Origin of the sequence: Alteromonas oceanisediminis (assembly GCF_018474025.1) — a bacterium.
Lineage (GTDB): Bacteria > Pseudomonadota > Gammaproteobacteria > Enterobacterales > Alteromonadaceae > Alteromonas_E > Alteromonas_E oceanisediminis.
Genome location: NZ_JAHCTA010000008.1, coordinates 115344 through 173014, shown reverse-complemented (window position 1 = coordinate 173014; position 57671 = coordinate 115344). Strand labels below are relative to the sequence as shown.

The 57671-nt window shown below is 49.2% G+C and carries 52 protein-coding genes and 1 riboswitch (2 of these 53 cut by a window edge); of the genes, 30 read left to right on the top strand and 22 right to left on the bottom strand.

Going from position 1 to position 57671, the window contains the following annotated elements; translation table 11 throughout:
• The 3 genes from KIU71_RS14635 to metE all read right to left on the bottom strand — a co-directional run.
• Window positions 1-752: the 5' portion of a TolC family protein gene (locus KIU71_RS14635; protein ID WP_250207529.1), read on the bottom strand. 613 nt of this gene lie to the left of the window's left edge; only the first 752 of its 1365 coding nucleotides appear in the window; its start codon is at window positions 750-752; its stop codon lies off the left edge, out of view.
• A gap of 93 nt (window positions 753-845) precedes the next feature.
• Window positions 846-1214 carry a hypothetical protein gene (locus KIU71_RS14630; RefSeq protein ID WP_214132036.1) on the bottom strand — a complete coding sequence of 123 codons (369 nt, stop codon included), beginning with the start codon at window positions 1212-1214 and terminating at the stop codon, window positions 846-848.
• Between the two features lie 122 nt (window positions 1215-1336).
• Window positions 1337-3664, bottom strand: coding sequence for a 5-methyltetrahydropteroyltriglutamate--homocysteine S-methyltransferase (gene metE, locus KIU71_RS14625; RefSeq protein ID WP_214132035.1), 2328 nt, complete (start codon window positions 3662-3664; stop codon window positions 1337-1339).
• A gap of 125 nt (window positions 3665-3789) precedes the next feature.
• Between metE and KIU71_RS14620 the strand changes: the two genes are divergently transcribed.
• The 5 genes from KIU71_RS14620 (at window position 3790) to KIU71_RS14600 (ending at window position 10653) form a co-directional block, all read left to right on the top strand.
• On the top strand, window positions 3790-4671 hold the full coding sequence (locus KIU71_RS14620) for a LysR family transcriptional regulator (RefSeq protein ID WP_214132034.1): 882 nt from the start codon (window positions 3790-3792) through the stop codon (window positions 4669-4671).
• 74 nt (window positions 4672-4745) lie between these two features.
• Entirely contained in the window at window positions 4746-5771 is a 1026-nt protein-coding gene (locus KIU71_RS14615) for a helix-turn-helix domain-containing protein (protein WP_214132033.1), read from the top strand.
• 103 nt (window positions 5772-5874) lie between these two features.
• Window positions 5875-7398, top strand: a complete 1524-nt coding sequence (locus KIU71_RS14610) for an amidohydrolase family protein (RefSeq protein WP_214132032.1) — start codon at window positions 5875-5877, stop codon at window positions 7396-7398.
• An 86-nt stretch (window positions 7399-7484) separates the two neighbouring features.
• Window positions 7485-8990 (top strand): glycerol kinase GlpK, encoded by a 1506-nt coding sequence (glpK, locus tag KIU71_RS14605; RefSeq protein ID WP_214132031.1) that lies wholly within the window; start codon window positions 7485-7487, stop codon window positions 8988-8990.
• A gap of 40 nt (window positions 8991-9030) precedes the next feature.
• Window positions 9031-10653, top strand: coding sequence for a response regulator (locus KIU71_RS14600; protein WP_214132030.1), 1623 nt, complete (start codon window positions 9031-9033; stop codon window positions 10651-10653).
• A 6-nt stretch (window positions 10654-10659) separates the two neighbouring features.
• On the opposite strand, the gene KIU71_RS14595 is transcribed toward KIU71_RS14600, so the two are convergent.
• The gene (locus tag KIU71_RS14595) at window positions 10660-11139 is read right to left on the bottom strand and encodes a MarR family winged helix-turn-helix transcriptional regulator (protein ID WP_214132029.1); all 480 of its coding nucleotides are present in this window, start codon (window positions 11137-11139) and stop codon (window positions 10660-10662) included.
• Between the two features lie 412 nt (window positions 11140-11551).
• On the opposite strand from KIU71_RS14595, the gene putP reads away from it, so the two are divergent.
• The 3 genes from putP to KIU71_RS14580 are packed head-to-tail and all read left to right on the top strand — an operon-like array spanning window position 11552 to window position 15415.
• Window positions 11552-13051, top strand: coding sequence for a sodium/proline symporter PutP (gene putP / locus KIU71_RS14590; protein WP_214132028.1), 1500 nt, complete (start codon window positions 11552-11554; stop codon window positions 13049-13051).
• 16 nt (window positions 13052-13067) lie between these two features.
• Window positions 13068-14171, top strand: coding sequence for a glutamate 5-kinase (gene proB, locus KIU71_RS14585; RefSeq protein ID WP_214132027.1), 1104 nt, complete (start codon window positions 13068-13070; stop codon window positions 14169-14171).
• On the top strand, window positions 14168-15415 hold the full coding sequence (locus tag KIU71_RS14580) for a glutamate-5-semialdehyde dehydrogenase (protein ID WP_214132026.1): 1248 nt from the start codon (window positions 14168-14170) through the stop codon (window positions 15413-15415). The genes proB and KIU71_RS14580 overlap by 4 nt, the downstream gene beginning before the upstream one ends.
• 237 nt (window positions 15416-15652) lie before the next feature.
• Here KIU71_RS14580 and KIU71_RS14575 read toward each other — a convergent pair whose 3' ends face one another.
• The 4 genes from KIU71_RS14575 to KIU71_RS14560 all read right to left on the bottom strand — a co-directional run bounded on the left by KIU71_RS14575 (window position 15653) and on the right by KIU71_RS14560 (window position 19063).
• Entirely contained in the window at window positions 15653-16504 is an 852-nt protein-coding gene (locus tag KIU71_RS14575) for a putative RNA methyltransferase (RefSeq protein WP_250207528.1), read from the bottom strand.
• A gap of 65 nt (window positions 16505-16569) precedes the next feature.
• A complete protein-coding gene (locus KIU71_RS14570; RefSeq protein ID WP_250207527.1) occupies window positions 16570-17130 on the bottom strand; it encodes a GNAT family N-acetyltransferase in 561 nt (186 codons plus the stop codon).
• Between the two features lies 1 nt (window position 17131).
• On the bottom strand, window positions 17132-18100 hold the full coding sequence (gene moaA / locus KIU71_RS14565; RefSeq protein WP_214132025.1) for a GTP 3',8-cyclase MoaA: 969 nt from the start codon (window positions 18098-18100) through the stop codon (window positions 17132-17134).
• Window positions 18090-18246, bottom strand: a riboswitch (molybdenum cofactor riboswitch). It overlaps the preceding gene by 11 nt.
• 22 nt (window positions 18247-18268) lie before the next feature.
• On the bottom strand, window positions 18269-19063 hold the full coding sequence (locus tag KIU71_RS14560; protein WP_214132024.1) for a tellurite resistance TerB family protein: 795 nt from the start codon (window positions 19061-19063) through the stop codon (window positions 18269-18271).
• Between the two features lie 258 nt (window positions 19064-19321).
• Here KIU71_RS14560 and KIU71_RS14555 point away from each other — a divergent pair, with 258 nt between their 5' ends.
• The gene (locus tag KIU71_RS14555) at window positions 19322-19591 is read left to right on the top strand and encodes a hypothetical protein (protein WP_214132023.1); all 270 of its coding nucleotides are present in this window, start codon (window positions 19322-19324) and stop codon (window positions 19589-19591) included.
• Between the two features lie 158 nt (window positions 19592-19749).
• Complete coding sequence (locus KIU71_RS14550; RefSeq protein ID WP_214132022.1) at window positions 19750-21534, top strand: ABCB family ABC transporter ATP-binding protein/permease; 1785 nt, start codon at window positions 19750-19752, stop codon at window positions 21532-21534.
• Here the strand turns inward: KIU71_RS14550 and KIU71_RS14545 are convergent.
• From KIU71_RS14545 to KIU71_RS14530, 4 genes are read right to left on the bottom strand one after another with little or no spacing between them, the layout of a single operon-like run.
• On the bottom strand, window positions 21531-22877 hold the full coding sequence (locus tag KIU71_RS14545; RefSeq protein ID WP_214132021.1) for a class II 3-deoxy-7-phosphoheptulonate synthase: 1347 nt from the start codon (window positions 22875-22877) through the stop codon (window positions 21531-21533). The two genes, KIU71_RS14550 and KIU71_RS14545, sit on opposite strands and share 4 nt — an antisense overlap.
• 51 nt (window positions 22878-22928) lie before the next feature.
• Window positions 22929-23708 carry an ATP-binding cassette domain-containing protein gene (locus tag KIU71_RS14540; protein ID WP_214132020.1) on the bottom strand — a complete coding sequence of 260 codons (780 nt, stop codon included), beginning with the start codon at window positions 23706-23708 and terminating at the stop codon, window positions 22929-22931.
• 19 nt (window positions 23709-23727) lie between these two features.
• Window positions 23728-24708, bottom strand: a complete 981-nt coding sequence (locus tag KIU71_RS14535; RefSeq protein WP_250207526.1) for a FecCD family ABC transporter permease — start codon at window positions 24706-24708, stop codon at window positions 23728-23730.
• A 4-nt stretch (window positions 24709-24712) separates the two neighbouring features.
• On the bottom strand, window positions 24713-25177 hold the full coding sequence (locus KIU71_RS14530) for a low molecular weight protein-tyrosine-phosphatase (protein WP_214132018.1): 465 nt from the start codon (window positions 25175-25177) through the stop codon (window positions 24713-24715).
• Window positions 25178-25349: 172 nt separating this feature from the next.
• Between KIU71_RS14530 and pepE the strand changes: the two genes are divergently transcribed.
• Window positions 25350-26051, top strand: a complete 702-nt coding sequence (gene pepE, locus KIU71_RS14525) for a dipeptidase PepE (protein ID WP_214132017.1) — start codon at window positions 25350-25352, stop codon at window positions 26049-26051.
• A complete protein-coding gene (locus KIU71_RS14520; protein ID WP_214132016.1) occupies window positions 26048-26338 on the top strand; it encodes a hypothetical protein in 291 nt (96 codons plus the stop codon). Before pepE ends, KIU71_RS14520 begins: the two co-directional genes overlap by 4 nt.
• Here KIU71_RS14520 and bioD read toward each other — a convergent pair.
• From bioD to bioB, 4 genes are read right to left on the bottom strand one after another with little or no spacing between them, the layout of a single operon-like run.
• On the bottom strand, window positions 26318-27025 hold the full coding sequence (bioD, locus tag KIU71_RS14515) for a dethiobiotin synthase (protein WP_214132015.1): 708 nt from the start codon (window positions 27023-27025) through the stop codon (window positions 26318-26320). The genes KIU71_RS14520 and bioD overlap by 21 nt on opposite strands.
• Window positions 27026-27030: 5 nt before the next feature.
• Window positions 27031-27819: a methyltransferase domain-containing protein gene (locus KIU71_RS14510; protein ID WP_214132014.1), complete on the bottom strand. Its 789-nt coding sequence runs from the start codon at window positions 27817-27819 to the stop codon at window positions 27031-27033.
• A 46-nt stretch (window positions 27820-27865) separates the two neighbouring features.
• Window positions 27866-29071, bottom strand: a complete 1206-nt coding sequence (locus KIU71_RS14505) for an aminotransferase class I/II-fold pyridoxal phosphate-dependent enzyme (protein WP_214132013.1) — start codon at window positions 29069-29071, stop codon at window positions 27866-27868.
• A 51-nt stretch (window positions 29072-29122) separates the two neighbouring features.
• Window positions 29123-30211: a biotin synthase BioB gene (gene bioB, locus KIU71_RS14500; protein WP_214132012.1), complete on the bottom strand. Its 1089-nt coding sequence runs from the start codon at window positions 30209-30211 to the stop codon at window positions 29123-29125.
• 98 nt (window positions 30212-30309) lie between these two features.
• On the opposite strand from bioB, the gene bioA reads away from it, so the two are divergent.
• Window positions 30310-31584: an adenosylmethionine--8-amino-7-oxononanoate transaminase gene (gene bioA, locus KIU71_RS14495; RefSeq protein ID WP_214132011.1), complete on the top strand. Its 1275-nt coding sequence runs from the start codon at window positions 30310-30312 to the stop codon at window positions 31582-31584.
• A 105-nt stretch (window positions 31585-31689) separates the two neighbouring features.
• Here bioA and KIU71_RS14490 read toward each other — a convergent pair whose 3' ends face one another.
• Window positions 31690-32127, bottom strand: a complete 438-nt coding sequence (locus KIU71_RS14490; protein ID WP_214132010.1) for a hypothetical protein — start codon at window positions 32125-32127, stop codon at window positions 31690-31692.
• A 224-nt stretch (window positions 32128-32351) separates the two neighbouring features.
• On the opposite strand from KIU71_RS14490, the gene asnS reads away from it, so the two are divergent.
• The 5 genes from asnS to KIU71_RS18055 all read left to right on the top strand — a co-directional run bounded on the left by asnS (window position 32352) and on the right by KIU71_RS18055 (window position 38462).
• The gene (gene asnS / locus KIU71_RS14485) at window positions 32352-33749 is read left to right on the top strand and encodes an asparagine--tRNA ligase (RefSeq protein ID WP_214132009.1); all 1398 of its coding nucleotides are present in this window, start codon (window positions 32352-32354) and stop codon (window positions 33747-33749) included.
• A gap of 188 nt (window positions 33750-33937) precedes the next feature.
• Window positions 33938-35083 (top strand): paraquat-inducible protein A, encoded by a 1146-nt coding sequence (locus KIU71_RS14480; protein WP_214132008.1) that lies wholly within the window; start codon window positions 33938-33940, stop codon window positions 35081-35083.
• Window positions 35067-36722, top strand: a complete 1656-nt coding sequence (gene pqiB, locus KIU71_RS14475; RefSeq protein ID WP_214132007.1) for an intermembrane transport protein PqiB — start codon at window positions 35067-35069, stop codon at window positions 36720-36722. Before KIU71_RS14480 ends, pqiB begins: the two co-directional genes overlap by 17 nt.
• Window positions 36715-37344 (top strand): PqiC family protein, encoded by a 630-nt coding sequence (locus KIU71_RS14470; protein ID WP_214132006.1) that lies wholly within the window; start codon window positions 36715-36717, stop codon window positions 37342-37344. Before pqiB ends, KIU71_RS14470 begins: the two co-directional genes overlap by 8 nt.
• A gap of 2 nt (window positions 37345-37346) precedes the next feature.
• Window positions 37347-38462 carry a GGDEF domain-containing protein gene (locus tag KIU71_RS18055; RefSeq protein WP_214132005.1) on the top strand — a complete coding sequence of 372 codons (1116 nt, stop codon included), beginning with the start codon at window positions 37347-37349 and terminating at the stop codon, window positions 38460-38462.
• Here KIU71_RS18055 and KIU71_RS14460 read toward each other — a convergent pair.
• Window positions 38459-39859: an undecaprenyl-phosphate glucose phosphotransferase gene (locus KIU71_RS14460; protein WP_214132004.1), complete on the bottom strand. Its 1401-nt coding sequence runs from the start codon at window positions 39857-39859 to the stop codon at window positions 38459-38461. The two genes, KIU71_RS18055 and KIU71_RS14460, sit on opposite strands and share 4 nt — an antisense overlap.
• Before the next feature lie 372 nt (window positions 39860-40231).
• Here KIU71_RS14460 and KIU71_RS14455 point away from each other — a divergent pair, with 372 nt between their 5' ends.
• From KIU71_RS14455 to KIU71_RS14410, 10 genes are all read left to right on the top strand, one after another.
• A complete protein-coding gene (locus tag KIU71_RS14455) occupies window positions 40232-40837 on the top strand; it encodes a polysaccharide biosynthesis/export family protein (protein WP_214132003.1) in 606 nt (201 codons plus the stop codon).
• 15 nt (window positions 40838-40852) lie between these two features.
• Complete coding sequence (locus KIU71_RS14450; RefSeq protein WP_214132002.1) at window positions 40853-43141, top strand: GumC family protein; 2289 nt, start codon at window positions 40853-40855, stop codon at window positions 43139-43141.
• 215 nt (window positions 43142-43356) lie between these two features.
• Complete coding sequence (locus KIU71_RS14445; RefSeq protein ID WP_214132001.1) at window positions 43357-44553, top strand: glycosyltransferase; 1197 nt, start codon at window positions 43357-43359, stop codon at window positions 44551-44553.
• Entirely contained in the window at window positions 44546-45874 is a 1329-nt protein-coding gene (locus KIU71_RS14440; RefSeq protein ID WP_214132000.1) for an O-antigen ligase family protein, read from the top strand. The genes KIU71_RS14445 and KIU71_RS14440 overlap by 8 nt, the downstream gene beginning before the upstream one ends.
• A complete protein-coding gene (locus KIU71_RS14435; protein ID WP_214131999.1) occupies window positions 45871-46983 on the top strand; it encodes a glycosyltransferase family 4 protein in 1113 nt (370 codons plus the stop codon). The genes KIU71_RS14440 and KIU71_RS14435 overlap by 4 nt, the downstream gene beginning before the upstream one ends.
• Window positions 46976-47863, top strand: coding sequence for a glycosyltransferase family 2 protein (locus tag KIU71_RS14430; protein WP_214131998.1), 888 nt, complete (start codon window positions 46976-46978; stop codon window positions 47861-47863). Before KIU71_RS14435 ends, KIU71_RS14430 begins: the two co-directional genes overlap by 8 nt.
• Complete coding sequence (locus KIU71_RS14425; protein ID WP_214131997.1) at window positions 47860-48657, top strand: sulfotransferase family 2 domain-containing protein; 798 nt, start codon at window positions 47860-47862, stop codon at window positions 48655-48657. Before KIU71_RS14430 ends, KIU71_RS14425 begins: the two co-directional genes overlap by 4 nt.
• Before the next feature lie 8 nt (window positions 48658-48665).
• On the top strand, window positions 48666-50009 hold the full coding sequence (locus tag KIU71_RS14420) for a flippase (RefSeq protein ID WP_214131996.1): 1344 nt from the start codon (window positions 48666-48668) through the stop codon (window positions 50007-50009).
• 10 nt (window positions 50010-50019) lie between these two features.
• Complete coding sequence (locus KIU71_RS14415; RefSeq protein WP_250207524.1) at window positions 50020-51081, top strand: nitroreductase family protein; 1062 nt, start codon at window positions 50020-50022, stop codon at window positions 51079-51081.
• Window positions 51082-51102: 21 nt separating this feature from the next.
• Complete coding sequence (locus KIU71_RS14410; RefSeq protein WP_214131995.1) at window positions 51103-52296, top strand: polysaccharide pyruvyl transferase family protein; 1194 nt, start codon at window positions 51103-51105, stop codon at window positions 52294-52296.
• A gap of 96 nt (window positions 52297-52392) precedes the next feature.
• Here KIU71_RS14410 and KIU71_RS17855 read toward each other — a convergent pair whose 3' ends face one another.
• The 4 genes from KIU71_RS17855 to KIU71_RS14395 form a co-directional block, all read right to left on the bottom strand.
• Window positions 52393-52800 carry a hypothetical protein gene (locus tag KIU71_RS17855; RefSeq protein ID WP_315853301.1) on the bottom strand — a complete coding sequence of 136 codons (408 nt, stop codon included), beginning with the start codon at window positions 52798-52800 and terminating at the stop codon, window positions 52393-52395.
• A 20-nt stretch (window positions 52801-52820) separates the two neighbouring features.
• Window positions 52821-52934 (bottom strand): alpha/beta hydrolase-fold protein, encoded by a 114-nt coding sequence (locus tag KIU71_RS17850; protein WP_250207538.1) that lies wholly within the window; start codon window positions 52932-52934, stop codon window positions 52821-52823.
• Window positions 52935-53128: 194 nt separating this feature from the next.
• A complete protein-coding gene (locus KIU71_RS14400) occupies window positions 53129-53596 on the bottom strand; it encodes a nuclear transport factor 2 family protein (protein ID WP_315853300.1) in 468 nt (155 codons plus the stop codon).
• Between the two features lie 316 nt (window positions 53597-53912).
• Window positions 53913-55616: a right-handed parallel beta-helix repeat-containing protein gene (locus KIU71_RS14395; RefSeq protein ID WP_214131994.1), complete on the bottom strand. Its 1704-nt coding sequence runs from the start codon at window positions 55614-55616 to the stop codon at window positions 53913-53915.
• Window positions 55617-55781: 165 nt separating this feature from the next.
• Here KIU71_RS14395 and KIU71_RS14390 point away from each other — a divergent pair, with 165 nt between their 5' ends.
• A complete protein-coding gene (locus tag KIU71_RS14390) occupies window positions 55782-56936 on the top strand; it encodes an efflux RND transporter periplasmic adaptor subunit (RefSeq protein WP_214131993.1) in 1155 nt (384 codons plus the stop codon).
• Between the two features lie 14 nt (window positions 56937-56950).
• Window positions 56951-57671, top strand: the 5' end (the start) of a protein-coding gene (locus KIU71_RS14385; protein WP_214131992.1) for an efflux RND transporter permease subunit. 2432 nt of this gene lie beyond the right edge of the window; the window shows 721 of its 3153 coding nt (coding positions 1-721); it begins with the start codon at window positions 56951-56953; its stop codon lies beyond the right edge, outside the window.

The window sequence follows — 57671 nt, the reverse complement described above, 5'->3', positions numbered from 1 at the left end:
ATTGCGTCCAACGCAGGACTCGGTAGAGGTTGAATATCCGGTAAATTCTCAGGCAGCAACAGTCTACCCTGCGCACTGTTCCCTATGTTTGATGCCGATACATCGGTGATTATCCACTGCATCAACTGACCGACAGCACGTTCTTCCAGCGCACTTAATGTGGCAAGACGATCTTCTAAACGTGTTAATTCAAGTTTTGCCTGAACGACATCCTGCTGCCGCACGCGCCCTACCGCCGCTGAATAGTTTGCAGTTGCGATATCACTCAACTGCTGAAATAAAGCGCGATCCTGCGAAATAAGCCGAATGCTTTGCTGCGCTCGGTAGATATCTAACCAGATTTCAGACACGGTCACGCGTGTTTTGGCAATACGGTCGGCGCGTTTGAGCGGGTGCTCAGCGGCCTGTTGCGCGAGTTGGCGCGAACGAATAGCCAGCGAATCGCCGCGCGGAAAAACCTGTGACACGCCAGTCTTGAGCTGAGTCATCGGCTCTTGATCCAATGCAAACCCATTCGTCGGTACATTCGCCATACTCAGACTCACCACAGGATCGGGCAGACTCGCCGCAGCAACACTGCTGGACAACATGGCTCGTTGCCTTAATTCGCTACCGGCTAACCATGGATCGTTGTTAACGGCTATTTCAACGGTTTTAGACAACGACATTAAGGGGGTACTTTGCCCATGAGCCACGCCGACGGCAGCTATTGCCATACCCGTGGCAACGCCACGCAATAAATAGGAAATCATACGGGTTCTCTCAGTCAATTCTGAACTTACAGCTTGTTTGGCAGGTTCAACCAAACGAGCTAATAACGCCGCGAAAAAGGCGGATCTATCCTGTTAACTGAGCGTGTGTTTCGGAGGGCGCTGAGCAGCGCTTAAAAAGATGTGATGTAACGAAGGATTATAGCCGAAGCTGCTGGAAGCGATGTTCAGTGCCGAACCCTGAGGAGGATCCGACAACAAGGCAGCATGAAACACGCCGACAGGGCAACAACAGTCTTTTTCACAACATTCGTCGCCTTGAGGGCTTGCATTTTGTTCCATCATGTCATGGTGACTATGCATCATGTTGGCAGGCATTGTTTTGTCCGACGCGTCTGCCATCATCATGTCACTACAGGGTGTTTGCGCAGCCGCAAACGATTCACTTAGCGGTGCGCCAAGCAAAACTATCACCATGATGATGTCAACGAAAATGCGTTTCACGCCTTACCCATCCCAGCCTGTTTCGACCACGCGGCATTTAGCCGCGTACCCAATGTAGTCTAATAGTATGAACAAAATCCCTGTGAAAAGCCACAACCTGTCGATGTTGCCTAACCCCCTTGTTAGTCAATCAGCGTGAGTTCTTCTTCCTCAAGGTCAACGCTGTTGTTACGTAACGCTCGCGCGGCCTGCACCATATTCTGTAAAGCCGGAAGCACCTCTGCCCACGCGCGCGTTTTTAAACCGCAATCGGGATTTATCCAAAGTCGCTCACGAGGAATAGAGCACGCCGCTGTCTCAATCAAGCGCTGAATGCTTTCAATCTGCGGCACATTTGGACTGTGGATATCATATACGCCAGGGCCGATGTCGTTTCGGTATTGAAAGCGTTTAAATGCCTCTAACAATTTCATCTGGGAACGCGAGGTTTCAATGGTGATCACATCCGCATCCATGCGCTGAATGTCAGGCAGGATATCGTTGAATTGCGAATAACACATGTGCGTGTGAATTTGGGTGGTATCTGCTACACCGCTGGCACACAACCGAAATGCATCGACGGCCCAATGTAGATAAGCTTGCCACTCAGATGACTTTAACGGCAACCCTTCCCGAAGCGCAGCTTCATCAATTTGAATTATTCGGGTTCCCGCCGCTTCAAGTTCAGCAACCTCTTCACGAACGGCCAATGCCAACTGTTTTGCAGTGGCTTCCCGCGTTTGATCGTTTCTCACAAATGACCAGTTCAGCAAGGTAACCGGTCCAGTCAACATCCCCTTAACCGGTTTACTGGTGAGCGATTGGGCATATTCGATCCAGCGTGTTGTCATACTCCCCTTGCGACTGACATCCCCATAAATAATCGGCGGCTTTACACAGCGAGAGCCATAACTCTGTACCCAACCGTATTGGGTCGTGAGCATACCGTTAAGGAATGGCGCAAAATACTCGACCATGTCGTTGCGTTCCGGTTCGCCGTGCACGAGTACGTCCAATCCAATCGCTTCCTGCTGCTGGATCGTTTCCTGTATAACGCCCTCCAGTGCCTGATGATAAGCGCGCTCATCCATAGCACCTGATAAAAATCGACGTCTAACAGACCGAATAGCTTGGGTTTGCGGGAAGGAGCCAATCGTTGTGGTAGGAAACGGCGGTAGTTTCAGAATGGCTCGCTGCGCCTGAATACGCGTCGCATAGTTGCTGTTGCGAGCCAACCAACTGACATCAACCTTAGCAACACGTTCCTGTACATCCGCGTTGTTGGCCAAAAGCGAGCGTTGACGAGCTTCGATAACTCGCGCGTTTTCAGCCAGCGCGATCGTCAATTCATCGTCCAATGGCGCGTGACTATTAGGTTGCTTATTGAGCGCAAGCTTCAAAATGGCGAGTTCCTCTAACTTCTGTTCTGCGAACGCAAGCCAAGGCTTTATTTCAGGGTGAATGTCTGTTTCAGCGTTAACATCAACCGGGCAATGCAATAATGAACAGCTCGGCGCGACCCAGAGTTTCTCACCTTTTCGCTGCGCAATCGGGCGCAGTAGCGTTAGCGCTTGCGCAAGGTCTGTACGCCAGACATTGCGGCCATCCACAATGCCCACCGACAACACCTGCGACGCATCTAAACGTTCGGCGAGAATGTCGACCTCGTGTTGTGCTCTCACAGCGTCGATATGCACGCCCTCAACCGGTAAAGAGCACACGAGATCGAGATTGCCAGCCAGCTCGCCAAAATAGGTCGTCAGTAGCACATTCACTGGGCTATCACTTAAGCGTTGATAGGCATATTTGTACGCCATTTGCCATTGCGCATTCAATTCCGTGACCAGCGCCGGTTCATCGATTTGCACCCACTGCACACCCGCCTTGTTCAATCGCGCCAGCAATTGGCTGTATTGCGTGAGCAGATCATCCAGCAAATCCAGTTTCTGGCTATCGTCAGTCACCTTCCCTAAATGCAAATAGGTCAGCGGTCCAATTAGCACTGGTTTGACTTCAAACCCCAGCCCGCGAGCGTCACGTATCTGTTGAAGCAGTGAGTCAGCCTGCAGTTCGAAGCGAGTTGTCGATGAAAATTCAGGCACAATGTAGTGATAGTTAGTATCAAACCATTTCGTCATCTCACCGGCATGGGTAGCGCAACAATCCTGCGCGGAAGCGCGACCGCGTGCAATGCGAAAATAGCGATCCAGTTCGTGCTCACTCGTTCCCGCTCTGTCTGGCACATTGCCCAACAGAAAGCTCATGTCGAGCACATGGTCATACAGCGAAAAATCACCGACTTGTGCGAAGTCTAAGGACTCCAACGCCGACAACTGTTGCTCGCGTAGGGCGGCCACCTCACGATTGAGTTCCTTTTCGCTACATTGGTTGCTCCAATACGCTTCGAGTGCGCGTTTCAGTTCGCGATTTTTGCCGATACGAGGAAACCCCAAATTATGTATTTTAGCCATCTATACGTCCCTCAGTTAAGTGATGAGGCATCCTATCGCGGCTAATCAATTAGAAATAATGGTTTATTTTCATTAAACAATGAATTAAATTCATCGAATTAGTTATCAAGATCACGGCTCGTCTTATGATTGATCGTCAGCATTTGCACATTCTTCACGCTATTGCTCATACGGGTACATTGACAGAGGCCGCCAGTGAACTGTGTTTGACGCAATCGGCGCTAAGCCATGCCATCAAAAAGCTCGAACAGCAGTTTGCGATTAAGGTGTGGAACAAAAGTGGGCGCAGAGTTCAATTAACCCAGTCAGGAGAGTTGCTACTGAGTTTTGCCAAACGCGTATTGCCGCAGTTTGAGCACGTTGAAACGCAATTGCAGCAGATTGCTAAAGGTGAACGAGGTACGTTGCGCATTGGTATGGAATGCCACCCGTGTTATCAGTGGCTGTTAACGGTGATCAAGCCGTACATTCAACAGTACCCTGATATCGATGTTGATGTGCGTCAACAGTTTCAATTTAGTGCACTGGGTGCATTATTAGAGTTTGATATTGATCTTATTATCACCCCTGATCCTCTACATCATGAGCAAATTGACTACCAACCTGTGTTCGATTATGAGCATGTATTGGCAGTATCTGCACATGCCAAACTGGCCGACCGGGCGTTTGTCGAACCGATGGATTTGCGTGATGAAACATTGATCACCTACCCTGTCGAACAAAGTCGTCTGGATATTTTCAGCCGGTTTTTAACCCCAGTGGGCGGCAGTGTGAAGCGGCACAAAATTATCGAAACTACCGAAATTATGTTGCATATGGTGGCAGCAAACCGTGGGGTCGCCGCATTGCCGCGCTGGCTTGTGAACCAGTACGCGCCGGTTATACCAATTAAAGCCGTCAGTCTAGGTGAACACGGCATTCAAAAATCAATCTATCTGGGTACACGCAAACACGGAGATAACCCACCTTTTTTGCAGGCATTTACATCACTGGCCAAGGCCCGTTGATCTTTACCCTCGCATAAACCACGGGCGCTGTGATAACGTCGCTAAGCGCTGTTGTCAGTTTGCTTCAGGATTGCATGATGTTATTCGTAGACCTTCTGTTTCGTTTTACTGCTGTTGGCATGATTGTATTGATCATGCTACTGGCATTTCGTGATTTGCGCCGCACAACGTCTTTCTGGCTCTTAATTTTCACCAACCTGAGCCTGTTGTGTCATTACCTCGGCGCCACACCGTCAGGGGTTCCGCTTCCTGATGAGCTGCGCATTGGCTTGCGATTGGTTGACACAACGCTTTTACCCATCACCTGGTTATTCACGCTGTCGCTGTATGCACAAGATTTTCGTGTGCGTGGCAGTCACATGCTTATTCTGCTGTTGGTAAGCGGTTTGATGCTGGCTGAGCGAATGGTGTATTTTGGGTGGCTGCCGGGTTTACCTCGGTGGTGGCCTCTGTTGATCACCATCACTGCTTTTGGTCTGGTGAGCCATATGTTGTGGGAAACGTGGCATGGCCGACACGATGATCTTATCGATAAACGTCGTTTATCCCGCACTTATGTCGTGGTTACCCTTGCCGTGTGTATCGTTATTGCCATCGTGCTTGGGTCGTTCATTATGCCTGAGCAGCAACATTCTGTCGTCGCGATCAGTCTATGGCCGACGCTGCTCCTGATGGCCTATTGGCTTTTTAATATCAGCCCTACGGCATTGACGTTTCAGCAACAAAGTCAAAACACCGCCGTACTGAGTCACCGCGATCAACAACTACAAAGTCAGCTCGATGACGCCATGACACAGGATAAAGCGTATCTTGATGGCCAACTAACCATTTCAACACTATCGAAACGGCTTGGCGTGAGTCCGACACGATTACGCGCATTTATCAACCAACAACTAGGCTTTACCCACTTTAGTCATTACATTAATGCGCAGCGGATTGATGCCATCAAACACGCATTACGCCGCAGCGACAATGCACACATCCCGATTCTGACAATAGCACTGAATCATGGCTTTAACTCGTTACCGCCATTTAACCGCGCGTTTAAACAACAGGAAGGGATCACACCGACAGAATATCGCGCAAAACAGCGTGAATAAGCTAGAGCACGCTATAATCGACCAGCATTTTTCATAAATCGACCAGACGCTACCCCCTGATGTAACTAGGCTTGAGCTTTCACATTATTGAAGGCACACGTTTATGACCACGTTGAAGAAAATACTGCTCACGGTAGGTATTGTTATTGTTGTAATGACAGGCTTGTCTGCACTGGCACTAAATTATGAGAGCAATCAATACTGGGGGGCGCACACGGATGAAGTTGATGCTTCTGCCTTTGCACGCCCTCAAGCACCATTGGCGATAATGAATGCCAATGTCCTCTCTGCTGATGGAGAAACGTTTTTATCGGATCAGATGGTTTTGATTGAAAACGGCCACATTACCGCCGTGGCGGAACACATAGATTTGCCCAGTCACATTCAACGTATTGATGCTGAAGGGCAATTCGTTATACCGGGCCTGACTGATTCACACGTGCATTTGTGGCAAAGTCCGAATGACCTGATGTTGTATTTGGCGAATGGTGTCACTCATGTCAAAGAGCTCAATGGCAGTGAAGAGCATCTGCAATGGAAAGCGGATATTGCTGGAGGCAGACCGGGGCCAGATCTGTTTGTCGCCACACGCCGGCACAACAGCCATGGTGTGTATGCTGGTTGGTTCCATCGTTGGACGGCGAAAATGAACCCAGTACACGATGTTGACGACATTGCGGAGCATGTCAGCTCAATCAAGGCACAAGGGTTTGACGCGATTAAAATTTATACGCACCTCACTAAGCCTCATTTCGAGGCGTTTGATCAACAAGCGCGCCTTCAGCAGGTTAAACTATTAGGCCATATCCCGAGTGCTTTAACCCTTGAAGACGTTTGGCATTCTGAATTGAATGAACTCGCCCATATCGAAGAGCTGGTGAAAGCCTTGGATCGCGAATTTGGGGGTTACACGCGGCACAACACTGACGAATTTTTAGCCTTTGTCGCCCGCCGAAGCGACGCCGTGGCGCAACAGCTAGCCTCGTCTCAAATGGCAGTGATGACCACCGTTTCTTTGATAGAAACCTTTGCAGAACAAAAAGCCAGTGTTGAAGCTGCCCTGAAAACGGTAGAACTTCCTTATGTAAATCCCGGTATCGCTGAATCAACATTTCCTTCCATACGCGTTATGGGATGGTTACCGGATGTCAATATCTACCGTCTTCCCGAAAATTACCCCGACGATAAAGTGGCTGGTAATCAGCGCTACTGGCAGGCTTACGCCACCGCCAACCATATTTTGCTGCGTGCCATGAATACCCATGGCGTGAAAATCATGGCGGGCACTGATGCCAATGTCCCCGTTATGGTGCCTGGTTTTTCAATGCATCAGGAGCTTATGTCACTCAACAGGGCTGGCCTTACAACAGCTCAGGCACTGCGCTCAGCTACCGCTACACCCGCTGACTGGATGGGCATAAAAAGTGGTCGCGTTAAACCTGGCTATCAAGCCGACATTGTCATTCTTAATGCCAACCCGCTGGACGACATTCGCAATACCGGTTCAATTGCATCGGTGATCAGTAATGGCCGCTATTATGATCGAGATACGCTGAACGCCATGCTGAAAGCCGTGAAAGAAGCTAACCAGCACAGCAGAACAAAACCTATCGCTCATTTACATTAGTGAGCGATTCGTAAGATGACCGTTTTGCTACCCAACGCTTTGATTTTATGCTTGTATTGTAGCCACACAATCAAGCGAAGCAGAGTATGACCCAAACAGCATTGTTAGCCATTGACCAAGGCACCACGTCCAGCCGTGCCATCATCTTTACTCAGGATGCACGGATCGTGTGTAGTTTCCAGCAGGAGTTCGCACAACATTACCCCAATGATGGGTGGGTTGAACACGATCCCGAGGAAATCTGGTCAGCCACATTAGCGGTATGCCAACAAGCGCTGAATCAGGCGAAGAACGAAGGCGTCACGGTTGCCGGAATTGGCATCACCAATCAACGCGAGACCACCCTGATTTGGGACAGGGCGACGGGTAAACCGATATATAACGCCATCGTATGGCAAGACCGGCGCACTGCCACAGAGTGCGAGCGATTGTCAGCTGCCGCAGTCACCCAGAATATTGATGTATCTCAGCTTTCTGGATTACGTTTAGATCCCTACTTTTCTGCCACCAAAATAGCCTGGATCCTAGACAATGTAGAGGGCGCCAGAGCTCGTGCAGAACGCGGAGAACTCGCCTTTGGCACCATCGATAGCTTTTTGATCTGGCGCTTAACCGGCGGTGAGGTGCATGCCACGGATTCAACTAATGCCAGCCGCACCAACCTCATGAACCTGACATCACTGAACTGGGATGCGCAGTTGCTGGCGTTTTTTGATGTGCCTCCCCAGATATTGCCCGAAATCCGCCAAAGCGCAGACGACTTTGGAACAGCGAAGTACGATGTACTTGGCTTCGATCTACCCATACGCGGTGTGGCAGGCGATCAGCAGGCCGCCATGATTGGACAGTGTTGCTTTACCAGTGGGAGTTTAAAAAGTACTTATGGCACAGGTTGTTTCGCCTTGGCGAACACCGGTGATAAACCTCTGTTTTCGCAAAATCAGTTGCTCACCACTGTCGCCTACTCTATTCACGGTGTAACGCATTACGCGATTGAAGGTTCGATTTTTATTGCCGGAGCAGCGGTGCAGTGGCTACGCGACGGAATAAAGGTGATTAATCATGCCAAGCAAACACAAGCGTTGGCAAAAACCGTTGAAGATAGTCACGGTGTGGTATTGGTGCCCGCCTTTGCGGGTTTGGGTGCGCCTTATTGGGATCCGCGTGCCCGCGGCAGTGTATTCGGCCTGACTCGTGCCACCACCGAAGCTCACTTGGCACGTGCAGCACTTGAATCCGTCTGTTACCAAACCAAAGATTTGCTATCCGCCATGGAACACGACGGTATCGGTATTGAATCGGTGCGTGTGGATGGCGGGATGGTGGCCAATGACTGGGTATGCGATTACCTTGCCGATATTTTATCGGTGCCAGTGGTTCGCCCGCACGTGATGGAAACAACCGCGCTTGGCGCTGCGTATTTGGCGGGTTTAGCGTTAGGGTTGTATGAAACGACAGAGCAACTGTGTGAACAAAATCCGATTGACAAAACCTTCACCTCTACCATGACACCCGAACGCCGCGAAGCATTGCTCACGCGATGGCGAAAAGCGGTTGAGGCCACGCAATTATTTGCTCAACATTCAGCGTAATCGTGCGATAACTCTTTAAGGAAATACAAATCATCAGCCTATGAATATAAAACTCGCGCGACAGTCCAAAGTGCTGATTATCGACGATCAGGCACTGGCAAAAGGCTATATGAAGTACTCGCTGGAAGAGCTGGGCTTCGACAATATTCATTACAGTGATGTGGTTTCTCACGCGATGCAAACTGTGCGCAGAGAGCATTTTGATTTGATCATTTGTTCGTACGATCTTAAAAACGAGCAAGATGGCTACTACCTTTATGATCAACTCAAAGCTGACGGTGACATCGCGCCCAGTACGGCATTTGTGTTTATTAGCGCAGACACCACGCCCGACATTGTGCACAGCATTGTAGAGCTACAGCCTGATGACTTTCTCGCCAAGCCCTTTACGGTGCGCGAACTGGACACCCGCCTTTCGCGCGTACTGATGCGAAAAAAAGCGCTAAAGCCTATTTATGAATTGATGGAACGCGATAAGCCAGAGAAAGCACTCGTTGCATTAGAAAACTTTTTGAGCGAACCGTCTAACTCAGAATTCTTTCCGCTTGCCCTGAGAACCAAAGGCGAACTGCTTGAACGATGCGGCTTTCATCAGCAAGGCAGTGAATTCTATTCTGCCATTCTCAACGTGCAAGCGTTTGCGTGGGCTCAATTGGGCCTGGTGCGTTGTTTAATTAAACTGGACCGCGACGACGACGCCGAGAAATTAATCTTGTCGTTGGCATTCAAACCAGACTGTAAACTGGCAGCTTATGATTTACTCGCAGCGCTGCAAATCAAACAGCACGAATTTGATGATGCGCTGGAGAGCGTGGTTGTTGCCACTGAAGTATCACCACGCAATATTCGCAGGCACAAAACCGCATTGGATTTGTCACGCATCGTGCATGATTATGCAGCGCAGTTCGATGCAGCGAAGCGTATCGTAAAATTCGCTAAGAATTCTATTCACGATAAGCCGGAGAACTATTTGACCGTTGCCCGGGCGGGGATCGACTTTGCAATGACCGCGGATGAAACGCAAACACATAAACTGATCAAACAAACCACGGAATACTTGCGGCAACTAAAATCTTCGTTTCCCAAAGCCGATATTGAAGATCAAGTCAAAGTCATCAATGCTCGCTTAATGTATCTTGAAGACGAAACGGAGAACGCCAAGGCACTTTTAAGCCAATTGAGCAACGACAGCTGGGATTCAGAGCCGATTGAAGGTTTGCTGGATAAAGCCAAAGCATTTCATGAAGTGGGATTGCACGAGCACTCTTTACATATGCTCGACGCCATTGAAATACGCTGCCGCAAGAACGCTGAACAAGGCGATCTATTTATGCACTATGTCGAAAAGGAGAAAATCGAGAAAACGGCCATCCAAACAAGTCCGAAAGAGCTCAACAACCAGGCTGTTAAGCACTATGAAAAAGGTGAAATAGAGCAGGCTCTGACCGTGTTTAGACAAGCGTTTACCGTCATGCCAAAAAACCCGTCCATCGCATTAAATTTGCTGCAAGCCACGGCGGCTGAAATAAAGGAATTTGGCGTAACCGCAAACGCCCCCAAATTAATTAAAAATTGCATTTTGACCATCGAAAATGGCACCCTGAACGCCGATCAAGAACAGCGTTATCACAACGTGCGCAGCTTTCTAAAAGATGTGGTGTAAGAGAAGTTAGTAGGCGCGAGTTTGTATTGAGCCCACCTGCAACAAGGGTGATGCGTCCAGTTCATCAGCATCCATCATATTGGCGACTCGCTGCATTGAGGCGATTATCATGGTTTGCTCCCATTGCTCAAGATGCTCAAAGCGACGGATAAAATGTGCTTGCAATGGCTGGGGCGATTCAAGCAAGGCACTTTCACCCTGTGCTGTCAGGTGCAACATCACCTTGCGCTTATCTTCTTTCGAACGTTCTCTGGTGACGAACCCCCGGCTTTCCAAGCGGTCAAGAATGCTGGTCACGGTTGCCGAGCTTAAATTGATGGCGTCGGCGATGTGAGATGCCAACACACCATCCGTTGCTTGGATCTGGTGAAGCACCAGAAGTTGCGGGCTGGTTAACCCGGTTTCTTTGCTGAGCTTTTTTGAATATAGATCGATCGCTCGGATGACGCGCCTCAGCGACACCAATAAGTCATTACATTGTTCCATCGTTTACTATTCCTCTTACGCTTTCAAGCACCGGCATTTTTGCTGCCATTATCGAAGTGTCAATTCATTCGTTTAGCTTTATTGCGTTACCACACCAATGAATAAACCCGCGCTCACTCACCGAAACACTAACGACGGCTAATTTACATCACTTCCGCCGCATATTTATTTCAAGACTAAACATTTTAACCCTAATTACTTTTATAGCGTAAAACATTCTGTGCGCATTTAACAGCCCAAGCTCATTAAACCCATGTTAATTAGATGTAAATTATTGTTTTTTAGTACTGAAACTTGATCAATCAGCATAAAATAAGGCACAATATGATTCGTACACTAATTATTAGTTTTGAATTTAATAAGCGTCACTTCTTTTCTGATCAAGTGAGCGCACTAAGGGGTTTGTTTACGCATGGATACATTGCAGTGGATATCAATCGCGACATATTTTATCGCCATGCTTGGTATTGGTTTGTTTGCGTATAAGACGTCAACAAGCGATATGTCCGGTTATATTCTCGGTGGCCGCAAAGTTAGTCCACAAGTGACTGCGCTCTCCGCGGGCGCATCAGACATGAGTGGTTGGATGTTGATGGGCTTGCCGGGCGCTATGTTCATTGCGGGTTATGAAACTATCTATATTGCTTTGGGCTTATTGTTGGGTGCGCTACTGAATTATCTACTTGTCGCACCAAAACTGCGAGTCTACACGGAGGTTGCTCACGATTCTTTGACCGTACCTGAGTTTTTTGCCAATCGTTTCGATGGAAATAATCAGAATGTACGGATTGTATCAGCCGTTATCATCGTGATGTTTTTCACCCTGTATACGTCTGCCGGTTTAGTCGCCGGCGGTAAGCTGTTTGAATCGGCGTTCGGTATAGATTATCACCTTGGTCTCGTTATCACGCTGGGTGTCGTTGTGTGCTATACGTTATTAGGCGGTTTTTTAGCGGTGAGCATGACCGACTTCGTTCAGGGCTGCATTATGTTTATTGCCCTTGTGCTCGTGCCCATTGTCGCTTATCAGAATTTTGATAGTTTTGGGCAGATGAACGAATTCGCAACGCAAACGATACCCACGTTCTCGAACAGTCTTGAGACGGTAACCGCGTTGGGCATCGTATCCAGTTTGGCGTGGGGTTTGGGTTATTTTGGTCAACCCCACATTATTGTGCGCTTTATGGCGATCCGCTCCGTGAAAGCGGTGGCAACGGCCAGAAATATCGGCATGAGCTGGATGCTTGTAACGATTATCGGTGCATTGGGCACCGGATTGGTTGGCGTTGCTTATGCGAACAAGTTTAATTTTCCGGTCGCTGATCCAGAAACGATTTTCATCATCTTTTCTGAGATTTTATTCCACCCGCTGATCAGTGGTTTTTTAATGGCTGCTATTTTGGCAGCAATCATGAGCACAATCTCTTCGCAGCTATTGGTTTCAGCGAGTTCGCTGACTGAAGATTTGTATCTTGTGTTTAACAAGAATAAAGAAAATGCTGCGGATAAATCCGTGTTGATTGGTCGACTTGGCGTTGCCGGTGTCGCCATTGTCGCGCTGTTGCTGTCGTTAGATAGCGATAACAGCATCCTTAACCTAGTCAGCAACGCGTGGGCTGGTTTCGGTGCTGCTTTTGGTCCTCTAGTACTGTTTAGTTTGTATAAATCCAACCTGACGCACAATGCCGCAATCGCAGGCATTATTTCTGGCGCAGTCACCGTTTTATTCTGGATTTATGCACCGGTACTCGCCGATGGCGCGTCACTGAGCAGCATTGTGTATGAAATCGTACCCGGCTTTATTATAAGCAGTATCGCCATAGTCGTGGTCAGCGCCATTGATAAGGCGCCTTCGCCCGAAACACAAAAATTATTTAATCGTACACATAAAATTTTGTCACAGAATTCATAAACTAACCGAGGTTATTGTGGAAAGAAACAACTGGAAACGCATCGTTATTAAGTGCGGCAGTGCATTGATTGCACCAGAGAAGAACGGCTGTAGTAGCCACTATTTGTTGAGCATCGCGCATTTTATTTTGCGCTGTAGAGAAAAAGGGATTGAAGTTGTTCTGGTCTCTTCAGGCTCTGTCGCTGCTGGCGCGCATTTATTTGCTGAGCAAGAGAGAACATTGCCGATCAAGAAGGCAATGGCTGCTGCCGGTCAAACTGAGATGATCGCCACGTGGGATAAACTGTTTGATTTCGCCACTGCGCAGATCCTGCTCACTCACGCTGATTTGCGTGATCGTGAACGTTACGTGAGTGTTCGCACCACCATTGATAAGCTCGTGGAGTCTGGCATCTTGCCGATTGTCAACGAAAACGACACCATCACCACCGACAAATTAAAGGTGGGTGACAACGATAACTTGTCTGCCATGGTGGCGGCTGCGTGCGATGCAGACGCGCTAATTATTTGTTCTGATGTAGATGGTTTATACGATAAAAACCCACATAAGCATGATGACGCAAAATTACTCGACTCCATAACGCATATCGATCAAAGTATTTACGATATGGCAGGTGGTGCAGTGAGTGATGTGGGCACGGGCGGCATGAAAACTAAAATTCAGGCTGCCGAAAAAGCGGTTTCACACGGAATTGATACCTTCATTATTAATGGATTTACAGAGTTGTCTTTTAACCAACTGCTTGCGGGCAATAATCCTGGTACGCACTTTAAACCCCACGCTGCGCCAATGAACGAGCATCAGCATTGGATGACACACACGTCAAACGCGCAGGGTGAGTTGGTTGTGGATGATGACTTCGACTCGGCGCTAACCGAAGAAGGTGAAGAACTTACTGGCGCGAGTATTATTGAAGTTAACGGACAATTCAACGTCGGCGACACAGTGTTAGTGCGCAAAGACGACGGTACGAAGTTGGCCAAAGCAAAGTCGAACTACAGTAGCTGTTTGCTCAATTTTATTGCTGAACAGCCCGACAAAAAGTTCGCAGACGATTTTCAGGATACCACTGGGCCAATATTATCAGTTAAGAATATCGCAATTTTGGAGAAGCAATGAGTTTGATTACGGAAATTTCAGCATCAGCCGCCAAAGCGGCTCAAACGCTCGCTGTGCTCGATGAATCAGCAAAAAACGCAGTATTGCGTGACATGGCAACCGCGCTACGAAACAACAAAGATGCCATTGTAGAGGCGAATAAGTTCGACCTTGCCGAAGCGGAGAAAAACAATTTGGCCGCATCAATGGTTGACCGCTTAACGCTCAATGACGAGCGTATTGAAGCCATGGCTGAAGGGATAGAAACCATTATCTCGTTAGACGACCCTGTCGGCACTGAGCGCGATCTCGGCACGCGCCCCAATGGCATCAAAATCAGTAAAATGCGTGTACCACTGGGTGTAGTTTGTATGATTTATGAAGCTCGCCCGAACGTGACCGCTGACGCCGGCGCACTGTGCTTTAAGTCTGGCAATGCGGTTATCTTGCGTGGTGGTAAAGAAGCGCTGAAAAGTAGCCTTGCTATTGCAGAACTTTTACAAGGTGTATTGAAAGAACACAAGTTGCCTGAAGCGCTTATCTCGGTGATCCCCGACCCTGATCGCAGCCACATGATGGAACTGATGGAACAACGCGATTACATTGACGTGATCATCCCACGTGGCGGTGAAGGCCTGATCAATTTCGTGACTGACAACAGTAAAGTACCTGTTATCCAGCACTTTAAAGGTGTGTGTCATTTGTATGTTGATAAAGAGGCGGACCTCGACAAAGCGTTGGATATCCTCGAAAACGGAAAAACGCAACGCACCGGTGTGTGTAATGCGCTGGAAGGCCTGATTGTGCACAAAGACGTCGCAGATACGTTCCTTCCAATGGCAGCCGACATGCTGGGCAAACATAATGTAACGATCAATGCCTGCGGAAAATCTGCCAGCTATTTCAAAAATGCACATACGTTGCAGGAGGACGAGTTTGGCGAAGAATATCTTGACCTTGAAATCGCCGTGCGCACCGTGGATGATTTTGATGCTGCACTTGAGCATATTCACCGTTTTGGGAGTAACCATACTGAGGTTATCGTGACCGAAAATACCGACGCCGCACGAAAATTCCAGCGCGCCGTCGACGCTTCGGTGGTCATGGTCAACGCGTCTTCGCGTTTCTCCGACGGCAGCCAATTAGGACTAGGTGCCGAAATTGGTATTGCTACCACCAAACTGCATGCTTATGGCCCTATGGGATTAGAGTCACTGACGACTGAAAAATATCTTGTCGCAGGCACAGGACAAATAAGAGCGTAAGCAGCTCTAATTTTATGTAAACATGTAAAAACGCGGCTTGTCAGCCGCGTTTTTTTATCTGCGTTAACACTCGCTACATGTCGCCATAACGATAATCATCATGCGTGTCATACCCGTTTGAATTCGGGATTAGCAACTCCGCCTGACGACGCTAAAACTTGATAGGAAATTTATCTCCTTTAGTAGAGCGTGTTGACCTTTGCGGGTATTCTTATTTCGATTTGAGATCCACGAAGTTTATTGAGCAACCGATTTAGGTTTGTACACACGTACACTGAAATCAGCGCCTACGAGCGACAACGTTTTCAGCAAACGCTGTTTCTTGGTTTCCGATATCTGCCAGTAAAACGGAGTCATCATTAATAAGTTCTCACGCTGCTCAGCCGTTGCAAGTGTGAAGTCAAAAGCGACTTGGCGGTGCGCGATCTGTTCAAACCCTTCTGGCGCCGCGTCTGTTTGTGTGTGTAGCTCGGGTTGATCGTACACACTCGCTTTTAGCGCATACAAATGACGCTCGCCCGGCTCTGCGACCAGCCACACGCCATCGTCAGTTAAAATCCGCCTAATTTCCGCCGGGCTACTGGGCGCAAACACTTGCACAACACCCTGTTGACTGCTGGCAGGTAACGGAATGTTAAAACAGCTCGCGACGGCAAATGCCCCGACTTTATGGTGCTTAGCGGCTTTTTGTACCGCCGGTTTTGAGATGTCGATACCCTGTAAACTGTATTCAATGCTTTCGCGATCCAGGCGTTTTGCGATTTCACCCAAGTAATACCCTTCGCCACACCCGGCATCAAACAGTCGTAGCGGTTTTGGCGCTAAGTTAATCAACAGTTCTGACAGCGTATCCGCGAGCGGTTGATAATAGCCCGCTTGGAGAAAAGCACGACGTGCCATGATCATGTCATTGTTATCACCCGGCGCTTTGCTGTTGCGCTGCTGAGCGAGTAGCAGGTTGACATAACCTTGTTTAGCAACATCATAACAATGACCGTTCTCACAGCGCCATTGTCGTTGTGACAAGTGCAGCGGAGTTCGGCAGGCAGGGCATTGCCACACAGGCTGTTCAGGAACGAACGAGTTCATAAGCTCATTAAGACGGTGATATAGGGTGAACTTGCACTAGCCGCTTAGAGTAGCACGCTCTGTGATCAATGCTCAATGGAATAGGTATCGAGCTGCATGTCTCCTAATGGGTCACGATGCAGGCCACGAGAAATGAAGCGCATACCCAATTTCTTCATAATGGCTATGGACGCGCTGTTCTGCGGTAAAGCTACCGCACTGAACTGCCGGTATCCATGCAGGTCGTTCAGGCTTTTCATGATATGTGCAGCAGCCTCTGTTGCGAAACCCTTACCCCAGGCAGCGCGCTTAAATCGCCAGCCCAATTCAATGTCGATGTCACGCAAGCACTGAGACGAGTCGAACAGTTTGTGTTCGTCAAAGAAACCCATGGGCCTTACCAATACCCAGCCGATAAAATCCTCTGTATCAGTACTAAAACAGCCCCATAAGCCCCAGCCTTTCGCGGAGTTTATATACGCAGCGAGGCGCGGCGAAAATACAGTCGTTATGTCGCTCCACGACGTCGGCTTGCCGCCTGAAATAAACCGCATAACCTCGGGATCCTGATCCAAACGATATAATAAGTCGGCGTCTGCAAAAGGTTTTAACATGCGAAAAGTGAGTCGGCTCGATGGTGTGATCAAATTAGCCTCCAATCATTGCGAGATGCTGGGTTGCACCGGTAAAGCCGGCATCTAAATAGTGACTGGCCTGCTTATCTCCCAGCAACTGCTCGAGCTGAGAGGCAAGTGCGTCAACGTCGCCCGCACGAATGGTATCTCGCAGGTCTAGGCCCTGCTCGGCGAACAAGCACAAGTGTAATTTTCCCGTTGCTGATAGCCTTAAACGATTACAGCTGGCACAAAAATCTTTGCTGTAAGGCATGATCAGCCCAATTCGACCCGCAGATTCAGTATGATAGAATTCTTCGGCTGGCCCTGCGGCTTTGTCACGCAGAAAAGGTAGCCAACCATCCTCTAGCAGACGGGCCTTAATGGGCTGGCCCGACACATGTTCGCGGTCAAAAAGACGCTGATTATCGCCAGTTTGCATTAATTCAATAAATCGAAGCGTGATCGGCAGAGCTTTTATCCACGCCAGAAAACGCTGTAATGCTGAGTGGTTAATGGTCTTCATCAAAACCACATTGACCTTCACTTTTATTCCCAGACTCAAGGCTCTATCAATACCGCGTAAAATCTGAGGAAGGTGATTGTGCCCAGTGATCGCATTAAACATTTTGGGATCAAGACTATCGATACTGATATTGACCGAATCCAAACCACAGTCCGCCCAGGTATCCACTGATTTTTCCAATGAAAAGCCATTGGTTGTCATTCCGATATGATGAATGTCTGGGTGAGCATGGATACGCTGAATAATGTCTGGCACGTCTTTGCGTAGACTGGGCTCGCCGCCCGTCAGCCGGATTTTATGCGTACCTAAACTGGCAAAGGCGCCGACAACGGTTTCAATCTCCGCGGGTGACAGAAAGCCACTCGGCTTGCCACCTTGGTAACCATCAGGCAGGCAGTAATCGCACCGATAATTGCACACATCAGTGATGGACAGGCGCAGATAATGAAATCGACGCCCAAATGAATCGTTCAACACATTAAACACCTTTCCAAGTTAAAGCTTTCGCTTTGGTGGGAGGCTGCTTAATTTCTCAGGCAACCCTCGCAAGGACACACTACCTTGCTGGCCTGCACACCCTATTTAGTTAACGTAGGTGAGCAGGCTCGGAGTTCGAATTTTGCGCTGACCACTATAGCGTGGGCGTCAGGTGCTTTGCAATTGTTGATGTATGTTGCTCACCAGTTCATTCGGCAGACAGAGTTGATTGGCCAACGCATCTAGGTATTCCGCCGAAGCGGGTTGCTGCAAATCGATTGCACTGGCGCTTGCCGCGTACACTTCGATGCCAGATTGTGCATCAGGTACCTGATTAATCAGTTCTGCGAGGTTGAGCGGCTTGCGCAACTCATCGAATAGTAGCGCTTTTTCGTTGACGGACAAATCCAGTTGGTCAACCTGCTCGAAAATACGCTGACGCTCGCTTTCATCAATGTGTCCGTCAGCATAGGCGGCGGCAATCATAGCGCGCATGAGCAGCATTTGTCCCGATTCATTGTCCTCAACCACTTCATCAAAAGACTGCTGGTTCAAGCGCGCCGGGGTAAAGTCAAACTGCTGAGCAGGGCTTTGCTGTCGATGGTCGGGCTGGTTAACACCCCTGCGGCGTGGGTCGGGTGTGTAAGTGTCAGACGATAAACGCCCGGAGGTTGAGTACGTACCGGGGTCAGGAATATCTCGTTGGTTTGCGTGATGCGGGTGTGCCTGAGATGTTGGTGATGGTTGACCTTGCTGCTGATTCTGCGAGTACTGTTGATAGGCTTTCCAAGCTAAGCCACCTACCGCAGCCAACGCACCGTATTTCACGACTTTGCCACCAACCTTGCGACCCTTCTTACTGGCGACCATACTGGTTAAGCCTCCGCCGGCAACGCCGCCTAGAAATCCGCTGAGCGCACCCGTTTTAGATAAGCCACCGACCAATTTTTGTAAGTCTCGCATGAACACCTCCAATTATTTTCACACTACCATAGGGTATTTTATCATCAGTGAATACCCGGAGTTTGTTACAAGATTCTTCGAGAAAGCTGATCTATTAAAATAGTCGTAACCGGTGATCGTTGATCTCTGTCCTTTCAGGCAGTGTTAGCACACTCCCATTTTAATTTAGCATACAGACTGCATGCACTAAGCATACTTCGCGTAGGCACGCGGGCGGCCGGACATATCGATAATTGAAAGGAGAGAACAATGGGATGTATGAATATGGAACCCGACTATAACAAATACTCAAATCAGGAATTGCTTGAGGCTCTTGAAAGTATTGATGAGATCAAATATTTTGATAGAGCTAAAAACATAATGCTGCTTTATTTGAAGAGCGAACAAATTAAAGTCGACGAATTACGGGATAGATACAAAGTCGGAGAAGTGTCAGCGTTGAGCGACGTAATGACTTTCCCGATTTCGCTGTATGGCAATGACAAAGAAATGTCAGAAAAGATTCATTATATTTTGCAGAATATGTGAACTGAGACCAGCCTGCAGGCACATTAATCTAACACTCAGAACCTAGATATGGATACTCGGAAATAGCCCAAATTGCTAGATGGAATTATGTCTAACCTAATTTATGGCATACTACCCCCACGAGTCACACCATCAATTATCAAGACCACAGGAATCTAATGCGCGGTTCTCGCACTTTCAACGACGAAGATAAACCAGTCAACTGGCATGTGTTTAAAAAGTTGTGGCCTTACCTGCTTGAATTTCAGCGCCGCGTTTGGCTCGCATTGTTTTTTTTAGTCGCCGCTAAGCTCGCCAGTATCGGGCTTCCGTTTGTGCTCAAACATATTGTTGATGATCTCAATATGGAAAGTACTGAAGAGCAGTTGTTGGTTATTCCAATAGCGCTGATCATTGCTTACGGGGCCCTACGACTTGCCAATGTATTGTTCGGTGAAATACGCGACACCTTGTTTGGTCGCGTCACCGAAAGAGCCATGCGTCGACTGGGTATGACAGTTTTCAAACACCTGCACAGTCTTGAGCTTGATTTTCATCTTAACCGCAAAACCGGCGGTTTGTCGCGTGATATGGAGCGCGGCACCAGTGGCATTAGTTTTCTGATGCGGTTTATGGTGTTTAACATTGGCCCAACTCTGCTCGAGATTGTATTGGTTGTGGGGATCCTATTTGTGAGTTACGGCGTTCAATTTGCAGCGGTCATCCTTACGGCTGTTGTGCTGTATGTCCTGTTTTCCGTCAAAGCGACCAATTGGCGTACACGATATGTTCGCGAACTAAATCGTGCCGACAATACCGCCAACACGCGAGCAGTGGATAGCTTACTCAACTATGAAACGGTTAAATATTTCAATAACGAACATTATGAAGCCACACGCTATGACAGCAACTTAGCCGACTGGGAAAACGCTCGGCGTAAAAACAGATTGTCGCTTCTGGCGCTGAATGGCGGTCAGAATTTGATTATTGCTGTCGCGATGACCAGCATGTTAGCGATGGCTGCGTTTAATGTGGCCGATGGCAGTATGACAATTGGTGATTTCGTGTTGATTAACGCTTTTACTATGCAAATCTTCATGCCGCTTAATTTCCTAGGCTTTGTGTATCGAGAAATACGCGGTTCATTAGCCAACATTGAAAACTTATTCGAGCTTCTTGATAAAGCGCCTACCGTCACGGACAAACCTCATGCCGCTGCGCTGACCGTACAGAATGGCAGTATCGAATTTGACAACGTGACCTTCGGTTACCAAGCCAACCGCACGATTATTAAGGGTGTGTCGTTTACTGTCAGAGCCGGTTCAAAAGTAGCAGTTGTGGGCGAAAGTGGTTCAGGCAAATCAACACTGGTCAAGCTGCTGTTCCGCTTCTATGACCCAACCAGCGGTGTGGTTCGGATTGATGGACAATCAATACATGAAGCCACGCAGGCGTCCGTACGCAAACACATAGGCATTGTGCCGCAAGATACTGTTCTGTTTAATGACAGTATTGTTGAAAATATTCGCTATGGACGACCGGATGCGAGTGACGCTGAGGTCGATGAGGCGATCCAGTTAGCACACTTACAGCGTTTTATTGAGTCATTGCCGGAAAAAGGCGACACGCAAGTGGGTGAGCGTGGTTTGAAGTTATCCGGTGGCGAAAAACAACGTGTTGCTATTGCCCGCACGATTCTTAAACGCCCGCCTATCATGGTTTTTGACGAGGCCACATCATCGCTTGATTCTCAATCAGAGCAAGCGATACTCGGTGCCCTGCGCGATATCGCCAAAGGCCACACCAGTCTGATGATAGCGCACAGGCTATCCACCATCGTCGATGCAGACACGATTATCGTATTGGATAAGGGTGTGATCGTAGAGCAAGGCAATCACGCAGACTTGATTGCCAGACAAGGCCACTACGCTGCCTTGTGGGCAGCGCAGCAGAAGCAGGATTAACGACCTTTTTTAAGGTGATCAGCCACGAGGAATGCCATTTCAAGCACTTGATCGGCGTTGAGGCGCGGATCACACTGAGTCTGATACGCCTGTGCCAAGTCATCATCACTGATTTTGTATGCGCCGCCAGTACATTCAGTCACGTGCTGGCCGGTCATCTCAAGATGGATGCCGCCAGCGTGCGTACCTTCAGACTCGTGCGCCGCAAAGAACTGCTGGATCTCTTTCAGTATCGCATCAAAATCACGGGTTTTATAACCACTACTGGCCTTAAAAGTATTGCCGTGCATGGGGTCTGAACTCCACACAACGTGCCGCCCTTCCTGTTTGACACGACGCAGTAGCGCGGGCAGTTTTTCCGCTAAATTATCCGCGCCCATACGGGTGATCAACGTCAGTCGACCGGGATCATTTAACGGATTAAGCGCGTCAATCAGTTCAATGAGTTCGTCACCTTGCATGCTAGGGCCGATTTTGACACCAATCGGATTGTGAATGCCTCGGAAAAATTCGATATGTGCATGGTCGAGCTGGCGGGTTCGTTCACCAATCCATACCATATGTGCACTACAATCATAAGGTTTACCCGTGAGGGTATCGATGCGCGTCAGCGCTTGCTCATAGTTGAGTAACAAAGCTTCATGCGAGGTAAACAAAGAAGTCTCGTGTAACGTGCCGCTATTGTTGGCATTGATGCCAATAACATCCATAAACTCCAGCGTGTCTTGAATGCGCACAGCCATGTCATGATAACGTTCTTTCAGTGGATTGTTTTCCACAAACGCCATGTTCCAGCGATTAACCTGATGTAAATCCGCCAGCCCGCCTTGCGCGAACGCGCGCAACAAGTTTAACGTTGAGGCACTGCGATGGTAAGCATCAAATAAGCGATTCGGATCAGGTCTACGTGCCTCAGGCGTGAATTCAAAACTATTGATAATATCACCGCGATAGCTGGGTAACGTGACGCCATTGATGGTTTCTTCATCCGATGAACGCGGCTTGGCATATTGCCCCGCCATGCGCGCCACCTTAGTCACAGGGCAACGACCAGCAAACGTCAGCACGATAGCCATTTGCAGTAGTACCTTAAACGTATCGCGGATCTTAGGCGCGTTGAACTCATCAAATGACTCAGCGCAATCACCGCCCTGTAGCAAAAAGCCCTTGCCCAAACTGACATCGCTAAGCTGTTTACGCAGTTGTCGGGTCTCTTCGGCAAAAACCAGCGGCGGATAAGTCGACAGTTTTTGCTCCACAGAGGCAAGATGCACTTGGTCATCGTAACGAGGTTGTTGCAGTATCGGTTTTTTGCGCCAGCTATCAGGCCGCCATTCGCTCATTGAGGGTGTTCCATCCAAATTATGTCAAGCATGAGAGCCTACCACAGACTGCTAAGGCTTGTTGACTACCGGAAGCAAGAATTCGTATGCATTTTCGGAATAAATCAGATGAAAATCACACTTTAGCGTGGTCTTCAGGTTGTTGGGCGTCAGTACACTTTTGCTTTGACCACTGGCAATCATCTGACCGTTAAGGAGCAGTGCGACATGTGAGGCGTGATGATAACTGGTGTTCACATCGTGGCAGCTCATGACGACCACATTGCCCTGCGCGACAAGACGCGATAGTAATTGGAGTAGACACTGCTGGTGCGCAACGTCCAGGCTCTGTAGCGGTTCGTCTAATAACAAGACCCCTTCACCGCGCTGAATGGCTGGCCAAATCTGTAGCAAACAGCGCGCGATGTGCACGCGTTGCTGTTCACCGCCGGAAAGTTGTAAAAGTGACTGCGCAAGTAGCGGCGACAGTTCCAGCGCATCTTCAATCTCCGCAGGGATACGTGCCACTTCGGTGTAAAAGTGCAATATTTCAGCAACTGTCAGGTCAAACTGGCAGCTGACCTGTTGGGAAAGAAAACAGCGCGACGTAGCTAACTGTGCCAAAGAGTATTGACGCAGATCGACATTATTAAGTTTAATTTGCCCCTCAGTGCCGTTGTTGAGCAACCCAGCCATCGCCAGTAACAAGGTGGTTTTTCCAGCACCGTTTTCGCCCACTACATGAACACACTGCCCGCTTCGCACTGTAAAAGAAATATCCTGCAGACGATTGTCACATTGCACGTTCTCTAGCGCGAGGCAAGGAGGCTTGTAAGATGGATTCATTGTCATGGCCCGTTAACCTCTCATATCAGGCTGAGAGGCGAAATTGACCGCGCATCAGCACGAGGATAAATAATGGGCCACCGATGGTTGCGGTTAGCATGGATACGGGTAGCGTAGTCACTGCCCAGCTTTCCGACGCAAGCGCAATGAGTAGCATTAACAGGCTTCCGCACAAACCCGCCGCAGGCACAATGAGCCGATTATTGTAGCCCAATAATAACCGTAACAGATGAGGCACTAACAACCCGACGAACGCAATCGAGCCGGCCAGTGACACCGCACCGCCCACCGCAATGGCGCACGCCAGTAGTAAACGTTTGTTCAGTGTAGAAACATTGGTTCCGGCGGCGCGTGCAGCATCCGTACCGAGATAGAGCCGATTGAGATGCGAAAGGTTGCTTAAAATATATATCAGTGCTGCGCTGATCAGTGGCACAGCAACCACCAATAATGCGGCATCCGCCTGATGCAAACTCCCCATCAACCAAAAGGTTAAATTCCTCAGCGCTTGAGCATCAGCAAAATAGTACAACCACGCGATTATCGCACCACACACCGTCGAGATAGCGATACCTGCAAGGATCACGGCGACCGGCGATGCTGGCATTCGCTGCGCTACGCGATAAATCAGTAGCGTCGAAAACAAAGCCCCCATGAAACACGCTAGAGGCAACACATAGTTCAAATAGGCCAGTTGCCCGGCGATGCCAGTGAGAAGTACAAGCGCAGCCATCAAACTTGCACCACTGCTAATACCAATAATACCCGGGTCGGCCAGCGGGTTGTTCAATAGGACTTGCAGACAGGCTGCGCTGGCTGACAAGGCAAACCCCACCAACATGGCGTTGATCACCAGCGGCAAGGTGAGCTGTAAAAAAACATGCTGACGCAGTGACGCATCATCGATATCGCTGCCCACTGCGGCAAATATGGCAAGGGTAGTAACCCCGATCGCTCCACCCAGCAACAACAATATGCGCGGGGATGACACAGAACGTCGCCGCAACACCCTACTCCCTCAGTTTAGCCAGCAGTCCGTCAGATGATTGTTCTATGAGATCCAACACTAAGTCAAAGCCGCGCTTTCCGCCGTAGTAGGGATCGGGTACTTCATCAAATTCGCTATCTGCAAAATTGAGAAACAAATGCAGTTTATGTTGATGTTCTGGCGGGCAACGCTCTTTTAAATTCTGCATGTTTTCATGGTCCATACAGACGATGTAATCAAACTTTTCATAATCGCTGTCATCCACACGACGACAGGCTAAGCCGGAAAAGTCATAACCGCGCGACGTGCCAGCGTCTTGCGAGCGTTTATCTGGCGCTTTGCCGATGTGATAGCCATGCGTTCCTGCAGAATCAATATGAACCTCAACGCCCAACGCTTTCGCTTTATGGCGAAACACAGCTTCCGCCGTGGGCGATCGACAAATGTTGCCCAAGCAGACAAAAAGTACGGACACCGGTGAAGGCATAAAGAGCTGTCCTTGTAGAAGAGAATCGACGAAGATTACCGCCATTCTATAGGCTATGAGAATTTGTGCAACGCACAATCGGTGTCTTGATGATCATGCTCGATTGATTGTTTTCACTGCCTCGCTGGCGCTATAATACTCCGCAAATTCGTTTAATTAACAGGGAATTACGATGCGACATATTCTGATGTTGAGCAGCTCACGCGCTGCTGATGAGCCCTACCTTGAACATGCTAAACCCATGATTGCAGAGCACCTTGGTGATATCGTGGATGTCGTGTTTATACCCTATGCGGGCGTGACAATGATGCTCGATGAATACACGGAAAAAGTGCAGCAGGCGCTACCGTCGCTGAACGTCAAAGGTTTGCACGAGTACGCCGATCCGAAATCGGCTATCAGCAACGCGAAGGCGGTGCTGGTCGGTGGCGGAAACACGTTTCATCTGCTCTACCAGTTATATGCCTTTGAACTGATCACGCTCATTCAACAACGTGTGAATACGGGTATGCCTTACATCGGCTGGAGTGCAGGGTCGAACATTTGTGGCGAAACAATCAGAACAACAAACGACATGCCAATCATTGAGCCTCCCAGTTTTAATGCGCTGCATTTTTTAGCCGCTCAAATCAACCCGCATTACACTGACTATCAACCACCGGGGCATAACGGCGAAACACGTGATCAGCGCCTTGCCGAGTTTACGCAGTTAAATCCGAAAACGCCGGTGCTGGCTATTCGTGAAGGTACGGCGCTATTACTTTCCGGTGATAATTTAAGCCTGAAAGGTCAGTTGGGCGGTTTTGTCTTTTTAGGTTCGGATAAACACCCCATTGCTGCCGGTGATGATCTTAAGCAGTACCTCGGCGTATGATCAAAGTCCTCGTCGCGCTGCTATTCACAGCCGGTCTGATTGCTTATGCGGTCTTTTGGAATGAAGGTCGCAAAGAAGTATTCTATTTGTGTGGTAACTTCGCAGAGGGCACGTCATATGCCAGCGTCGACAGACAACTGAAAACGGCCAATCGGTTAACCATTGAAAAATCGGTGCTCGGCACGCAAATCAGCTTACGTTTTTACAGCAAAATACGCCCGTCATTGCACCAGTGTCGCTTACGCTTCGACCGCAACGACAAGGTATTATCCCGTACCTACGAGTAACGGAGCAATATCAAGGTACTGCTCTGCGCCCAAAGTATGCTCAAACGGATTATTTGGGTCATTGTTCAGATAGGGAACCTGCCCTAAAAGCGGTGCGCCGAGCAGATGGCTGAGCGTATCGATATTGTCTTGCAAGTAAGGCATGGTAGCGCTTAGATGGTTCGCTACCCAGCCAGCCAGCTCAAACCCATCGGCTCGCACCGCGCTTGCGGTTAAGAGCGCGTGGTTTAAGCAGCCCAGTCGCATGCCCACAACCAGAATAACGCGTAAGGGCAACTGCCGCAAAATGGAGGGAAATGTATCTTGGTGGCTGATTGGCAAAGCCCATCCACCAGCACCTTCGGTGATCAGAACATCGGGTTGATAACTGGCTAATTGGTGCCAACCGGCGATCACCTGTTCTGAGGCAATCGGTTGTTCAGCTAATGTCGCGGCGATGTGAGGCGCAATGGGTGGAGCATACGTGACCGGATTCACTTCGATGAGTGGCGCGCGCACACTGCTGCAATGCTGTAAAAACAACGCATCGGCGTTTTCTAATCCTCTGGGTGTGCTCTCGCAGCCTGCGGCGATGGGCTTGTACCCCAGTGTGCTAAGCCCGCGAGTGGCGAAGGCCTTTAGCAAACCACCGGTGACCACCGTTTTACCCACGTCGGTGTCAGTACCAGTGACAAACAAACTCTGCATGGTATTTATCCTTTTTGAAGGTGCCAAAAGTCGACCTGGTAAGTTAAACGCAGCCCTTGCGGTGTTGAATGATACTGCTGCCACCACGCTGACAATTCGCGCAGCGTGGCACGTGTCAGTGGCTTATTTAGATTTTGCTGAAGCGTACCGGCACCAATGTCATTGATCGAATGGAGCAGCGCAAAAATGTCACTGTGCAGAGTCACAAAGGGTTTAGTGTGATGATCCACTACGTGCAACTTTGCACGCTTGAATGCGTCAGCCCACGTTGCCATAGCGGGAAATTGATTCAGCCGTGCCCGTTGATCAACATACGCCCACCCGTGGGCCAGTTCAGGTAAGCCTGGTGAACTCAAAATGGCTAGCCTAGCAATACCGTGCCATGCCAGCACCCGTGCTAACTCTGTAGCGCATTGCATTGGCGAGCTCACCCACTGCAACGCCATGCTCGATACTACCCGCGAAAACTGCGCGTCAGCGAAAGGCAGCGCTTCTGCATCGGCATGAATAAATAGTGGGGCAATTTGACTGACGTGTTCGTGTGAGCGTTGACTATTGCGAACAGATTTTTCTACCATCCCGAACGCGATATCAATACCCACCCATTGTTCTGCCGGGTGGCACATGCGGGATAAATAGCCGGTGCCACAGCCCAAATCAAGCCCTTGTGAACTCGGTGGATCGGTTCGACTCAACGTCGTGAGATAGCGTGCAATGTCTTGTTGAACCGCAGCACGCGCATCATACACTTCGCTCCCTCTGGAGAAACATTGCCCCACGGCACGCTTATTCACACACACTCCGCGAGCATGTTGCTCAGAACATGCCGTTTGTGCACAGCTATTCAACGCGTGTGTCATCGCTGGATCGCATGGCATCGCGCACGATACACAGCGCATCAACCAGTGCGTCAATATCTTGGGACTGGTGCTGAGCCGACAGTGTAATACGCAACCGGGCGGTCCCCTTAGGCACTGTTGGATAACGGATTGGAGTCACCCAGATGCCCAACGCTTTAAGGCGTTCAGCGTACGCTAATGTTTTGTGTGCTTCACCAATGATCACCGGCTGAATGGCCGAGTCCGAACCGCTAATTGCGAATCCAGACGCCTGCATTCCACGCGTGAAATGGGCGATATTGGTATGCAAAACCTCACGTTGCTCACCTCGCTGGATAAGCTTCAAGGCCATAGATGATGCCAGTGCTTGCGCCGGCGGCATAGCCGTACTGTAGATATAGTGTTTGGCAAATTGGGTGAGATAATCAATGAGCGCCGGGCTCCCGGCCACAAACGCTCCACCGGTGCCACACGCTTTGCCCAACGTGGCCATAATAATCTGACACTCATTTTGGGTGGCACTGGCAGCGACACCCGCCCCGTGCTCACCGACCACGCCAAAACCATGTGCATCATCGATCATTAACCACGGTGCAGATGATGTGGTTGTGTGCGAACGTACTGTATCAACCAGCGCGGTTACAGGCGCTTGGTCACCATCCATGCTAAACACCCCTTCCGTTGCAATCAGGCGATCTTTTTCTAGTGCTTTCTTGTCAGCATTTAACAACCTGTGTAGGTGCGACAGGTCGTTGTGATGAAAGCGCTTCAGTGTGCCCTGGCTGTTTCTGGCGCCTTCAATCAATGAGGCGTGGGACAGTTTATCGGCGTAAACAATCGAATCAGGCTTCAACAGCGCCTGACAGATCGCATGATTGGCCGCAAAACCGCTGCTAAACAATAAAACAGCCTCTCGGTTGAGCAGATCCGCCAGATTATCACACAATTGCTGATGCGCGCGGGTATAGCCGGTCACCAAAGGTGAGGCACCACTACCGCCACCGTACTGCGCTAGCCCTTCAGCCCAGCGTTGTAGCACCCGAGGATGCTGGCGCAACCCTAAGTAGTCGTTACTGGAGAAATTAATGTAGGCTGCGCCATCCACCTTGATCATGCCGTGGGCATCTTCCTCGATAACCACGTGTTGGCGACGCAACTGCTCGGCAGCACGCGCATCTAATTCAGTTTGGATAAAAGCAAACGCCATTAAATTTTCCCTTCAGGCCTGCAATAGCATCAAGCCTTATGATGGTAGCGATTACTTAGCCAGCGCAGGTTCACGCTTGGCCTTGGCGGCATCGTAAAACATGTCTGTGTCGGCCGTCTGCGAATCAATTTCGTCGTGCAATGCGGCCGCGTGGGCTTCATCGGAAAATTCTCGTGTTTGCTGGCTATTGATACCCAGCTTTTTAAACAGCAGAACATCTTCGTGTGTTTCAGGATTAGAGGTGGTTAGCAGCTTGCAGCCGTAAAAAATCGAATTTGCACCCGCCAGGAAGCACATGGCTTGCATTTGTTCATTCATCTGCTCGCGTCCGGCTGATAATCGCACGAACGACTTTGGCATCATGATCCGTGCAACGGCAATGGTGCGAATGAATTCGAAGGGCTCTAGATCATCCACGCTGTCTAACGGTGTCCCTTTGACTTTCACCAGCATATTGATCGGTACGCTCTCAGGTTGCTGAGGCAAGTTGGCGAGTTGCATCAGGAGACCAGAACGGTCATTTGCCGTTTCACCCATGCCAACGATGCCGCCGGCGCATACGTGCATGCCAGACTCACGCACATGCTCAAGCGTATCTAATCGATCCTGATAGGTGCGCGTTGTGATCACATCGCCATAAAACTCCGGCGAGGTATCCAGATTATGGTTGTAGTAGTCCAGCCCAGCCTGCTTGAGCGCGATGGCCTGATCGCGTGTCAACATGCCCAGCGTCATACAGGTTTCCAGGCCGAGCTTCTTGACTTCCTTGATCATGTCGATCACGTACGGCATATCCCGATCTTTCGGATTGCGCCATGCAGCGCCCATACAAAACCGCGTTGACCCTGTCGCGCGGGCTTCTTTGGCACGCTGGATGACTTTTTCAATTTCAAGCAAACGCTCTTTTTCAAGGCCCGTATCGTAGCGCGCACTTTGCGGGCAGTATTTGCAGTCTTCCGGGCACGCACCGGTCTTAATGGATAGTAACGTGCTAACTTGGACGTGATTCGGATCGAAGTGCTGACGATGTACACTCTGCGCTCTGAACATTAAATCGTTGAACGGTAACGCAAATAATGCATTAACCTCTTCGAGAGTCCAATCATGACGAACAGATGAATCAGCGAGCGCGGCAGACATAGCATAACCTTTACATAGAAAAATGACTGGCTTAGTCTATGCGGCAACAGCAGCTTGTCAACTCTGACCATTGCACACACTTTACTAACGGTTGAAAATTGAACAATATTGAATTTGACCGCCAGCATATTTGGCACCCTTACACGTCAGCGACCAATCCCTTGCCCTGTTATGAAGTCGCTTCGGCGAAGGGAGTGACGCTAACACTTGCCGACGGCACCGAGCTGATTGATGGCATGTCGTCTTGGTGGGCGGCAGTTCATGGGTATAACCACCCAGCGCTGAATTCCGCCGCCCATCAACAGATTGATACGATGTCGCACGTTATGTTTGGTGGGATCACGCATCAACCGGCTATTGATGTCAGTAAACAGTTGCTTGCCATGCTACCAGATGGGCTGGATCGCGTGTTTTTAGCAGACAGCGGCAGTGTGTCTGTGGAAGTTGCGATCAAGATGGCAGTGCAGTATTGGGCCGCACAAGGGCAACCCAATAAGCACAAATTACTCAGCCCCCGTAATGGCTATCACGGCGATACGTTTGCGGCCATGTCGGTGTGTGATCCGGTCAATGGTATGCACAGTGTGTTCAATCAGGTGCTCAAGCCTCAAATTTTTGCGCCCAGCCCACAAACCCGCTTTGAATCGACGTGGAATGAAGATGAGATGCTGCCGGTTATCGAGTTATTTGAGCAGCACCATCATGAGCTGGCCGCGGTCATTCTTGAGCCCGTTGTGCAAGGTGCTGGCGGCATGAGGATGTATCACAAACAGTATTTGAAACGCATGCGCCAACTGTGTGACGAATACAATGTGTTGTTAATTTGTGATGAGATTGCCACTGGCTTCGGCCGTACCGGTCAATTGTTTGGCTGTAACCATGCGGATGTAGTGCCTGATATTATCTGCTTGGGCAAAGCATTGACCGGTGGCTATCTGACGATGGCCGCGACCGTGTGCAGTAACGACGTGGCACTGGGAATATGTGAAGGCTCACCGGGTGTCTTTATGCATGGCCCTACCTACATGGGTAACCCCCTAGCCTGCGCTGTGGCCAACGCTAGCCTCACCTTGATTAATCAAAACCATTGGCCACAGCAAGTCGTCCAGATAGAGACTCAACTCAATGCAGAACTTAGCGAATGCCGCGGCCTTAGCATCGTAAAAGATGTCCGCGTTTTAGGTGCTATTGGTGTGGTAGAAACCCAGCAGGCACTTGATGTAGCCCAACTGCAGAAACATTTTGTCAAACACGGGGTGTGGATAAGACCTTTTGGCAAGCTTGTCTATATCATGCCACCTTACGTGATTACACCGCAGCAATTGAGCCGATTAACTTACGCGATACTGCACACGTTAAAGCACTTTAGTTAATAAATAGTGACGTTGTTTCTGCGCAGAAACCGATGGAAAAAGTTACGATTGCGGTGACGAATGAACAGATAAACTGTGACGCTTAGCCTTTCCAGCTAGCGCAATTTAGAAATCCACCGTAATTTGTAACGTGAGCAAACTGATAATGACGATAACCACCAGAATAAACAGGTTTACTCCAGTATGGTCGTGCTCGCGACGTGAGCGTTTGCGATTCAGCCAGAGGCTAACTAACGTCATCACAAGCGCGCCCTGCAGCAAATAGTTTAACGCCAACGCGTGATCTTTCGACCAGTTCTCACGCCCATCAACACCCCAGAATGACTGTAACCCGGTCACTAATTCGGGGCGTGCAAAATGAAACATCACCAGTGCTGCAACGAGCGCGACCCACGCTAAAATATTCAACGTCACGGCTACTTGGTACACTCGATCCTGAATACGCGGTAATTCGCGCCGATCGCGCCCTGACATTTGCCGATACTCCGCGTCTGACAAAATGCCCGATTTCGCTTGTTCGCTGCTGGGTTGATCCGATTGCATGATGCGCCAAGGCCTCATAAATTTTGCTAACCGCACACGCCACATTTATCCACATGGCAAAAACTGGATAAACCGGGTAACGCTCCGTTTTCACTTGTTTCATCAATAAAAACAGCGAAGTCACTCAAAATAGCCAAAGTAAACGGAAACCGACGCTAGCATAGTTGCTTTGTATCAGTATACTACGGGGTTTTATTTCGCTTTGTCTATTGGAGATGTTATTTATGCCGCACGCCTCTGTCGTCGACGTGCTGAAAGGTCAATTTGACGTGGGTCAAACCGTTACCGTTAAAGGTTGGGTTAGAACACGACGTGACTCGAAAGCTGGCCTGTCTTTTCTTGCTGTGCATGATGGGAGTTGTTTTGATCCTGTTCAAGTCATCGCATTGAATTTGCTGGAAAATTACGCCGACGTGCAAAAGCTCACAACCGGTTGCGCCTTGATCGCTACCGGTACGGTTAAAGCATCTGAAGGTAAAGGCCAATCGGTCGAAATCGAAGCCACTGAGATCGTGATTACGGGTCTGGTTGAGAACCCTGACACCTATCCCATGGCGGCAAAGCGACACAGCATTGAATATTTGCGCGAGCATGCGCATTTGCGCGCACGTACCAACGTGATTGGTGCGGTAACTCGGGTTCGCAACTGTCTGTCGCAAGCCATCCACCGCTTTTTTCATGAGCGTGGCTACTTTTGGATCAGCACGCCTATCCTCACAGCCAGTGATACCGAAGGTGCCGGTGAAATGTTCCGCGTTAGCACGCTAGATATGCTGAATATCCCTAAAGACGAGCACGGCAAAGTCAATTACGCAGAAGATTTTTTCGGTAAGGAAACCTACCTCACCGTGTCTGGCCAACTCAACGTAGAAACCTATGCCTGTGCGATGTCAAAAGTATACACTTTTGGCCCGACATTCCGTGCAGAAAACAGTAACACCAGTCGCCATTTGGCTGAGTTTTGGATGATCGAACCGGAAGTTGCGTTTGCCGATTTAAACGATATAGCCGGGTTGGCTGAAGACTTGCTCAAATACGTGTGTCAGGCTGTGCTTGAAGAGCGTGCCGACGATATGGCGTTCTTTGCTGAGCGTATTTCAAAAGATGCGATCACGCGTTTACAGAAGTTGGTTAGCAGCGATTTTGTGCATATGGATTACACCGATGCCATCGATATTCTTCAGGCGAGCGGGAAACAGTTTGAGTTTCCGGTGGAATGGGGCGTCGACTTATCCTCCGAGCACGAACGTTATCTTGCGGAAGAGCACGTGGGTGCGCCGATCATCATGAAAAATTACCCTAAAGATATCAAAGCATTTTACATGCGCATCAACGACGACAACAAAACGGTTGCTGCCATGGATATTCTGGCCCCGGGTATTGGTGAGATCATCGGTGGCTCACAGCGTGAAGAACGCCTTGATGTATTTGACCAACGTCTCGAAGCCATGGGCTTAGACAAAGAAGACTACAGTTGGTACCGCGACCTTCGCCGCTATGGCAGCGTTCCGCACAGTGGTTTTGGCCTTGGCTTTGAGCGATTGGTGGCCTACGTGACAGGCATGCAGAATGTACGTGATGTGATTCCTTTCCCACGCACGCCAGGCAATGCCGACTACTAAATTCAGCGCGTTACGATGGCTATGACTCGTTTGTCGTTCACTGTACGGTGAACGACTTTTGGGTCAAATCATTCCAATTAACTGATTGTTTTCGGAGATAAAGTTGTCGAATATCTACCGATTGAGCACTGGTGTAATGTTACGCAATCCACTATGCTGGCAGCATTGAATGAATCACCACGTACCTTATGTCGGAGCGAACAACACTCACCTGTGAACACTGCCAAACCACCTTCTCTGTGCCGGTTTTGCAGCATCGTGAGCGTGCTCTGTGTCCCCGTTGTGGTAATCAAGTCATGTCTTACCGCCGCAACAGCGTTGAGTTTAGCCTTGGCTTTGGGCTAGCCGGGCTCATTTTTCTGCTGCTCTCTATTCCCTTTAATTTTCTGTCATTTCGCGCCAGCGGCCAACAACATTCGATGGAAATTATTCAAGGCTTACTAACCCTAGTCGACATTCACTACACATCCTTAGCGATCGTGACTGCGCTAGCAACCTTGGTGCTACCCGGCTCAGTATTACTGGGTATCTGCGTTTTACAGTATCAACGGCTGTACGCACAACCGAGTTATTTCAGCGCGCGCGTGTTTGTGTGGGTACAGCGCCTATTGCCCTGGAGCATGGCGGAAATATTCTTGGTCGGCACGCTGGTTAGCTTGGTGAAAATCACGTCACATGCGGATGTTTTGTTTGGCATGTCCTTTTTTGCCTACGTCGCCTTTACGCTGTGCTCTGCGTTTACGCTGATGTATTTCGATCGGGCAGAAACCACACTCTGGCTTGCAGAAACCTATCAGGAAACACACAAGCCTTTGGATGAACAAAGCGCACGGTTCAGTATTCAACATACATGGGCGCTGCTATTAACCGCGGTATTGTTATATATTCCGGCGAATTTATTGCCGGTGATGCACACAAACCTGCTGGGGCGTGATGAGCCGAGCACAATCATTGGCGGCGTGCGATTGCTCTGGCAGGAAGGCTCCTACCCTATTGCCAGCATTATCTTTATTGCCAGTATTATGGTGCCAGTGGCAAAATTGATAGCCCTTGCCTACCTGAACTATACCGTGCAGCGCGGTGATCTGCGCTACCAAAGCGCGCGGGCGCGAAGCTATCGCATTACCGAGTTGATTGGGCGGTGGTCAATGATTGATGTATTCGTTGTCGCGATTCTGGTTGCATTGATACAGCTAGGCAATACTATGTCTATTTATCCTGGTCCGGGTGTATTGGCATTTTGCGCTGTGGTGTTTGTCACTATGGTGGCGGCAATGACCTTCGACAGTCGATTAATTTGGTATACAAGAAACCGACATGACAGAACCGCTTGAACAAAGTGCTATTGTGAAACCCGCTGCTCGCTTTTCCAAAGTGTGGTTTATTCCGATTGTCGCACTGCTTATTGGCTTATGGATGGTGTTTCAACAATGGCTGACCCAAGGTCCATTGATCACCATTGAATTTCAATCTGCCACAGGGATTGAAGTGAATAAAACCCCGATTAAAGCGAAAGATCTCGACGTGGGTATTGTCAAAAGTATTGAGTTAAAGCCCGACCTAACCGGGGTTATCATTACCGCACGAATGGATAATACCGTTAATGAATTGCTGACTACCGATACAGAATTCTGGGTAGTATCGCCACGCGTTTCGTTCAGTGGTGTGTCGGGCCTGAACACGCTGTTGTCAGGCAGCTATATCGCTATGGAGCCAGCGAATAACGGCCAGCAGCGCAGCGACTTTATTGGTTTGGAACGTCCTCCGGTTACGCCGTTAGGTACGCCGGGACTGCACGTTACTTTAAACAGCGCAGACGAATTTGCGTTTAAAGAAGGCGATCCAATCGTGTACAAAGGCTTCAAAGTTGGCGAGTTTGAAGATATTTACTTTAACATCGAAGAGCGTGTGGTGTATTACAACGCGTTTATCGAAGCGCCCTATCACAAGCTGATTACGGAAAACACGCGTTTTTGGAATGTCAGTGGTGTGAAATTCAACCTTGCCTCTTCGGGTATCTCCGTCGAGACGGGTAGCTTAGAAACATTACTCACCAATGGTGTAACGTTCGGCATCCCTCCCGGCTCACCTGCGGGCGAACAAATTAACAAACGTACGCATTTTGATATCTATAGCAGTTTTGAAGCCGCAGCCGATGAGCGCTTTAAGCTTGCCGCCGAATTCATGCTACTGATTGATGATACCGTGAGGGGTTTAACGGTTGGAGCGCCCGTAGAGTATCGGGGAATTCAGATTGGCGAAGTGTTGGCGATTAATGCGGTAAGCCCCCTGCCAGGCACCATGCTTGAGAAAGAATACGCCATTCCTGTATTAATCAACATTTACCCCGGTAAAGTGCGCCAACCAGATAATCAAGCCGGGCTTGAGTTTGTGCGGCGTCAGATTAACCGTTGGGTAGAAAATGATTTGCGCGCCACGTTGCGTGTGGGTAATTTTTTAACCGGCGGGCTGTTTGTAGACTTGCAACATGTAAAAAACCCACAGCCTTTCACGCCCATTGCGCTATTGGATTACGACTATATTCCTTCAGCATCGAACGAGTTCACGCAAATCACGCAGAAAGTCGACGCGTTATTAAATAAACTCAATAGTATGCCTCTAGATGATGTGGTCGCTGATATTCAGCAGGTAATTGCAGCCATGTCGGCCACGGCAGAATCGGTAGCGCAAACCAGTCAAAACTTTGATGACAAAATTAATCAATTTGATATTGCAACCCTCAATCAGCAGATTGAAGATGTCACTGCGCAAATGCAGCAACTTCTGGCTGATTATGCAGAAGGGTCTGCCACCTATTCGAACGTGAATGGCAGTATGCGCAATCTGCAAGATACATTGCGCGAGATCCAGCCAATCTTGATCCGTCTCAAGGAAAAGCCTAATGGTCTGTTATTTGGCGACAGTAGCCAAGAAGATATCCAACCGCAGCGTAAGGGAGATCGCAATGACTAGTATGACAAATCGCTTAACCCTACGGCGACATTGGTTGTTGACTGTGATCAGCGTGATCTTGATCAGTGGGTGTGCATCACAACCCATCGAAATTAATCATTATCTGCTGAATATCGTCAGGGACACACCCACAACGGCAAATACATCTGACACCGTATTCGTGAATGTAAAGCAGGTAAACTTGCCTGAATACCTACAGAGCCGCAGTTTGGTCATGCAGAATGATGATGAAACATTATCAATCGCCACTAAGCATGTATGGGCCGAGCCTCTCGACGCGGATTTTGGCATGTTGCTCGCAAACTCACTCAGCCAGTTCCCTTCACTGAGCGGATTCTACCGAATGCCTTCTCGCACCCATTCAACCATTTCCGACAATGCAAAAATTTCCATCGTGGTTAACGTTGAGCATTTTATGCCGCTTCAGCGAGGTGACGTTGTGCTGTCTGGGATTTGGATGACTGAGCACGACGGGAAACTGTCTGCGCCGCACTCATTCCAGTATTCGCGCCCACTTGAACAGGATGGTTATGCACATTCTGTGGCACGCATGCGTACGCTGGTGTCCGAACTGGCTGATGAAATTGCGGCGACGCTGACTAAAACAAGCCCGCAAGGTTAATCGTGAAAAGCTTTTCCCGCTTGAAATCAGCAGCACAGCGCTACGCTCGCGCGGGTTGCTCTAAGTCGTTCGACGCGGAAACCAACCGACGCGTCATTGTGGTTAACCTATTTGCCTTTGTCGGTAGCAGCTTGACCTTGGTTTTAGGGGTTCGTGCTGCATTTGCGCAAGATTGGTTGTTAGGCCTATCGCTGGCGGTTGCCAGTTTACTGTTCTTTACCACCCGCTGGCTTCAGGTGGTTAAACAAACCCTCTTTGCACAGCACGCAGCGGTAGTTATTCTGGTGATGTGTTTAATGGTGCTGACACTGTTTTTAGTGATTACGGGAGGCAACAGCAATACAGGCCCGCTATGGCTGTATCTGGTGCCGCCTGTTAGTTTATTTTTAGGCGGGTTTAAACGCGGACTAACGTTGGTCGTCTTGTTTACCGCGCTAGTGAGCGTTGTGCTCTTCTACCCCAACGACGGTTTACTTCTAACGCACTACAGTGTTGAATTTAAAACAAGACTACTCTATTCGTTCGCAACAATCGTATTTTTGTCAGGGCTTTATGAATACAGCCGAGAGCAGAGCTATGCTTACGTTGACAAAATGCGAGACGAGTTTGAGCATCAGGCGCTGCACGATCAAATGACCAAGCTGCCGAATCGCCGGCATATTAACGAACAACTTAAACATGAATATCAGCGTATGGCGCGCAGTAATGGCTGCTTTTCAGTATTGCTGGCGGATGTTGATCACTTTAAATCGATCAATGATCAATATGGCCATGATTGCGGTGACGAAGTATTAAAAACACTCGCGAAACGATTCCAGAATGCGATTCGAAAACAGGACATGGTCGCACGCTGGGGCGGAGAAGAGTTTCTGTTCATGCTGCCTGATACGGGCTTAGAAAACGCGCATGAACTGGCTGAGAAAATTCGGCTGAGTATCCATGAAAGCCCGGTATGGCAAAATCAGCATCCGATCAAAGTGGCGCTCAGCATTGGCGTTGCTGAGGTGAATAAAGACACCAGTATCGACCAAGCAGTTAACTTGGCCGATAAGCATCTTTACATGGCGAAACATGAAGGACGCAACCGCGTTGTGTCTAAGGCGTCCGGATCCAGTTAGTAGGCGTTTTTGTTCACAAACCCATTGACGACGGTCGACAAAATAATCTTAACATCAAACCACAGCGACCAACGGTGTATGTACTCAAGATCATACTCCACACGTTTCACCATCTTATTAATGGTTTCAGTTTCGCCACGTAGCCCATTAATTTGCGCCCACCCGGTAATACCCGGTTTCACTTTGTGACGCAGCATGTAGCGCTGAATAAGTTTGCGGTACTGTTCATTGTGGGCAACCGCATGCGGGCGTGGGCCTACAATCGACATTTCGCCGCGTAACACATTAATAAACTGTGGGAGTTCATCTAAAGAGGTCTTGCGAAGAAAGGCGCCGAGCGGCGTGATCCGTGCATCATTTTTGGTCGCCTGTTTAACCGTGGCTCCGTTGTCAGCGGTGGTCATTGAGCGGAACTTATACACTCTGATTTTTTTACCATCTAAGCCGTATCGGTCCTGCTTGAAAATCACAGGCCCCGGTGAGGTTATCTTAACCAACGCAGCAATGATCAGCATGGGCACGGCTATAAGCGCCAGAATCAGGCTACTGAAAATCACGTCTTCCAGGCGCTTCAGCACGTCGCTGGCTCCCTGAAAAGGTGTATCGTAAATGCTCAGCGCCTGAATCGAGCCGATATTTTGCCAGCGGGCATTGATAAGATTGTAGATAAAAAAGTTAGGAATGATTGAGACGGTTGCCGTGGTATCACTGCACTTGTCCAGTACCTGCATAATGCGTTTCTCTGCGCTCATGGGCAGTGCAATGTAGACATAGTCAACTTCATTGCGACGTGCCATTGCAATTGCCTGATCAACACCACCAAGTACTTGCCCTCGCACGTCATACGGCAAGCGCTGTGGTGCGCGATCATCAAACAAGCCAATACAAGAAATGCCTAGCCCCTCCTGATCGCGCAATTGGTTTGCCAGCGCCAGACCTGACGCATTGGCCCCTATCACCAGCGCGCTACGACTGTTTCCACCGCCTTTACGATATACCGTTAACATTTGCCGGAACCCAGCGCGCCACAGTGTGAGCGCCGGATAGGTCAATACTAACCACAGCAACACTTCCGTCGGGCGCAACATGTTGTATCCGGTGAGTGCGTAGGAACCGGCAATTACCATGAAAGACGTTATCGTCCAACTGGCAACCACATGTTTCAACAGTTCTCGCAACGGCGATGTACGCCAAGAACGATAAAGCTCCAATCCCTCCGCAACCAGCATATACACGATGATGCTGGCACACAGCAATATCATGGTGTTTGGATTTGGTGCCAGCTCAAACGCTAGCAAAGTAGAAAAAAAAGTGAGTGTGATCACCACCAAATCGACAAGGCGATAAAGTGATGACACGCTGCTTTTATTGGCTTGGATAATTCCTACATTGGACATGGATGCGTTCCCCTGCAAATCGACATCGGCTGTGTGAACTGCTGACTTTGCAAACCCTGCGCCACAAAGTTCACCCGCAGAGTAATTTCCTCAATCGCGGCGCCAGCCCAATAAATATCGGCCCTTGAATCCACTGGCACGTATGTCGCATAGACTGAGCCAGCGCGGCGCATAAGTCGCGCATGACTTCGTTGTGTTGAGCTTGAATAACAGGCGTAAATCGCCCGTCAAGTCAATGCTGACAAAGGCTACGGATAAAATCACTCATGTTCGCGGCGTAAGAGTCACCAGCGCCGTGTGTCGACGTAAGGCCACACTCTTACTCTGTGCCAGACGCGTGCGTCAACGCTTGATAAAAAGGGAGCAATTACCATGGACAACCGATTGTATTTACACACCTTAGATTGTTTTTTTGCGCGCACACAACGCTTCAAAAAGATCATTTCCCGCAGCGCATTCGTGCTGATGTCGCTGTTAACTGCACAGGTCACTGTTGCAGACCCGCAACAGGCAGTGAATCCGCAGTATAGAGTGAACACTGGCGATACCATTCAAATTAATGTGTTTGGTCAACCCGACTTGAATGTCGTGGCGCAACTGCCTGACAACGGCGTGGTCAATTACCCATTTCTGGGCGAGCTGAGGCTCGCCAATAAAACTGTCGCCAACATTGAAGAAACCATTTATGACGGGTTGCTCGGTGACTATCTCGTTAACCCGTCGGTGCAGGTCAATATTGTAGAGTATCGCCCATTTTTTATTTCTGGCGCGGTGAATAAGCCCGGCGGCTACCCTTTCCAGCCCGGTATCACCATCGCTAAGGCCGCGGCATTGGCCGGCGGCTTTACCGAACGTGCCGCGACCAAGAGTTTCCGTGTTGAACGCGCAATCGGCGAACGCACCATTGATGTTGTACTAGGGCCTGTGGATGCTATCCAGCCAGGTGACATAGTTACGGTCAAACAATCCTTTTTCTAGCCGCAGGATGCCCCTATGAATAACCAACGACTTTCACGCACACCAACCCTTGCGCCAACCGCGGCCGAGCCGCTCAATGCCGAGCTGTTGGACATTGATCATTATTGGCAACTGGTGAAACGCAATCGTTTTGGCATTGCTACGTTCGCACTGTTTTTTACCGCAGTAACAGCCCTCGTACTCCTTTTCATATCGCCCCGTTATATCGCTACCGCATCGTTGCTGATTGAAGCGGAACAGACAAAGTTGCTGTCGATCGAAGAAGTCTACGGGATGGATTCCAGTCGCAAAGAGTACTACCAAACACAATTTGAGATTCTGAAAAGCCGTAAGATTGCTGCATTAGTCGTCGACAAGTTAAATCTTGTTGAACATCCGCTGCTCGACCCACAAAACGACAGCGAGTCCGCGTGGCGGCTGGAGAGTGTTAAAAATAAGCTGCGGCAATGGCTCAAAGCGAACGTCGATTTTCTGCCAAAATCGCAGGACAAAACCGCCAGTGCGGCGGAAAAAGAGCAATCTCGTCGCAAAACCGTGGTGAGCCGTGTGATGAAAGATCTGACCATTAAACCGATCACTAACACACAAGTGGTTGAAATTAAATTCGAAAGCGAATCACCCAAATTGGCTGCGGCCGTCGCGAATGCGGTGGCTGAATCCTATATCGATAGTTATCTGGATTCTAAACTGGAGATGACCAATAAGGCGACATCCTGGCTAAACCAAAGTATTACTGGCCTACGGGAAAAGCTTAATGATTCAGAACAAGCCTTGTCTGACTTTTATCAACGCGAACAAGTTGTTGATATTGACGGTGTAATGGGTTTGGCCGCAGACGAACTACAACAACTATCAGACCAACTGACCATTGCACAAAATGAGTATAAAAAACAAGGCTTACGCTTCGACAAAATCGCTCAGTTTAACGGTGATACAGAACGCTTTTCAGATTACCCAGAAATCGTCAACAACGCCACCATTCAGGGGATCAAACAATCTGAGGCGGCAGCGCAAAGTCGGCTATCGGAATTGTCAAACGTGTATGGCCCAAAACACCCAACGTTAATTTCAGCAAAAGCGGAACTGGCTTCCATACAGGCCAACTTACGCAATGAAATGACGCGGGTCGTTAGTAGCCTATCGCTGGATCAACAAAGCAAGCAAGACACTATTTCCCGGCTGAAAGAGGCCGTTAATGCCGCTAAAGCACGTTATCGGGAACTGACACAACTGGAAAACACCCGGCAAACATTGCTACGTAATGTCGAGGTTAACCGCCAATTGTATGATTCTTTCTTTACCCGCATGAAAGAAACTGCGGAGCTGGGCGGTTTTGAAAGCGCCAATGCACGCATCCTCGATGCGGCGAACCCTCCACGTATTCCAGCGAAACCTAAGAAAACCCTGTTGATTGCTGGCGCGTTAATTTTCAGCGCCGGATTAGCGATTTTCTTGGTTATTGCCGCAGACGCACTGAGCAGTGGTATTCGCTCACCAAACGACGTGGAGAAAAAATTAGGGCAACGTTTGTTAGGGGCGATCCCCAAACAGAAGCGCTGGTTCTGGCAGCCTAAACTGCTCGATCTCAGACTTTATTTCGCCACAAACGCTAATTTGTTTGGCGAAGCGTTTCGTTCACTTCGAACGAATCTGAGGTTACTGGAGCAAGGCAAATCTCAACATGTGATCATGCTGACCTCCGCCTTACCTAAGGAAGGAAAAACCACGACAGCGATTAATATGAGTTTTAGCCTCGGGCAACTAGGCAGTGTTATTTTAATCGACGCCGACCTGCGCCGCGGCGATATAGGGCGTCGGTTTGGCCTTGTTCCCACCGTGCCGGGCTTATCTGAGTTGCTGAGTAAATCTTGCCGTATCGATGAATGCATCATCACCGACGAAGACAGCGGTATTGACCTGATCAGCGCAGGCTCCAATGGCACTCACCCGCAGGAAATGCTGGCAAGCTCTGACTTTAGGCGCTTAATCGACGCACTGAAAAAGAATTATGACTACGTGATTATCGACACGCCGCCGACCCGCGCAGTGGCTGACAGTATGGTTGTCAGTGCGCTGTGCGATACCACGCTGTTTGTGGTCAAAGCGGATAGCACCGATGCCAAACACATTAGCCGCTCAATCGACCGGTTTGAACAGCTCAATCAGACTGTCGACGGCATTATCCTGACGCAATTTGACCCACTGTACGCAGATGACAACGCTGCGTATTACGGCATCACCGCGCTTGAGCAATACTCGCTGAACAAGCCCGGTGTCACGCGTGCTGGGGCAAATGCAGCATAACATTCACGCAAAGACCTACGTGCGTTGACAGGTCAAATGGCGCGGATAGCAGACAGATCGACGCTTGTTTTGATGTTGGTGATTGTGCTCATTCGCGCTTGTTTTACGCAATGCCGCATGGCTGTTGACGTTAGCCGGTGACGACCCACAATGGCACTGGCTTTGCAATGGCCTGAATTAGGTGGCTACCATTAGATTACAGGGATTAGAACATTATGCGCAAAGCAACAATTCTGCACGACAGCGCTAAGCCACGTGTCATTGCGATTGTGATTAATTCATTGGAAGGGGGTGGCGCTGAGCGAGTTGCGTGCCATTTATTGAAGTGGCTTCATCCTTACGCTCAGCAGCATCAGGTTCAGTTTCATTTGGTTTTGCTTGACCGTGCGCAAGAATCGCAGCAATGTCCTCCATTCGTGCAAAAAGCCTGTTTAGATAGCAAACAGTCGTTGCTGAAAAGTGTACGAAAATTAGATCGTTGGGTCGCTCAGTATCAACCCGACCACATAATCAGTTTTCTCACGCGCAGCAATATCGCCAGTACATTGGTCAGCAAACGTCACGGCATTCCCTGTATCATCAGTGAGCGTGTGAATACGACTTCACATTTAGGCAACGGATTGTCAGCGAGCATTAGCAAAATGCTGGTTCGACTATGCTATCCCCTGGCTAACCATATTGCTGCGGTATCAACCGGCGTTGCCGACGATCTGGTTGAGAATTTCGGGATTTGTGCCGAAAAAATCACCGTGGTCTACAACGCCTACGAGCGTGAGGCCTTAAATCGACTGGCCGATTTACCCTGCCCTGATTTGCCTGAGCAACCCTATATTTTAGCGGCCGGAAGATTAACCGCGAATAAAAATTTCAGCCTATTATTGCGTGCCTTTGCGCGCGCTGCATTGCCGTTCCAACTGGTTATATTGGGTCAGGGCGACGAGCGAGTGGCCTTGGAAAAACTGGCATCAGACCTTGGTATCAAGGAAAAAGTGCTCTTTGCCGGCTTCCAAAAAAACCCTTACCCCTACTTTAAACACGCTACCTTTTTTGCCTCAAGCTCCAATGCAGAAGGCTTCCCAAACGCGATTGTCGAAGCGATGACACTGGGGAAAGCCGTGGTTGTGACGGACTGCCCTTCGGGCCCGGCTGAGATCCTCGGCGGGCAAGGTAGGCCTGATACACAGGGAATTAAGGCACATTACGGCATTTTATGCCCCTGTAATGAGGAAACAGCCTTATCGGAAGGGTTACAATTAATGGCTCAGCCTCAAACCCGCCAACATTACGAGTGTCAGGCAACTCGGCGCGCCGCAACATTTACGCCAGAGCGCATGGTCGACAGCATCACACATTTGATTGAATCGACCGGATCAACACCTCGGCAGCGGCAACGCAGCATCTCTCATGTTTGAAATCGTTAAAATCGCCCTTGTTCTCCTCAGCGCCGTGCTGCTCTATCGGGTCGCCAGACGCTGCGAAGGTTTCACTGTGTTTGTGATGGTCGCACTGTGGCTGCGCTTTGCGCTGTCTGCATTTCATACGGTGACCTACCCGCCGCTAGTGGGCGGTTTATCGATCAATGCTATTGGCTCAATTTTTGTTGTTGCGGCTGGCTTCTCCCTGCTACCGCGGCAACTTTTTCTCTTACGGTATTGGCTACTTTTCTATGCCTTCGCGCTCATCGTTGTGTTAAGCGCCGCAATCAATGCTCAAGTGGGTGGCTTTATTGTCGTGGTGGTGAAGTGGCTCTATTTTATGGTGTTAGCCGGTGCATTGTTCCTTGCCATTCGGCGCGCTGGGCTTGATCCCGTATTACGCGCTCTGCTGGTTTCGTTTGTTTTGCCGGTTTCACTACAGTGCCTGTCTATCGTGTTGGGCGAGGCGAAGGCCGCAGAAAGTGACGGCTCGGTAAGTTTCATTGGCGGCTACCATCACGAAGCCGCATTTTCGATGATATTGGTTGGTTTTGTGCTGAGCATTTGCCTGCAAAACCTGCGCAGTTTCCCGTGGCAAAACAGCCTATTCTTTATCGGCGTGGTTCTCCTCTTTTTGACCAACTATCGCACCTCAATGCTCGCCGTGTTGCCCATTGTTGTGATCTTCCTGTTTTCCTGGTTTGAGTCAAAAGTAGCAAAGCGCTACCAATTCTTCAGTATTGCCGCATTGGCCACGTCAGCTGTGGCGGTTGCATGGATGTTTAAAGACAGTGTGGCTGAGCGCTTCAACGATATTTACGTGGTCGCATCACACTGGCGAGAACTGATCAAAGCACCGGTCTACTTTACGGATTGGGAACAGGATCTATTTTCAGCACGCGTGTATCTGTGGAGCCAGTATCTATCGGCTTGGGAAATGGCTGATGCCTCGCAACGTTGGTTTGGTGCCGGGCCTGAAGCATGGAACGGTGTATTTGAGAAATATGCGCACAATACGTTTATTTCCTATTTGTATGAATACGGCATTTTGGGCTTGACCTTGTTTGGTGTATTTAACGCCGCACTGTTACGCAGTGCATGGCGTATTGCCGATGTGACCTTACGCAAGAAATGCTTCTTCTCACTCCTCGGTTTTTTGATCCTCAATCTCGCCACCATGCCACTGTGGAATATTGAAGGCTTGATTGTTTACGCCATTATCTGCGCTGCCATTTTTGCTCACCAACCGGTCGTAGTTCATCACTCAGCTTATCCTCTTAGGCTTGCTCCGACACCACTGAAAGGAGTTTCGACATGAAAATTTGTGCCATTGGTTTACGTGGTATTCCACACGTTATGGGCGGTATTGAAACTCACTGTCAGGCGCTTTATCAGCGTTTAAGCGAGCATGCAGACATTGTTGTTTTGGCCCGTTCGCCCTATGTAAAACAGCGCGCCGTGTACCGTGGTGTCAACGTGTTACCGGTATGGACAATTCGCAATAAGTGGCTTGAAACGGCACTGCACACGTTTATCGCACTGTGCTACGCGCGCCTGTATGTTAAGCCTGATGTCGTGCATTTGCATGCGATCGGCCCCAGTTTATTTACGCCATTGGCGCGCTTGCTTGGTTTCCGGGTAGTGGTCACGCATCACGGCGCCGACTATAACCGACAAAAATGGAATACGCTCGCTAAAACGCTGCTGCGCTGTGGTGAGTTTTTTGCGCTTCATTGGGCGCATGATGTGATTGTTGTCGGAAAATCTTTAGCTCATGAGCTGCAGCAGCGATTTCCTCGCAAAGCGCCACACATCCATTTTATTCCCAACGGCGCCAATGCCGATTTTAGTCGAGAAGCGCCTGACATCGAGGACTTAGCCCTCGGGCTTTTGCCCGAAAATTACATTCTGACTGTTGGTCGCCTGGTACCTGAAAAAGGTTTTTCTGATCTCATTGAAGCACATAAGCGCAGCGGGATTGATATGCCGTTAGTGATAGTCGGCGACGCTGACCATCAAGATGAGTACACGCAAACACTGCGTCAGAGTGCCGATCGGCGCGTTATCTTTGCGGGCCGACAGCACGGCGATGCTTTGCTCGCACTCTACGCCCATGCCGAGCGCTTTATTTTACCGTCATACCATGAAGGCTTACCCATTGTGGCATTGGAAGCGTTAAGCGCCAACACGCCGGTGTTACTCAGTGACATTCAGCCCAATAAAGACATCGGCCTCACCAGTGCACACTATTTTGAGACTGGCAATATTGATGAGCTGGCAAGGGCATTGACACGCTTTTTACCGCCGGTAAACGGCGCAGCCATTCTGGATAAATTTAATTGGGCAACGATTGCCGAATCTACATTGCACGTTTTTAAAAGTTCCGTTTTTCATTCACAACAACAGAGTGCCTTTAGCAATGAATAGCCACCTGCGCGTTAGCGCCCTGATCATTACCCACGAGCGTCCTGACTATTTGTATCAAGCGCTGAATAGCGTATTGGATCAAACTTACCCGCCCAGCGAAATCGTGATCGTGGACGACGCCTCAAGCGCCGATTACCGCAGTGTGCTGGAACAGTTTCCACACACGCATATTCGTTATCACCGCTTGCCAACGCCAAGCGGAGCGAACACCGCTCGAAACATTGGGGTCGCCATTGCGCAATATGAGGTTGTGGCCTTTCTGGATGACGACGACAGCTGGCATCGCGAATTTATCAGTGAGCATTTGAAAGCCTATGCAGTAGGTGCCGATGCCGTGGTGTGTGGTCACTCCATCATGTTTAGGCATCACATCTCGCATATTAATCCGCAAATCCGAGTGAATGAACAATCGCTACGCACAGGCAACGCATTCAGTGGAATGAGTGGGTTCAGTGCAAAGCGCCAACACTTGTTAGACATTCCGTTCGACGAAGCATTGCCGAATGGCCAAGACTGGGATTTGTATGTGCGTTTTGTGCAGGCAAAACGCGTGTTTGTGAATATCCCGAAGGCGCTGTTTGACTACCGTGAACACACTGAAAATGGCATCACCGCCAGAGTACAAAAACTCACACCGGCGCAAGGCGAGATCCGTTTGCAATCCGCACTCAAACATCGAGAGTGGTTGGGTGATTATCATTTTAAACGACGCGTTGCACAGCAACTGCTCGCGTTTCTTCCCAAAAAGCGCCATAAGGCGGCATGGCTGGCCACTGCGATACGTCATGCTGGTTGGTGGAGCACACTGACAGCACTCGTTGAACTGGCGAAGAACAAACTGGTGCGGCAACGCCGTTATCGAAAGGGAGCATTCCAATGAGCCTGGTATCAAGCATGACGCAAACACTGAAACAAAAAGTGTTAAACCATCCTAAAGTTGCCTTTATTCACGTCCCAAAATGTGCAGGCGTGTCTGTCTATGATGGCATTTTCAAAAGTTTGTACCCCGCCTACTTAAAAGGCACGCCCCTCGTGACGCACATTGATTTAAAAGGCAGCAAGCGTGCAGAGTCGCTCTTATCCATCGATATGATGCTGGCGCGACAGATTAATCTGGTCAGTTTCATGCACCGTAAACACAGCCTATTCGTCACCGGCCACTGTTATGCAGCGCCACAGGTTGTTGCAGATTTTGCTGACTGGGATTTTGTCACCGTTTTGCGAAATCCGGTTGACCGGTTCATTTCGGAATACATCTACAACACCTATAAAACATCTGACTGGCATACCAATACCAGTAATTTCGAAGCGTATTTAGACACCGAAAAAGCGCTACGCAGCGGCACAGGGTATTGTCGATATTTCAGTGGTTACGCGTTCGAAGATATTCTGACCCAACCGGATGATGCTGTGGTAAAGGCCGCAATAGCGAATTTAAATCGCTTTGCCATCGTCGGGCAACTGGAAGCTATGCCGGTATTTTCTGCTCAATTTGAACAACGTTACACACGCTCTCTGAAGATCCCGCGCGCTAACACCAGCCCAAATCATCGTTTGGCGGATGAAATTAAACACAACCGTGTGTACCGAGATCGCATTGAAGCGTTGTGTGAGCGTGATACAGCGATTTATCAGGCCATGTTTAAAGCCGCGCCGCACGCGCAGGCAGTTTGAGAGAAAATATGACCGCAGAAACAGCGCCAACTACACTGAATCGTGTATTGAAAAACACGTCATGGTTAACGTTAGAAAAAGTCGCCAGCATGGGCTTGAGCTTTTTTGTCACTATGGTGATTGCGCGTCAATTAGGGCCCGAAGCATTTGGTCAGCTCAACTTTTTACTGGCGGGGGCGGCGCTGATCCCACCACTCGCCTCTTTAGGCATGAATGCAATTATTACCCGTGAGTTATTAGACGCGCGCCACACGGAAGACACCATCTTATCCACGACCTGCGTTTTTCGACTCCTTGCGAGTATTGCGAGCGCTTCGCTGTGTGTTTTGATTGTGGCGAGTACTGTTGCGTTAACACCCGCTGAATGGACTTTACTGGTGTGTCTGGCATTAGCCTCAAGCACGTATGGCCTGCAGGCATTGGAGTTTTGGTTTCAGGCGCACATGAACATTCGCCCTGTCGTCATGTGTCGCTTTGCTTTTATGGCTGGGTTTGCGGCGGCAAAAGTGGCAGTGGCGCTAGCGACACAGTCCTTCTTGTTAGTCGGATTGCTATTTGCGGCTGAATTAGTCTTTATTGGGGCCGTGTACTGGCTGTTATACACACGTTACCAACGCCATATCAGTTTCAGTCATGTCAACTGGCACTATGGCGTCGCGCTATTTAAACAGTCATTTTGGTTGGTGCTTTCTGGATTTGCCGCCATCATTTATTTGAAGATTGACCAACTGATGCTTGCCAGCATGACGACGCGCGCCGAAGTGGGTATCTACTCTGCTGCGGTGCGGTTGTCGGAAGTCTGGTATTTCTTTGCGACCGCATTTGTGACGGCTATTTTTCCGGCGTTACTGTCACTGCGGAAAAAAAACGAAGCTCGCTATCAGAAACGGCTCCAGCAGAGTTGCAACTTACTGTTTGGTGCTGCGTTGCTTATCGCCATCGTCATCGCCAGCATAGCACCGTGGTTGGTTAACCTATTGTTCGGCCCAGCATTCAATGGCTCAGCATTGGTTCTGCAATTGCACGTATGGGCTGGCGTTTTCATTTTTGTTCGCGCGCTCGCCAGTAAATGGCTAATTGCAGAACACTTACTGCAGTTTTCCTTGCTCAGCCACGGCGTAGGTGCGGTGATCAACGTGTTACTCAATCTCGTGCTTATTCCATTGTACGGCGGTGTCGGCGCGGCGATTGCAACACTCGTTTCCTATGCGGTAGCGGGGTACGGCGTATTTTGGTTGGCTAAACCTACCCGCCCGATGGCGCGCGTGATAACGCAGTCTTTTAACGTCGTCAGCGCGTTAATCGACGCGCGGCGAGCAGTCAGTGGCTGGCAACAGCGCCGCCAAGGTTAAGGAATCCTTTATGTCGCTTCGACCCCAACTTATTCAAATCGCTAAGCAAATCAAGCAGCGCTTATTGCACGTTGTGCATCAATTCGATGACGCCACGATCCCACTTTTCGCCTCACACGGGCGCCTTGCGTCGCTGTATTACTGCGTCTTTAGCCGTCGGTTTGATCGCGAACATCTGGCCGTGTTGCAAGGCCGCATTCGTTACAAACAATCGCTTCGCGACATTGGCGAAAGTTGCGTGCTGTTACGTCGTAATATTCACCGCTTAGAGAAGGGGTTGATCATGCGCCCCCGCCGCAGTGTTTTTGCCGAAGGGTACATTGGTGAAACAGTCAGTTGTTTCCGGGATTGCGTGATGGCCAAGCGCTTAGATCACGAAGAACAAAAATGGGCGCATGATGTTTTGTGTCTTTACTTTGATGTAGTTAGTGCGACACCGATTGTCGACACCCAGCGCAAAGCGTTTAGCGCGATCAGCTCATCCGGCGCACAAGTCAGTTCAGTGCCCTATGCGCACGACACATTGCCGAAGTGCCCGTTGGATTACGACGAATTGCTGACGTTGTTTAAACGCCGTCGGTCTGTGCGCTGGTATCAACAGAAACCAGTTGAATGGGGCAAACTTCAGCAGGCAATTAACGCCGCGAGTTTGGCGCCATCGGCCTGTAATCGACAACCGTTTAAATTTTATGCGTTCAACCATCAAGACAAAGCGGTTGATATAGCGGCCTGTGCGATGGGCACTGCCGGATGGGTAAACAATCTGCCGTGTTCCGTTGTGGTGGTGGGTGATTTGAGTGCGTATCCGAAAGAGCGCGATAGACATGTCATCTATATCGACGGCGCGTTGGCTGCGATGCAATTTATGCTGGCGTGCGAGACGCTATCGCTTTCTACTTGCCCCATCAATTGGCCAGATATCGAGTCGCGCGAACAAATGATGAGTAAAAAACTCAACCTATCGCCCTATGAACGCCCGATTATGCTGATTTCAGTGGGGTATGCAATCAAAGATGGCGGCATCCCATTCTCACAAAAAAAGAACGCCGACACGCTGCTCAAGCAGCACTAATTCACTTTCAAGGAACAGGCTATGAATATTGAAATTCGCGGTACACAATTTGTCAATAAAGGCGCAGAACTTATGCTGCATGCTGTATTGCAGGCATTGGCTGAATGGCGTAGTGACATTAATGTTGTGCTCCGCCCCAATCGTCAAACACCTTACGCGTGCATCGCCAATGTCGGCGCATACAAAAAACTTATGTTGCAAAAAGGCCCCTTAAACCTTAACCGCTTCAGCGATTTGATACCCCAGTCATGGCGTAAGCAGATGGCGCAGCAATGGGGAATTATCACTGAGGCCGATATTGACGCCGTACTGGATGCCTCCGGCTTTGCATATGGCGACCAATGGCCAAGCCGTGTGATCACTCAATTGTGCGCAGAACTGCATCGGTTTGATCAGCGCAATAAGCCCTATGTATTGCTGCCACAGGCACTGGGCGCTTTTACTCGGCCTACCGATGTGCACGCGCTACAACGAGCGCTGCCTAAAGCCTCGCTCATTCTTGCCAGAGAAGCCTCAAGTTATAACCATGTGGCAGAGTTACTTTCTGACCAGTCGAATCTTCGCCAATTTCCGGATTTCACCAATATCGTTAAAGGCCGATGCCCGGACTATTTTACCGACGGTAAATCAACCTTGTTGCTCGTGCCCAACAATAAGATGGTGAGCAGTCAAAACAGTAACAATCTGTGGGCCACTCGTTACCTTAACCTGTTTGTTCAACTTTCAGAATTAGGCATTGCAGAAGGTTTAACGCCTGTGATCCTGAATCACGAGGGCGCGGGTGATGCGCCTATCTGTGCTGACATTGCCGCTGCATGCTCACAACCATTGAAGATTATTGAGGAAAATGACCCCTTGGTGGTCAAAGGGATCATTGGTCAAAGCCGCGCAGTGGTGTGCTCACGCTTTCATGGTTGTGTCAGCGCTCTATCACAAGGCGTGCCGTGCATTGGAACCAGTTGGAGCTTCAAATATGAGCGTTTATTTGAAGAGTATGAGCAGCAAAAATTTATGCTTCAGGCTGACAGTAGTGTCGCGGAAGTCAATGCGCTCTTTACGCACTTGATGGCGCAACAAACAGACCCAGACAGAGGCCCTATTCTGGCCTTTAAACGTCGCACAGAGCAAATGTGGCAAACCGTTTTTAGCGCGCTGGATCAGCAACTCCCCGCGCCTAGTCATGCTGTTAATACCCGCCGCACACAAACTGTCTAGCCCAGGTTTTGTCAGCGGCTCGTATTAGCGACCGTTACGCTGAATCACCTCAGGAAAACCTGGGGCGAGCTATGTCATAGTTCCTGAATGTACACATCATTCATCTGTGGTGGGTAGCAGGATCTTTAAGCCTTCGTACCAGGCCAAGAACGCAACTGTTCCATGAGTTTCATTTTCAAAATACTGTTGTACAGCTATTCCTTGCACGTTTTCTATGACAGAAAAAGCGAATGAGGTACCCCACTGATAGTTTGCTAATCCTATTTCACCCAGATGTGAATTATTTGCAAAAGCAAAATATACGTTGGAACTGAGACTCACAGGTCTCGCTTTCTTGCTGTAGGTGCGATTCAGGTAATCGTTGTCCCAAAGTGCCGTCGGATCAATTATCAGGTAATCTGTAAATGATGACGGAGAGTTAAGAAGTACGTTCGACGCGAACAAGCCGCCAAAGGATTCGCCTACTAATAATCTCTTACTAGAAGTTCTGTAGAGCCGGTCGATTTCAGGTATGAGCTCTCGGTTTAAGAAGTCTTTCGGTGGATGTCTCCGTCTAGTAAGTAAATGACTGGGTATGACTTTGTGCCATTGTCGTATGTCGGTGGCAAATAGACCAAAAAAAGTCTTTTTTCGTCCATGAGCTCTGACTCTATCGATGTTGAAATCCCCAACTCAATGAGTTCTGAAGCAACAGAGTTCGTCGCAAGAACAAAAGTGATGAGGACTGAAAATAATGTATTCATACCGACTTCCTTGATGTGTATGAATTTTCAACAACAGTCGCAGGCCCGCGGGATAAAATGCTGAAGTCGCAGCTCATGTAGACAGCCAATTATAATCCATGGTGGCGTCTTATATGCTTTATTTTGCCGAGGTCATTAAACTCCAATGACATAATATTAATCGCCGTATATTCGATAGGTTTGTCCATATGACTGGGTTGCCCTTTCGCATGCTCTTTGAACTTAACAAAAGCAACATTCCGGCCAACCATTAATTCTAAAATGTCTATGTTGCTAAAGTATATTTTGTCGTCTAACTTCGCGACCATTCCAGAACGCAGCTCATCTTTACTCGTGACGAGCACGTTAAATTTAACGTGTTCATCCTTAAATTCGTCTGCCAAGAACGAAAGAAAGTAATCAATGTCTTCTTTAGTCGAATCAGGTTGCTGGCGCTGATTTTTTGCTTCGATAAACTGCTGAGTTAATTTTCTTACTTCTGATTCTGCAAGTGGGCTGGCTGCATACACAGATACAGAAATTAGATAAACAACTAACATTGTAAGTACATTTTTCACTGAATTTTCCTTAATTTTCTAGTAGCGGGGAATTGTCTGCTGACGGAAATGACGCCGTCGCTATTGCGTATCAAAGAGCGATGAGATCAAGTTTAGCGCTTTGCTAGGCCCCTCCACAAAATATCAATCTTCCTATTTTTTTTGCGAAACGCAACCTGAAAGATAGAGGTTGAGCAGGCTCAGATATGGGAAATCGTCTTTTGTCACTGCTTTAAAGTAGTTTTTAACATCCTCGCTTAAACTTGTTGCGACCGGCTTTTGGAGTTTGCTGGTATACGGTTTTCTGCGAGAGTTTACCAGAGGCAGTTTGTGTCCACTAATAGACACCCACTCGGAGAAGAAAAGGCGGTGTCGTCTGATCTTTGCCTGCGGGCGCGCTGACATGAAAACCATGAAGGATATGCTCGGGTGCAAGGGCCACATCAACGTAAGGATCTCGTTGTGAACCCAATACGCTCGACAGGGTCTGTGGCGAAACTATCCAGCGACTATTTTCAGCCAATTTCGCCTCTGCATACGGCGCCTGCCGAGTACGATTATAGATAAGATTATGGACAAAGCGGTTGTCGGGGTATTGCTTGGGATCATAAATACCCAACCCCACCAAATTCGATGAACGCTGAGTGATAATCACATTATTGCGCACATCAGCCCAGAATGTATTGTCGCCTTTGACCGATGACGCTGCGATGCCATTTCGGTCGACGTTAATCCAATTTTGTAATACAAAAACCTGGCCCTGTGGCGCACTGCGTAAACCGCCCAGCTTGATTGCGGTCCACTCATTGCCGTCTTGGTCGCCCAATGAAGTGATCGCGTTGTTAAAGAGGTAACTTGGCCCACGCCGGTTGGGCAACGCACTGATACCCACATACCCCTGCGAAAGTTGATTGTTGTACACCAATACCCCGCTTTGCCCACCGTCAATTTCAATCAAGTCATCGTTTGCGTAAGCGATTTGATTATTATGAATAGCAGAGTCACGCACAAACCCACCGAGTAATTCTGTATTTTTTCGCCCTTCAATTGCATCGTTGAAGCGGTGTTGGTCACTTCCCTGAATACGGTTGTGGCGAATAATCACTTGGCCCTGAAACTGTTCATTTTTATGCTGTGCCCATACCTGAATTGCGTTTGCGCCTTTCGGGTGGCCATGAGTCCAACTATTTGCGCCATAATTGGGCGAGTGAATGTGGCAGTCTTCAACGGTGACCACACCCGATTTGTCGATATCGATGCCCGCATCATAATTTATCGGCGTTTTGCTTTCAGGTGTCGCATAACCGCGCCCCTTCTTAAAAACTGTTGGTACTCTGCCCCATTTTGAAATATCACAGCCGGTTATCCAGATATGGTGAGAGTTACGCATCTGCACGCCGTAGCGCCACCCGCCGTCAATCACGATATCTTTGAGTACCACATAGGCATTACCTTGTAAAAAAACCGCTGATTCAAGTTCGTCAGCTTTGATGACTGTGTTGGGATCGCCTTGTATCATTGCCCACGCGCCCGGTGAGCCATTGACTTTAAGCGCTTTGAGATTGAGCTGTCCGCCTTGATAGATGTCTCGTAACGCAATCACCTTTTGTGGATCCACAGCGGGAAACTGCGATCGAGTTGTGAACCGTTGTATCCATTCCTGACCTTTTCCCTGATCGCGGGCTTGCACTTTTACCTCGTATTCAGTGCCTGCACGCAAATGCAATAAAACCCCCTGCCATTTTCCTGCAACTGGCTCCCACACCATATCAAACGCCGGTGTCCATGCGTGCTCCGTAGTCGGTTTGTAGTAAAGTGCAATCTGTTCAATGTCTTTGTTTGCACTTAACCGCACACTGGCTGACTCAATCAACGGCACTAACGACAGCGCCTGCGACATCGAGTTTGTTATTGCAGAATCCTTGTCACTGGATTGTGCCATTGCCGCTATGGGCAACACCATTACACTCAGTAGCATCGCGGTAAAAGACAAACGCCGCGTAGCCCGGGGTAGCCGCGCGTTAGAAAAGTACATGTGCATGGGGTATTGCTCCTGTAACGAGTTGTCATGGGTGCCTCACGTAAGGGATAAGCACAAACCATGCTGAAATGGCAAAACAGGAATAACAGTTCGTTACATTTGAGGGATCGTTTTATGCGGCGAACGCGTTATCATTAGCATGTCATTTATTCAATACAGTGTGCTATGAAAACGATTTGGAAAGTTGCTATCCCCTTCGCCGTACTCATTGGCGGGTTCGGGATCAAAACCGCCATCGAAGCGAGCGGTAAGGAAGAAACATCACAAGCGCAGGTGGATACGCGTCCCTCTGTGCGAGTTGAAGCGTTAAGCCCGATTGACTACACCGTAACTATTGAAAGTTTCGGTGAAGTCAGGCCATTGGAAAGCACCACTATTGCCGCACAAGTTGCAGGGGAAGTTGTTAGTTGGCACGCCAATTTTGTTCCCGGTGGCGTCGTCAAGCGTGGCGATTTGCTGTTCAGTATTGAAGATGACGCCTATGTTGCGGCCAAATTACAGGCGGAATCTGAGTTAATTGAAGCGAAATCGCAGCTTATAGAAGAGCAAGCCCGCGCTGATGTTGCAGCCCGTGAAGCGCGCAATATGCCTAAACAACAGGTAAGTGATTTGTATTTACGCAAGCCCCAGGTATTGAGTGCGCAAGCGCGCGTCAAGTCCGCCGAAGCTCGCCTGCGGATCGCCCAACGTGATCTCGATAATACTCAGGTAAAGGCTCCTTATGATGCGCTGGTAGTCACCCGCGATATCGGCGTAGGTCAATACGTGAATGTGGGGATGGACGCAGCCCGCCTACACAACATTGAGGCGGCCGAAGTGGTTTTCCCCATCGCCGGGTTCGATGGTCAGTTTTTACCTGAATCACTGACGGGAAGTGCAGCCCAAATCGTAACTCGCGGAAAGAACTCGATCGCGCGACAAGGCGTTATAAAACGTGACCTTGGCGTCGTGGATGAAGCGACGCGCATGACCAATCTGGTCGTGCGCATCGACGACCCGTATGGACTGGAATCCAACGAGCCCGCGTTAAAATACGGTAGTTACGTGGAGGTGTCTTTTTCAGGCACAACCCTCGATAACGTATTCAAAATAAAGCAAGACCTAGTCAATAACAATCGCGTGTGGACGCTCGACGATGAGCAAAAAATGGTGCAACGCACCGTTAATGTGGTACGCGAAGAGGCGGATACATTTCTTATCGACAGCGGTTTAAGCACGGGCGACAGGTTGGTGCTGACATTGCCGGAGTATCCTCAGAATGGAATGGAAGTTGTCGTGATCGATGAGAAACAGCCACAAACCGCTGCACGTACAGAGTAGCCAGGTAGCCTATAATGACCCCAAATAACGACACTCAACGCGGTATCATCGCATTTTTCGCGAACAATTCAGTCGCGGCCAACCTCATTATGGTGTTTATCATCATTATGGGCATTGCCAGCTATTTCACTATCCAACGTCAGATGTTCCCCAACATTGAAATCAATTTCATCAATGTGAGCGCACAATATCGAGGGGCGTCACCTCAGGAAATCGAAGAATCGATTCTGATCAAAATCGAGGAAGCGCTTAAAGACGTCACTGAAATCAAGCGTACGGTTTCCAGAGCGTTTCGCAATAGCGGGCGGGTGACTCTAGAAATCCACACCGATGAAGATCTAACCGATGTGCTCGACAAGGTGAAACTGCGCGTCGACAGCATTGCCACCTTCCCCGCCGATATGGAGCCTGTCACCATATCGCAAATTGAGTTTAAGCAGGATGTGCTGGAACTGTCGCTGGTTGGCGACCTTTCTTTGAAAGAATTAAAGCCGCTAGCCAAGCAAATTGAAGATGAGTTACTCCAACTGGGTAATGTATCTTTGGTTGAAATGGGTGCACCGAACGACGAAATCGCGATTGAAATTCAGCCGGATATGTTGCGCAAATACAACGTCACTATTGATGATATTACCCGTGCAATCGGACGCTACTCGGCCAATATTTCAGCCGGACAACTGCGTACTGATTCCGGGCTGATTTCAGTGCGTGTCGAGAACCAGATTTATAATGGCG

Coding starts and splice junctions, on each gene's coding strand:
- metE (WP_214132035.1), bottom strand. CDS start 3,664: ATGGCTAAAATACATAATTTGGGGTTTCCTCGTATCGGCAAAAATCGC.
- KIU71_RS14620 (WP_214132034.1), top strand. CDS start 3,790: ATGATTGATCGTCAGCATTTGCACATTCTTCACGCTATTGCTCATACG.
- KIU71_RS14615 (WP_214132033.1), top strand. CDS start 4,746: ATGATGTTATTCGTAGACCTTCTGTTTCGTTTTACTGCTGTTGGCATG.
- KIU71_RS14610 (WP_214132032.1), top strand. CDS start 5,875: ATGACCACGTTGAAGAAAATACTGCTCACGGTAGGTATTGTTATTGTT.
- glpK (WP_214132031.1), top strand. CDS start 7,485: ATGACCCAAACAGCATTGTTAGCCATTGACCAAGGCACCACGTCCAGC.
- KIU71_RS14600 (WP_214132030.1), top strand. CDS start 9,031: ATGAATATAAAACTCGCGCGACAGTCCAAAGTGCTGATTATCGACGAT.
- KIU71_RS14595 (WP_214132029.1), bottom strand. CDS start 11,139: ATGGAACAATGTAATGACTTATTGGTGTCGCTGAGGCGCGTCATCCGA.
- putP (WP_214132028.1), top strand. CDS start 11,552: ATGGATACATTGCAGTGGATATCAATCGCGACATATTTTATCGCCATG.
- KIU71_RS14580 (WP_214132026.1), top strand. CDS start 14,168: ATGAGTTTGATTACGGAAATTTCAGCATCAGCCGCCAAAGCGGCTCAA.
- KIU71_RS14575 (WP_250207528.1), bottom strand. CDS start 16,504: ATGAACTCGTTCGTTCCTGAACAGCCTGTGTGGCAATGCCCTGCCTGC.
- KIU71_RS14560 (WP_214132024.1), bottom strand. CDS start 19,063: ATGCGAGACTTACAAAAATTGGTCGGTGGCTTATCTAAAACGGGTGCG.
- KIU71_RS14555 (WP_214132023.1), top strand. CDS start 19,322: ATGAATATGGAACCCGACTATAACAAATACTCAAATCAGGAATTGCTT.
- KIU71_RS14550 (WP_214132022.1), top strand. CDS start 19,750: ATGCGCGGTTCTCGCACTTTCAACGACGAAGATAAACCAGTCAACTGG.
- KIU71_RS14545 (WP_214132021.1), bottom strand. CDS start 22,877: ATGAGCGAATGGCGGCCTGATAGCTGGCGCAAAAAACCGATACTGCAA.
- KIU71_RS14540 (WP_214132020.1), bottom strand. CDS start 23,708: ATGACAATGAATCCATCTTACAAGCCTCCTTGCCTCGCGCTAGAGAAC.
- KIU71_RS14530 (WP_214132018.1), bottom strand. CDS start 25,177: ATGCCTTCACCGGTGTCCGTACTTTTTGTCTGCTTGGGCAACATTTGT.
- pepE (WP_214132017.1), top strand. CDS start 25,350: ATGCGACATATTCTGATGTTGAGCAGCTCACGCGCTGCTGATGAGCCC.
- KIU71_RS14520 (WP_214132016.1), top strand. CDS start 26,048: ATGATCAAAGTCCTCGTCGCGCTGCTATTCACAGCCGGTCTGATTGCT.
- bioD (WP_214132015.1), bottom strand. CDS start 27,025: ATGCAGAGTTTGTTTGTCACTGGTACTGACACCGACGTGGGTAAAACG.
- KIU71_RS14505 (WP_214132013.1), bottom strand. CDS start 29,071: ATGGCGTTTGCTTTTATCCAAACTGAATTAGATGCGCGTGCTGCCGAG.
- bioB (WP_214132012.1), bottom strand. CDS start 30,211: ATGTCTGCCGCGCTCGCTGATTCATCTGTTCGTCATGATTGGACTCTC.
- KIU71_RS14490 (WP_214132010.1), bottom strand. CDS start 32,127: ATGCAATCGGATCAACCCAGCAGCGAACAAGCGAAATCGGGCATTTTG.
- asnS (WP_214132009.1), top strand. CDS start 32,352: ATGCCGCACGCCTCTGTCGTCGACGTGCTGAAAGGTCAATTTGACGTG.
- KIU71_RS14480 (WP_214132008.1), top strand. CDS start 33,938: ATGTCGGAGCGAACAACACTCACCTGTGAACACTGCCAAACCACCTTC.
- pqiB (WP_214132007.1), top strand. CDS start 35,067: ATGACAGAACCGCTTGAACAAAGTGCTATTGTGAAACCCGCTGCTCGC.
- KIU71_RS14470 (WP_214132006.1), top strand. CDS start 36,715: ATGACTAGTATGACAAATCGCTTAACCCTACGGCGACATTGGTTGTTG.
- KIU71_RS14460 (WP_214132004.1), bottom strand. CDS start 39,859: ATGTCCAATGTAGGAATTATCCAAGCCAATAAAAGCAGCGTGTCATCA.
- KIU71_RS14455 (WP_214132003.1), top strand. CDS start 40,232: ATGGACAACCGATTGTATTTACACACCTTAGATTGTTTTTTTGCGCGC.
- KIU71_RS14450 (WP_214132002.1), top strand. CDS start 40,853: ATGAATAACCAACGACTTTCACGCACACCAACCCTTGCGCCAACCGCG.
- KIU71_RS14445 (WP_214132001.1), top strand. CDS start 43,357: ATGCGCAAAGCAACAATTCTGCACGACAGCGCTAAGCCACGTGTCATT.
- KIU71_RS14440 (WP_214132000.1), top strand. CDS start 44,546: ATGTTTGAAATCGTTAAAATCGCCCTTGTTCTCCTCAGCGCCGTGCTG.
- KIU71_RS14435 (WP_214131999.1), top strand. CDS start 45,871: ATGAAAATTTGTGCCATTGGTTTACGTGGTATTCCACACGTTATGGGC.
- KIU71_RS14430 (WP_214131998.1), top strand. CDS start 46,976: ATGAATAGCCACCTGCGCGTTAGCGCCCTGATCATTACCCACGAGCGT.
- KIU71_RS14425 (WP_214131997.1), top strand. CDS start 47,860: ATGAGCCTGGTATCAAGCATGACGCAAACACTGAAACAAAAAGTGTTA.
- KIU71_RS14420 (WP_214131996.1), top strand. CDS start 48,666: ATGACCGCAGAAACAGCGCCAACTACACTGAATCGTGTATTGAAAAAC.
- KIU71_RS14415 (WP_250207524.1), top strand. CDS start 50,020: ATGTCGCTTCGACCCCAACTTATTCAAATCGCTAAGCAAATCAAGCAG.
- KIU71_RS14410 (WP_214131995.1), top strand. CDS start 51,103: ATGAATATTGAAATTCGCGGTACACAATTTGTCAATAAAGGCGCAGAA.
- KIU71_RS17850 (WP_250207538.1), bottom strand. CDS start 52,934: ATGGACGAAAAAAGACTTTTTTTGGTCTATTTGCCACCGACATACGAC.
- KIU71_RS14395 (WP_214131994.1), bottom strand. CDS start 55,616: ATGCACATGTACTTTTCTAACGCGCGGCTACCCCGGGCTACGCGGCGT.
- KIU71_RS14390 (WP_214131993.1), top strand. CDS start 55,782: ATGAAAACGATTTGGAAAGTTGCTATCCCCTTCGCCGTACTCATTGGC.